General features: G+C 42.1%; 54 protein-coding genes, 4 tRNA genes and 3 pseudogenes (1 of these 61 only partly in view). 49 read left to right on the top strand and 12 right to left on the bottom strand.

Annotation, left to right across the window (positions count from 1 at the left end):
• The first annotated feature begins 37 nt into the window (after nt 1-37).
• The 3 genes from DF216_RS06840 (at nt 38) to DF216_RS06850 (ending at nt 297) form a co-directional block, all read left to right on the top strand.
• Nucleotides 38-123: transfer RNA gene (locus tag DF216_RS06840), tRNA-Leu, on the top strand.
• 11 nt (nt 124-134) lie between these two features.
• Nucleotides 135-208 (top strand) — tRNA-Arg (locus DF216_RS06845).
• Between the two features lie 15 nt (nt 209-223).
• Nucleotides 224-297 (top strand) — tRNA-Pro (locus DF216_RS06850).
• Between the two features lie 146 nt (nt 298-443).
• Here DF216_RS06850 and DF216_RS06855 read toward each other — a convergent pair.
• Nucleotides 444-1,621: pseudogene (locus tag DF216_RS06855) on the bottom strand (ISL3 family transposase); the annotation flags it as partial.
• 568 nt (nt 1,622-2,189) lie between these two features.
• On the opposite strand from DF216_RS06855, the pseudogene DF216_RS06860 reads away from it, so the two are divergent.
• Nucleotides 2,190-3,120: pseudogene (locus tag DF216_RS06860) on the top strand (IS30 family transposase).
• A gap of 66 nt (nt 3,121-3,186) precedes the next feature.
• Here the strand turns inward: DF216_RS06860 and DF216_RS06865 are convergent.
• Both DF216_RS06865 and DF216_RS06870 read right to left on the bottom strand, forming a co-directional pair.
• Complete coding sequence (locus DF216_RS06865; protein WP_129326365.1) at nt 3,187-3,894, bottom strand: CPBP family intramembrane glutamic endopeptidase; 708 nt, start codon at nt 3,892-3,894, stop codon at nt 3,187-3,189.
• 54 nt (nt 3,895-3,948) lie between these two features.
• A complete protein-coding gene (locus DF216_RS06870) occupies nt 3,949-5,367 on the bottom strand; it encodes an NCS2 family permease (RefSeq protein ID WP_129326366.1) in 1,419 nt (472 codons plus the stop codon).
• A gap of 187 nt (nt 5,368-5,554) precedes the next feature.
• On the opposite strand from DF216_RS06870, the gene DF216_RS06875 reads away from it, so the two are divergent.
• The 10 genes from DF216_RS06875 to DF216_RS06920 all read left to right on the top strand — a co-directional run bounded on the left by DF216_RS06875 (nt 5,555) and on the right by DF216_RS06920 (nt 16,108).
• The gene (locus DF216_RS06875) at nt 5,555-6,367 is read left to right on the top strand and encodes a Cof-type HAD-IIB family hydrolase (RefSeq protein WP_129326367.1); all 813 of its coding nucleotides are present in this window, start codon (nt 5,555-5,557) and stop codon (nt 6,365-6,367) included.
• A gap of 337 nt (nt 6,368-6,704) precedes the next feature.
• Nucleotides 6,705-7,724, top strand: a complete 1,020-nt coding sequence (adhP, locus tag DF216_RS06880; protein ID WP_125827923.1) for an alcohol dehydrogenase AdhP — start codon at nt 6,705-6,707, stop codon at nt 7,722-7,724.
• Between the two features lie 298 nt (nt 7,725-8,022).
• A complete protein-coding gene (locus DF216_RS06885; RefSeq protein ID WP_129326368.1) occupies nt 8,023-9,012 on the top strand; it encodes a PTS sugar transporter subunit IIB in 990 nt (329 codons plus the stop codon).
• A 78-nt stretch (nt 9,013-9,090) separates the two neighbouring features.
• A complete protein-coding gene (locus DF216_RS06890; RefSeq protein ID WP_129326369.1) occupies nt 9,091-9,903 on the top strand; it encodes a PTS mannose/fructose/sorbose transporter subunit IIC in 813 nt (270 codons plus the stop codon).
• 14 nt (nt 9,904-9,917) lie between these two features.
• A complete protein-coding gene (locus DF216_RS06895; protein ID WP_129326370.1) occupies nt 9,918-10,829 on the top strand; it encodes a PTS system mannose/fructose/sorbose family transporter subunit IID in 912 nt (303 codons plus the stop codon).
• Between the two features lie 336 nt (nt 10,830-11,165).
• Nucleotides 11,166-12,110, top strand: a complete 945-nt coding sequence (gene folP, locus DF216_RS06900) for a dihydropteroate synthase (RefSeq protein ID WP_084971025.1) — start codon at nt 11,166-11,168, stop codon at nt 12,108-12,110.
• Nucleotide 12,111: 1 nt separating this feature from the next.
• Entirely contained in the window at nt 12,112-13,434 is a 1,323-nt protein-coding gene (locus tag DF216_RS06905; protein WP_129326371.1) for a bifunctional folylpolyglutamate synthase/dihydrofolate synthase, read from the top strand.
• Nucleotides 13,415-13,969 (top strand): GTP cyclohydrolase I FolE, encoded by a 555-nt coding sequence (gene folE / locus DF216_RS06910; protein WP_129326372.1) that lies wholly within the window; start codon nt 13,415-13,417, stop codon nt 13,967-13,969. The genes DF216_RS06905 and folE overlap by 20 nt, the downstream gene beginning before the upstream one ends.
• Before the next feature lie 41 nt (nt 13,970-14,010).
• Complete coding sequence (gene folK / locus DF216_RS06915) at nt 14,011-14,832, top strand: 2-amino-4-hydroxy-6-hydroxymethyldihydropteridine diphosphokinase (RefSeq protein WP_125827918.1); 822 nt, start codon at nt 14,011-14,013, stop codon at nt 14,830-14,832.
• Nucleotides 14,825-16,108 carry a DUF308 domain-containing protein gene (locus DF216_RS06920; RefSeq protein ID WP_129326373.1) on the top strand — a complete coding sequence of 428 codons (1,284 nt, stop codon included), beginning with the start codon at nt 14,825-14,827 and terminating at the stop codon, nt 16,106-16,108. The genes folK and DF216_RS06920 overlap by 8 nt, the downstream gene beginning before the upstream one ends.
• 50 nt (nt 16,109-16,158) lie before the next feature.
• Here DF216_RS06920 and DF216_RS06925 read toward each other — a convergent pair whose 3' ends face one another.
• Nucleotides 16,159-16,476, bottom strand: coding sequence for a DUF960 domain-containing protein (locus DF216_RS06925; RefSeq protein ID WP_000886039.1), 318 nt, complete (start codon nt 16,474-16,476; stop codon nt 16,159-16,161).
• A 203-nt stretch (nt 16,477-16,679) separates the two neighbouring features.
• Between DF216_RS06925 and ccpA the strand changes: the two genes are divergently transcribed.
• Complete coding sequence (gene ccpA / locus DF216_RS06930; RefSeq protein ID WP_125827916.1) at nt 16,680-17,690, top strand: catabolite control protein A; 1,011 nt, start codon at nt 16,680-16,682, stop codon at nt 17,688-17,690.
• A 53-nt stretch (nt 17,691-17,743) separates the two neighbouring features.
• Here ccpA and DF216_RS06935 read toward each other — a convergent pair whose 3' ends face one another.
• Nucleotides 17,744-18,706: an asparaginase gene (locus DF216_RS06935; protein WP_129326374.1), complete on the bottom strand. Its 963-nt coding sequence runs from the start codon at nt 18,704-18,706 to the stop codon at nt 17,744-17,746.
• Nucleotides 18,707-18,771: 65 nt separating this feature from the next.
• Here DF216_RS06935 and DF216_RS06940 point away from each other — a divergent pair, with 65 nt between their 5' ends.
• Nucleotides 18,772-20,157, top strand: a complete 1,386-nt coding sequence (locus DF216_RS06940; RefSeq protein ID WP_129326375.1) for a Cof-type HAD-IIB family hydrolase — start codon at nt 18,772-18,774, stop codon at nt 20,155-20,157.
• 38 nt (nt 20,158-20,195) lie between these two features.
• Here DF216_RS06940 and DF216_RS06945 read toward each other — a convergent pair whose 3' ends face one another.
• Nucleotides 20,196-20,648 carry a universal stress protein gene (locus DF216_RS06945; RefSeq protein WP_061454433.1) on the bottom strand — a complete coding sequence of 151 codons (453 nt, stop codon included), beginning with the start codon at nt 20,646-20,648 and terminating at the stop codon, nt 20,196-20,198.
• 342 nt (nt 20,649-20,990) lie between these two features.
• Between DF216_RS06945 and DF216_RS06950 the strand changes: the two genes are divergently transcribed.
• Together DF216_RS06950 and rpmH are read left to right on the top strand one after the other, a co-directional pair.
• Nucleotides 20,991-22,205: a pyridoxal phosphate-dependent aminotransferase gene (locus DF216_RS06950; protein ID WP_125827913.1), complete on the top strand. Its 1,215-nt coding sequence runs from the start codon at nt 20,991-20,993 to the stop codon at nt 22,203-22,205.
• Between the two features lie 144 nt (nt 22,206-22,349).
• Nucleotides 22,350-22,484: a 50S ribosomal protein L34 gene (gene rpmH / locus DF216_RS06955; RefSeq protein ID WP_000831905.1), complete on the top strand. Its 135-nt coding sequence runs from the start codon at nt 22,350-22,352 to the stop codon at nt 22,482-22,484.
• A 182-nt stretch (nt 22,485-22,666) separates the two neighbouring features.
• Here the strand turns inward: rpmH and DF216_RS06960 are convergent, their stop codons facing one another.
• The gene (locus tag DF216_RS06960; RefSeq protein WP_129326376.1) at nt 22,667-24,511 is read right to left on the bottom strand and encodes an APC family permease; all 1,845 of its coding nucleotides are present in this window, start codon (nt 24,509-24,511) and stop codon (nt 22,667-22,669) included.
• A 151-nt stretch (nt 24,512-24,662) separates the two neighbouring features.
• Between DF216_RS06960 and DF216_RS06965 the strand changes: the two genes are divergently transcribed.
• The 15 genes and pseudogenes from DF216_RS06965 (at nt 24,663) to pflA (ending at nt 38,116) form a co-directional block, all read left to right on the top strand.
• The gene (locus DF216_RS06965; protein ID WP_129326377.1) at nt 24,663-25,439 is read left to right on the top strand and encodes a TatD family hydrolase; all 777 of its coding nucleotides are present in this window, start codon (nt 24,663-24,665) and stop codon (nt 25,437-25,439) included.
• Nucleotides 25,436-25,999: a ribonuclease M5 gene (rnmV, locus tag DF216_RS06970; RefSeq protein WP_084971049.1), complete on the top strand. Its 564-nt coding sequence runs from the start codon at nt 25,436-25,438 to the stop codon at nt 25,997-25,999. The genes DF216_RS06965 and rnmV overlap by 4 nt, the downstream gene beginning before the upstream one ends.
• 11 nt (nt 26,000-26,010) lie before the next feature.
• Nucleotides 26,011-26,865: an SDR family NAD(P)-dependent oxidoreductase gene (locus DF216_RS06975; RefSeq protein WP_084975999.1), complete on the top strand. Its 855-nt coding sequence runs from the start codon at nt 26,011-26,013 to the stop codon at nt 26,863-26,865.
• A gap of 218 nt (nt 26,866-27,083) precedes the next feature.
• A pseudogene (locus tag DF216_RS06980) lies at nt 27,084-28,478 on the top strand (SseB family protein).
• A 7-nt stretch (nt 28,479-28,485) separates the two neighbouring features.
• Nucleotides 28,486-28,821, top strand: coding sequence for a hypothetical protein (locus tag DF216_RS06985; RefSeq protein ID WP_129326378.1), 336 nt, complete (start codon nt 28,486-28,488; stop codon nt 28,819-28,821).
• Nucleotides 28,822-28,964: 143 nt separating this feature from the next.
• On the top strand, nt 28,965-29,699 hold the full coding sequence (locus DF216_RS06990) for a dimethyladenosine transferase (protein WP_129326379.1): 735 nt from the start codon (nt 28,965-28,967) through the stop codon (nt 29,697-29,699).
• Nucleotides 29,700-29,711: 12 nt separating this feature from the next.
• Complete coding sequence (gene rsmA / locus DF216_RS06995; protein ID WP_129326380.1) at nt 29,712-30,584, top strand: 16S rRNA (adenine(1518)-N(6)/adenine(1519)-N(6))-dimethyltransferase RsmA; 873 nt, start codon at nt 29,712-29,714, stop codon at nt 30,582-30,584.
• Between the two features lies 1 nt (nt 30,585).
• Nucleotides 30,586-31,464, top strand: coding sequence for a ribosome small subunit-dependent GTPase A (rsgA, locus tag DF216_RS07000; protein ID WP_129326381.1), 879 nt, complete (start codon nt 30,586-30,588; stop codon nt 31,462-31,464).
• Between the two features lie 10 nt (nt 31,465-31,474).
• Nucleotides 31,475-32,131 carry a ribulose-phosphate 3-epimerase gene (gene rpe, locus DF216_RS07005; protein ID WP_129326382.1) on the top strand — a complete coding sequence of 219 codons (657 nt, stop codon included), beginning with the start codon at nt 31,475-31,477 and terminating at the stop codon, nt 32,129-32,131.
• Nucleotides 32,094-32,756, top strand: a complete 663-nt coding sequence (locus DF216_RS07010; RefSeq protein ID WP_129326383.1) for a thiamine diphosphokinase — start codon at nt 32,094-32,096, stop codon at nt 32,754-32,756. The genes rpe and DF216_RS07010 overlap by 38 nt, the downstream gene beginning before the upstream one ends.
• A gap of 1 nt (nt 32,757) precedes the next feature.
• Nucleotides 32,758-34,014 carry a DNA recombination protein RmuC gene (gene rmuC, locus DF216_RS07015; RefSeq protein WP_164979017.1) on the top strand — a complete coding sequence of 419 codons (1,257 nt, stop codon included), beginning with the start codon at nt 32,758-32,760 and terminating at the stop codon, nt 34,012-34,014.
• On the top strand, nt 34,004-34,945 hold the full coding sequence (locus DF216_RS07020; RefSeq protein WP_129326385.1) for a 3'-5' exoribonuclease YhaM family protein: 942 nt from the start codon (nt 34,004-34,006) through the stop codon (nt 34,943-34,945). Before rmuC ends, DF216_RS07020 begins: the two co-directional genes overlap by 11 nt.
• Nucleotides 34,946-35,049: 104 nt before the next feature.
• Nucleotides 35,050-35,877 (top strand): pur operon repressor, encoded by an 828-nt coding sequence (gene purR / locus DF216_RS07025; RefSeq protein WP_002874197.1) that lies wholly within the window; start codon nt 35,050-35,052, stop codon nt 35,875-35,877.
• 66 nt (nt 35,878-35,943) lie between these two features.
• Nucleotides 35,944-37,200 carry a diaminopimelate decarboxylase gene (locus DF216_RS07030; RefSeq protein ID WP_129326386.1) on the top strand — a complete coding sequence of 419 codons (1,257 nt, stop codon included), beginning with the start codon at nt 35,944-35,946 and terminating at the stop codon, nt 37,198-37,200.
• 121 nt (nt 37,201-37,321) lie between these two features.
• Nucleotides 37,322-38,116 (top strand): pyruvate formate-lyase-activating protein, encoded by a 795-nt coding sequence (pflA, locus tag DF216_RS07035; RefSeq protein ID WP_001288281.1) that lies wholly within the window; start codon nt 37,322-37,324, stop codon nt 38,114-38,116.
• A gap of 71 nt (nt 38,117-38,187) precedes the next feature.
• Here the strand turns inward: pflA and yidC are convergent, their stop codons facing one another.
• Together yidC and DF216_RS07045 are read right to left on the bottom strand one after the other, a co-directional pair.
• Nucleotides 38,188-39,111, bottom strand: a complete 924-nt coding sequence (gene yidC / locus DF216_RS07040; protein ID WP_129326420.1) for a membrane protein insertase YidC — start codon at nt 39,109-39,111, stop codon at nt 38,188-38,190.
• Between the two features lie 77 nt (nt 39,112-39,188).
• Nucleotides 39,189-39,467 (bottom strand): acylphosphatase, encoded by a 279-nt coding sequence (locus DF216_RS07045; protein ID WP_001174610.1) that lies wholly within the window; start codon nt 39,465-39,467, stop codon nt 39,189-39,191.
• A gap of 33 nt (nt 39,468-39,500) precedes the next feature.
• Between DF216_RS07045 and DF216_RS07050 the strand changes: the two genes are divergently transcribed.
• From DF216_RS07050 to DF216_RS07100, 11 genes are all read left to right on the top strand, one after another.
• On the top strand, nt 39,501-40,241 hold the full coding sequence (locus DF216_RS07050) for a TrmH family RNA methyltransferase (protein ID WP_129326387.1): 741 nt from the start codon (nt 39,501-39,503) through the stop codon (nt 40,239-40,241).
• A gap of 54 nt (nt 40,242-40,295) precedes the next feature.
• Nucleotides 40,296-40,979 carry a Bax inhibitor-1/YccA family protein gene (locus DF216_RS07055; protein WP_129326388.1) on the top strand — a complete coding sequence of 228 codons (684 nt, stop codon included), beginning with the start codon at nt 40,296-40,298 and terminating at the stop codon, nt 40,977-40,979.
• 110 nt (nt 40,980-41,089) lie between these two features.
• Entirely contained in the window at nt 41,090-42,082 is a 993-nt protein-coding gene (gene asnA, locus DF216_RS07060; protein ID WP_129326389.1) for an aspartate--ammonia ligase, read from the top strand.
• A 64-nt stretch (nt 42,083-42,146) separates the two neighbouring features.
• Nucleotides 42,147-42,686 (top strand): 16S rRNA (guanine(966)-N(2))-methyltransferase RsmD, encoded by a 540-nt coding sequence (rsmD, locus tag DF216_RS07065; protein ID WP_125827898.1) that lies wholly within the window; start codon nt 42,147-42,149, stop codon nt 42,684-42,686.
• Nucleotides 42,676-43,164, top strand: coding sequence for a pantetheine-phosphate adenylyltransferase (gene coaD / locus DF216_RS07070; RefSeq protein WP_129326390.1), 489 nt, complete (start codon nt 42,676-42,678; stop codon nt 43,162-43,164). The genes rsmD and coaD overlap by 11 nt, the downstream gene beginning before the upstream one ends.
• The gene (locus DF216_RS07075; protein ID WP_129326391.1) at nt 43,148-44,185 is read left to right on the top strand and encodes a SepM family pheromone-processing serine protease; all 1,038 of its coding nucleotides are present in this window, start codon (nt 43,148-43,150) and stop codon (nt 44,183-44,185) included. Before coaD ends, DF216_RS07075 begins: the two co-directional genes overlap by 17 nt.
• A 55-nt stretch (nt 44,186-44,240) precedes the next feature.
• The gene (locus DF216_RS07080; protein WP_125827896.1) at nt 44,241-44,471 is read left to right on the top strand and encodes a DUF1146 family protein; all 231 of its coding nucleotides are present in this window, start codon (nt 44,241-44,243) and stop codon (nt 44,469-44,471) included.
• Nucleotides 44,472-44,494: 23 nt separating this feature from the next.
• A complete protein-coding gene (gene murA / locus DF216_RS07085) occupies nt 44,495-45,775 on the top strand; it encodes a UDP-N-acetylglucosamine 1-carboxyvinyltransferase (protein ID WP_125827895.1) in 1,281 nt (426 codons plus the stop codon).
• Entirely contained in the window at nt 45,762-45,956 is a 195-nt protein-coding gene (locus DF216_RS07090) for a DNA-directed RNA polymerase subunit beta (protein WP_000977280.1), read from the top strand. Before murA ends, DF216_RS07090 begins: the two co-directional genes overlap by 14 nt.
• A 40-nt stretch (nt 45,957-45,996) precedes the next feature.
• Nucleotides 45,997-46,821 carry a DNA/RNA non-specific endonuclease gene (locus DF216_RS07095; RefSeq protein WP_129326392.1) on the top strand — a complete coding sequence of 275 codons (825 nt, stop codon included), beginning with the start codon at nt 45,997-45,999 and terminating at the stop codon, nt 46,819-46,821.
• Nucleotides 46,822-46,962: 141 nt separating this feature from the next.
• Nucleotides 46,963-48,294, top strand: coding sequence for a hemolysin family protein (locus tag DF216_RS07100; protein WP_129326393.1), 1,332 nt, complete (start codon nt 46,963-46,965; stop codon nt 48,292-48,294).
• Nucleotides 48,295-48,373: 79 nt separating this feature from the next.
• Here the strand turns inward: DF216_RS07100 and DF216_RS07105 are convergent.
• Nucleotides 48,374-48,444, bottom strand: a tRNA-Cys gene (locus DF216_RS07105).
• Between the two features lie 308 nt (nt 48,445-48,752).
• Here DF216_RS07105 and DF216_RS07110 point away from each other — a divergent pair.
• The 5 genes from DF216_RS07110 (at nt 48,753) to DF216_RS07130 (ending at nt 55,237) form a co-directional block, all read left to right on the top strand.
• Nucleotides 48,753-50,732 (top strand): peptide ABC transporter substrate-binding protein, encoded by a 1,980-nt coding sequence (locus DF216_RS07110; RefSeq protein ID WP_129326394.1) that lies wholly within the window; start codon nt 48,753-48,755, stop codon nt 50,730-50,732.
• A gap of 66 nt (nt 50,733-50,798) precedes the next feature.
• Nucleotides 50,799-52,295 (top strand): ABC transporter permease, encoded by a 1,497-nt coding sequence (locus DF216_RS07115; RefSeq protein ID WP_129326395.1) that lies wholly within the window; start codon nt 50,799-50,801, stop codon nt 52,293-52,295.
• A complete protein-coding gene (gene oppC, locus DF216_RS07120) occupies nt 52,295-53,221 on the top strand; it encodes an oligopeptide ABC transporter permease OppC (protein WP_129326396.1) in 927 nt (308 codons plus the stop codon). The genes DF216_RS07115 and oppC overlap by 1 nt, the downstream gene beginning before the upstream one ends.
• 8 nt (nt 53,222-53,229) lie before the next feature.
• A complete protein-coding gene (locus DF216_RS07125) occupies nt 53,230-54,297 on the top strand; it encodes an ABC transporter ATP-binding protein (protein WP_129326397.1) in 1,068 nt (355 codons plus the stop codon).
• A gap of 10 nt (nt 54,298-54,307) precedes the next feature.
• A complete protein-coding gene (locus tag DF216_RS07130) occupies nt 54,308-55,237 on the top strand; it encodes an ATP-binding cassette domain-containing protein (protein ID WP_084971095.1) in 930 nt (309 codons plus the stop codon).
• 88 nt (nt 55,238-55,325) lie between these two features.
• On the opposite strand, the gene DF216_RS07135 is transcribed toward DF216_RS07130, so the two are convergent.
• Together DF216_RS07135 and trkA are read right to left on the bottom strand one after the other, a co-directional pair.
• Nucleotides 55,326-56,765, bottom strand: a complete 1,440-nt coding sequence (locus tag DF216_RS07135; RefSeq protein WP_084971097.1) for a TrkH family potassium uptake protein — start codon at nt 56,763-56,765, stop codon at nt 55,326-55,328.
• A gap of 3 nt (nt 56,766-56,768) precedes the next feature.
• A protein-coding gene (gene trkA, locus DF216_RS07140) for a Trk system potassium transporter TrkA (RefSeq protein WP_129326398.1) crosses the window boundary here: on the bottom strand, nt 56,769-57,417 show its end. 701 nt of this gene lie beyond the right edge of the window; the window shows 649 of its 1,350 coding nt (coding positions 702-1,350); its start codon lies beyond the right edge, outside the window; its stop codon occupies nt 56,769-56,771.

Here is a 57,417-nt window from a genome sequence, read left to right on the forward strand (position 1 = left end):
GGGTCGCGGGTTCGAATCCCGTCGTTCGCTTAGAGAGGCCGGGGTGGCGGAACTGGCAGACGCACAGGACTTAAAATCCTGCGATTGGTAACGATCGTACCGGTTCGATTCCGGTCCTCGGCATATAATGATGAGCACCCTTAGCTCAACTGGATAGAGTACCTGACTACGAATCAGGCGGTTAGAGGTTCGACTCCTCTAGGGTGCATTTTTTTATTTAACGCGGGAAGTAGCTCAGCTTGGTAGAGTACTTGGTTTGGGACCAAGGTGTCGCAGGTTCGAATCCTGTCTTCCCGATCATATTCTTCTTCAGAAGATGTGTCATTGTATTTCTATGAGTCTTTAACAACTATTAGTTGTAAATTGAGACTATACTCAGGAGAGAACCTTGTTGGTTCTCTCCTTTTTGGGCTCTTTGTCAACTGTAGTGGGTTACCAAAAAGTCATATTCTGGAGAGGACTAAATCAGTTCTCTCCTTTTTGATATTCAAAGCGATGAGGATTCTAGTTTTAAAATTGTCAAAGTTCCGAAAGCCGAAAGCGTTGCGCTTGATGACTTTGATGAGGTTGTTAGTAGCTTCTAGTTTTGCGTTTGAGTAGTGCAGTTCCAGTGCGTTCATGATCTCGTCCTTAACTTTCAAAAAGGTCTTAAAAACAGTTTGAAAGATAGGCTTCACACACGAAATGGTATCTTCAATGAGTTCAAAGAAATGGTCAGCCTGTTTCTCTTGGAAATGAAAGAGTAAGAGTTGGTAGAGCTCGTAATGTTCTCGTAGTTCTTGAGAGTAAGAGAGAAGTTTTTCTAGAATCTCTTGATTTGTCAAGTGCATACGAAAAGTAGGACGATAAAATCTCTTATCGCCCAGTTTACGGCTATCCTGTTGAATGAGCTTCCAATAACGCTTGATAGCCTTGTATTCATGAGATTTTCGCTCAAACTGATTCATGATTTGGACACGCAAACGACTCATAGCACGACTTAAGTGTTAGAGTAAAACAGTCCAGTGGACTGTTTTAGCCTGAGTTCAGAAATATAATAACGAAGGGTGAAAGCGATCCAGAACGATTTTAGCGTTTGGAAAAAGTTGTCTAGCTAAGTCATAATAAGGACTAAACATATCCATAGTAATGATTTTCACCTGACAACGAATAACTCTATCGTAGCGCAGAAAGTGATTTCGAATGATAGTTTGTGTTCTGCCTTCGAGAACAGTGATGATATTGAGCTTATCAAAATCTTGCGCAATGAAACTCATCTTCATCTCCCGATTGAAACAGTCACTCCCCTGACTGTTTCAACGTCCCAAGACATAATCTTTGGTAGACGAGAAAAATCATGCTCAAAGTGAAAGCCATTGAGCTTGCGAATGACAGTTGAAGTTGAGATGGAAAGTTGATGGGCAATGTCGGTCATAGAAGTCTTCTCAATCAACTTTTGAGCAATCTTTTGATTGATGATACGAGGGATTTGGTGATTCTTCTTGACGAGAGAAGTTTCAGCGACCATCATTTTTGAGCACTGATAGCATTTGAAACGACGCTTTTTCAGGAGAATTTTAGTAGGCATACCAGTCGTTTCAAGGTAAGGAACCTTAGAAGTTTTTTGAAAGTCATATTCTTCATTTGCTTTCGGGTCTGTTTAGAATATCTGTTGAGATCATATTAGTGGTCAATGTAGTCAACAATTTGCATGTTCTAATTGCTTAAATGAATGAAATGTCTTCTCATATCCTCAGACTTAAGAATGCTAAATAAGGATTTCATGATGTTGTTGTCTGGGTTATTTCTTTTGCAAGGCATGGTGGCTTGAATAACCTTACACTCTTAAAAATTGTTGGAGAGTAGTAGCTGTATTTCCTCTTTTTTGTGATTTTTATTCTGTAATGTTCAATCAATCTGATCATGTAGTTTAGTACATAAACATTCACAGAAAATTTCTTTGAATGCTGTGCGAAATTTTGAACTGGTTTTCGGCGTTCATAGATTTTAACGTTATCCGAATAAGTTTCTTGCGTAGTAAAAGACCCCAAAAGTTAGATTTTCTTGTCTAACTTTTGGGGTGCAGTTCACTTTAAGTGCTGACTATTTATAATAGATAAATTGTAAAATATAGTGCAACAAAAAAACTCATAGCGTTTCATTGGTGTAAACTGTAAGTAACCACACAAACAGAATTCCGAGGAAAAACTATGAGCTACTTCCATCTTACCATAAGCGACCGAATAAAGATAGAAACCTACTTGGAATTAGGTTTGAAACCTTGCCAAATTGCAAGTAAACTTGGCGTCCATAAGTCTACCATTTTAAGAGAGTTAAGACGATGCCAAAATGGTTACTCCGCAGCCCTAGCACAGGAAAAGTATGACCACAGGGCTAAGCAAAAAGGTAGGAAGTCTCGTTTGACACCAACGTTGAAAAAGGAAATTGAGGACGGTTTAAAATCCTCCTGGTCGCCTGAACAGATTTGTGACCGCTATCAGCTTGAACAAAAGCCAATGGTAGCTTTTAAAACAATCTATAACTGGCTCTATGCTGGTTTGATTGATCTGGATTTGAGTGTCCTTCGTCGTAAAGGAAAAACTCGACAACCCATAGAAACACGTGGAAGATTTAGGATTGGCAGGTCGATTGCCAAACGTCCTAAAGAGGAATCGTGAAACTTTTGGCCACTGGGAGCTTGATACTGTAGTGTCTTCCAGAGGCAAAAGCAAGGAGTGTTTAGCGACCTTTCTAGAGAGAAAAACTCGTTTTTACTTAGCTTTCAAGATACCAGACAGAACAGCCAAATCCATGTTTTCAGCCATCGAACAACTTTGTAGGCTATTTCCAAAAGAGGCTCTTAAATCCTTCACTTCAGACAGAGGAAAAGAGTTTGCCTGCTATCCTATGGTAGAAAACTTAGGAATTTCCTTTTTCTTTGCGGACGCCTATTCATCCTGGCAGAGAGGAAGCAATGAAAACGCAAATGGCTTGCTAAGAGAATATTTCCCAAAGAAAACAGATTTAGCCACTATCTCTTATGAGGCTTTAAACAAGGCTTTATATGATATCAATCACCGACCACGAAAATGTTTAGCTTACAGAACGGCTTGTGAAGCTCTAGAGGATGAGTTCAAGTAAATGTTGCACTTATTCTTGCAATTTATTAATATAAAAAAATCAACTGGAAATATGGAATTTTCTTGTTTAGAAAGATAGACCTAAATTTCTACTAATCAAAACCAGTAGGGCTAATAAGCTAAAAGCGATACCATTAACGATCATATGAAGTAGGATCGACATCTCTAGACGTTCTGTCTTATAGGCTGTCCAAGTCAGAACCGTAGACATCCCTCCATAAATAATCACAGAGGGTAGATTGGTTGGTGTATGGAGTAAGGCAAAGACAATTGCCCCAACAACAAAGCCAATTTTTTCCTTACCACGGAAGATTTTTTTAGGAATAATCCCCCGACACAAGATTTCCTCACAAATCGGCGCAATCAAGACTAGCAAGAAAAAAGTTGAAATCAAGGAACTGTTTTGAACAAAACCATTAATGGCTGATTGATTGCTGGTTGTCGTCTCATTCATCATGCGAAGCAAAGCTGAACCAAATAGATTGGTTGCAAAAATTACTAGATAACTCAACACCAGGCGAGCCAAGTCTTGAGCCTTAAAAAAGGATAGATTAAAGCTGGCAAGCTTGGTTTTTCGAGCGCCAATGATGAATACAATCAAAACGACAATGGATAGGGCGGCAACGAAGAGTCCTGACTGTAAAAGTGGAAATTCCTTAACTGCAAGCCAAGCAGCTAGTCCTATGGGAACTTGCGATAGAATAAAAGCCACCAAAAGGATGAGCACCCATTTCCCTCTGTTCAAAACCTCTTGCCAAATCGTCTTATCTTTCATGATGTACCTCCTTATAATTAAAAAGGGGAGTCTCCCCTTTTTCTATTATACCATTTATAGCGCCATGCTAATATAGTTCAGGATGAACAAGGCATCCAAAATCCAAATCATCACGTGCACATCCTTGGCTTGACCTTTGACAACTTTTGTCAAGGTATAAGTCAAGAAACCAACAGCAATCCCTTGTGTGATAGAGTAGCTGAATCCCATAAAGATAGATGTGAAGAAGGCAGGAACCGCTTCAGCCATATCATCCCAAGGAATGTTTTTCAAGTTAGAAAGCATCATGATTCCGACGATGATTAAAATTGGCGCTGTTGCAGCTGTCGGAACAATCGCTAGAAGTGGGCTAAAGAAGCTAGAGAGAGCAAAACAGATTGCAACAACTAGGGCCGTCAAACCAGTACGTCCACCAGCACCGATACCCGCCGCAGACTCAACATAAGTCGTAACGTTTGAAGTACCTGCAATGGCACCTACTGAAGTCGCCACCAAGTCAGAGTAAAGAGCCTTGTCCAATTTAACTGACTCATGGTTTTCCCCACTTGTCGCAACGATACCAACTTTTTCACCAGTACCGATAAGCGTACCTATTGTATCAAAAATATCCGTTAGTGAGAAGGCAAGAATAGCCATCAAGGTTTCTGGTAAACGTGAAGTGTTTGATATCAAAGATCCTAAACCTTCTGAACCCAGAGCAGCACCAAACAAAGTTCCTAAATCATTAACCGCTGATGAAAGATTGTTGCTAGCAAAGTCAATCCCTGACAATTTCACAACACCAACAGCGATAGCAAGAACAGTCGTTGTAAGGATAGAAAGAATGATTCCACCTTTGATGCCTTTAACAATAAAGAAGATAGTAATAGCCAGACCTGCAAGAGCCACCAATACTGCTGGAGTATTGAAGTCTACCAAGCCTGGAACGGCTGCTGAGTTTGCAGTAATTGCAGCTTGAGCCTTATCTGCTCCTTCACCTGCTACAGTATAAGTACCTGGATCAATCGAGAATTTCAAGAGACCAGCATTCTTAATCCCTACATAGGCAAGGAAAACACCAATACCAGCTGAAATGGCAGAACGGAGTGTTGTAGGAATGGATTCGATGATCATTTTACGAACATTTGTCAAGGTAATAATCAGTGAAATAATTCCACAAATGAAGACCATACCAAGAGCTTCTTTCCAGGTATAGCCCATCCCAAATACAACTGTAAAGGTAAAGAAGGCGTTCAATCCCATACCTGGTGCTTGTGCATACGGCAAATTAGCATAGAAAGCCATCATCAAGGTACCGACTACAGAACCGATAATCGTTGCCAAGAATACACCTTGGGCAGGCATGTTTGTTTGCGCAAGCATTTGTGGGTTTACAAAGAGAATATAGCTCATTGCAAAGAAAGTTGTTAAACCAGCAAGCACCTCTGTACGGACGTCTGTCCCGTGCTCTTTTAGTTTAAATAGTTTGTCCATTATAAATCTCCTTTTGTTTTTTTACGAACAATATGAGTATTATATCATTTATCATTCACCTTTTCAATATGTTTGTTTGATTTATTTAACAAAATGAAATGTTTATTTTTTGTTTTGAGCCTGTTTTTCTTCTTTCTTTTTGATATAATAGTAGACATCTTATCTGGAATGTACTAGGAAGGTTTATATGACTAAAAAAATTATCGCAGTCGATTTGGACGGAACCCTGCTCAATGGTGAAAGCAAGCTCTCCGATTTTACCAAAAAGACAATCAAAAAAATTACTGAAAAGGGACACCATGTTGTCATCACGACAGGTCGTCCTTATCGTATGGCAAAAGAATTTTATCAGGAACTAGAGTTGCACACACCTATGATCAACTTCAACGGTTCCCTTACTCATCTGCCAGGACAGGCTTGGGCGCATGAGAAGTGCTTGACCTTGGACAAAAAATACCTCTTGGATATGGTCAAACGCAAAGAGGATATCCAAGCAGACTTTATTGCAGGAGAATACCGTAAGAAATTTTATATCACAGCTCCTAATGAAGAAATCGCAGATCCCAAATTATTTGGTGTGGAAAATTTCCAGCCCGAAAATCAATTCAAGCCTGAACTGGTGACCAAGGACCCAAACTGCATCCTTCTACAAACAAGGGCTGAGGACAAATACGCCCTAGCTGACGAGATGAATCGCTTTTACCAGCACCAACTAGCGATCAATACCTGGGGAGGCCCCCTCAATATTCTCGAATGTACACCCAAAGGAGTCAACAAGGCCTTTGCCCTCGAATATTTGCTCAACGTGATGAATCGTGATAAAAAAGACTTAATTGCCTTCGGCGATGAGCAAAATGATAGAGAAATGCTGGCTTTTGCAGGCAAGGGATATGCCATGAAAAATGCCAATTCTGATCTTTTACCCTATGCAGATGAACAAATTTCATTGACAAATGACCAAGATGGAGTTGCAAAAACTCTCCGAGCTTTATTTTTGTAATACATGCTGGGAGTTGAGGAAGATTCAATTTGAAAAGACAATCCAGTAAATTTTTTTAAGACAAAACGCTTAATATCTAGCTCTTTAAATGCTTAACATTAGGCGCTTTTATAATTATGAAGATTTTCTACCAATAGTATTTGTGTTTTTTTCACAGTCTAGTCAACCAGTTAATCGATTGTTTGAGAATTCACATTCAAATGCTTGGAAAAGGCTTTCATTTGTGATATAATACACATAGAATAAACAAGAGAGCTCAGCAATTTGACTCTATTTGACGCAAAAATCAATCCAGTCTATTTATCTCTGTTCTCAGAAAATATCAAGGAGGATAGCTATGAAAGCTGTTGTTGTAAATCCAGAAAGCACTGGTGTTGTCATTGAAGAAAAAGTACTCCGCCCACTTAAAACTGGGGAAGCGCTTGTTGAAGTGGAATATTGTGGGGTTTGTCACACGGATCTTCACGTTGCTCATGGGGACTTCGGTCAAGTGCCTGGTCGTGTTCTAGGACATGAAGGTATTGGTATCGTTAAGGAAGTTGCTCCAGATGTCCAAAGCCTTAAAGTTGGTGACCGTGTCAGCATTGCTTGGTTCTTCGAAGGCTGCGGTACTTGCGAATACTGTACAACTGGTCGCGAAACTCTCTGCCGTACGGTGAAAAATGCTGGATATTCAGTAGACGGTGGTATGGCAGAACAATGTATCGTAACAGCGGATTATGCTGTTAAAGTTCCAGATGGACTTGATCCAGCCCAAGCTTCTTCAATCACATGTGCTGGTGTAACAACCTATAAAGCTATTAAAGAAGCAAAAGTTGAACCAGGACAATGGGTAGTCCTCTATGGTGCTGGTGGCCTTGGTAACTTAGCCGTTCAATACGCCAAGAAAGTATTCAACGCTCATGTTATCGCAGTTGATATCAACAACGACAAACTGGCTCTTGCAAAAGAAGTAGGTGCAGACATCATTATCAATGGACTAGAAGTTGAAGATGTTCCAGGACTTATCAAAGAAAAAACAAATGGAGGAGCTCACTCAGCTGTCGTAACTGCTGTGTCTAAAGTTGCCTTCAACCAAGCCGTTGATTCCGTTCGTGCTGGTGGTCGCGTAGTAGCTGTTGGTCTTCCTTCTGAAATGATGGATCTTAGCATCGTAAAAACTGTTCTAGATGGAATTCAAGTGATTGGTTCTCTTGTTGGAACTCGTAAAGACTTGGAAGAAGCCTTCCAATTCGGGGCAGAAGGTCTGATAGTACCCGTAGTTCAAAAACGTCCAGTAGAAGATGCTGTAGCTATTTTCGATGAAATGGAAAAAGGTCAAATCCAAGGACGTATGGTACTGGATTTTACACACTAAGTTAATGATAAAATTGGGAAACGAAAGATTGCTCACTTGCAGTCTTTCGTTTTGTTTTCAATTCATTTTCAAAAAGACAGCCCGTTTTCATTGTTTTTATATTAAATTTTAGTTCTTTATTTGAATACATCTTTAAAAATTCTTTATATATTAACATTTTGTAAATGGATTTTCATTGAAAATTAACACATATCTATAAGAAATGGTTGCTTTTTGTTTGAAAACGGTTTATACTTAAAGTTAGGCTTAAAGTTTTCTTAAACATACAGTCAAACATTTTAAAGGAGGAATGACAATAATGAGTATCGGAATCATTATTGCAAGCCACGGCGAATTTGCTGCGGGTATTCATCAGTCTGGATCTATGATCTTTGGTGAACAAGAAAAGGTTCAAGTTGTAACCTTTATGCCAAATGAAGGTCCAGATGATCTTTACGCTAAATTCAACAACGCTGTGGCTGCATTTGACGCAGAAGATGAGATTCTAGTATTGGCTGACCTTTGGAGTGGATCTCCATTCAACCAAGCTAGCCGCGTGATGGGAGAAAATCCTGAGCGTAAATTTGCCATCATCACAGGACTGAACTTACCGATGTTGATCCAAGCCTACACAGAGCGCCTGATGGACGCGAATGCAGGTGTGGATAAAGTCGCTGCAAATATCATTAAAGAAGCCAAAGATGGCATCAAAGCTCTTCCAGAAGAGCTTAACCCAGTTGAGGAAGTTGCAAGTGCTGCAGCTGCTCCAGTTGCCCAAGCTGCTATTCCAGAAGGAACTGTTATCGGTGACGGTAAACTAAAAATCAACCTTGCTCGTCTAGACACTCGTCTCCTTCACGGTCAGGTTGCCACTGCTTGGACTCCAGATTCAAAAGCAGATCGTATTATCGTTGCTTCAGATAACGTTGCAAACGACGAATTGCGTAAAGAATTGATCAAGCAAGCAGCTCCTAACGGAGTAAAAGCCAACGTTGTACCAATCAAAAAATTGATTGAGGTTGCAAAAGATCCTCGTTTTGGTAACACACATGCTCTTATCTTGTTTGAAACACCTCAAGATGCCCTTCGTGCCATCGAAGGTGGCGTGCCAATCAAGACCCTTAACGTTGGTTCTATGGCTCACTCAACAGGTAAAACAATGATTAACAACGTTTTGTCTATGGATAAAGATGATGTTGCAACATTTGAAAAAATGCGCGACCTCGGTGTTGAATTTGACGTACGTAAAGTACCAAATGACACGAAAAAAGACTTGTTTGACTTGATTAACAAAGCGAACGTTCAATAATTAGAATCTTCTTCTCTTGAACTCTTGGAAGAAAGATTTTAAACTTTATTATAATTAATATAGAAAAGGAATAAAACCATGTCAGATATTTCAATCATTTCTGCTATTTTGGTTGTAGTTGTTGCCTTCCTTGCAGGTCTTGAAGGTATCCTCGACCAATTCCAATTCCATCAACCAATCGTCGCATGTACCCTTATCGGACTTGCAACTGGTAACCTCGAAGCAGGTGTTATGCTTGGTGGATCTCTTCAAATGATCGCCCTTGGTTGGGCTAACATCGGAGCTGCCGTAGCTCCTGACGCTGCTCTTGCATCTGTTGCTGCAGCGATTATCTTGATCAAAGGTGGTAACTTTACTACTGAAGGTATCGCCGTTGCAACAGCAACAGCTATCCCTCTTGCCGTAGCTGGACTTTTCTTGACTATGATTGTTCGTACAATCTCAGTTGGTTTGGTTCACACTGCAGATGCTGCCGCTAAAGAAGGAAATATTGCAGCTGTTGAACGTGCTCACTTTATCGCACTTCTTCTTCAAGGTCTTCGTATTGCAATCCCTGCAGCCTTCCTTATCGCTATCCCAGCTTCTGCCGTTCAAGATGCTCTTAAATTGATGCCAGAATGGTTGAATGGTGGTATGGCTGTTGGTGGTGCTATGGTCGTTGCCGTTGGTTACGCTATGGTTATCAACATGATGGCAACTCGTGAAGTATGGCCATTTTTCGCTATCGGTTTCGCTCTTGCAGCAATTTCTCAATTGACTTTGATTGCCCTTGGTGTCATCGGTGTTGCCCTTGCCTTCATCTACCTCAACCTTTCAAAACAAGGTGGAAACGGTGGCGGCGGAGCTGCAACTTCTAACGACCCAATCGGTGATATCCTAGAAGACTACTAGAAAGGGGAACAATCATGGCTGAAAAAATTCAATTATCAAAATCAGATCGTCAAAAAGTTTGGTGGCGTTCACAATTCCTTCAAGGTTCTTGGAACTATGAACGTATGCAAAACTTGGGTTGGGCTTACTCTTTGATCCCAGCTATCAAAAAATTGTACACTAAAAAAGAAGACCAAGCGGCTGCTCTTGAGCGTCACCTTGAGTTCTTCAACACTCACCCATACGTCGCTGCTCCAATCATGGGGGTTACTCTTGCACTTGAAGAAGAACGCGCTAACGGTGTTGAAATCGACGACGCGGCTATCCAAGGGGTTAAGATCGGTATGATGGGACCTCTTGCTGGTATCGGTGACCCAGTATTCTGGTTTACAGTTCGTCCTATTCTTGGAGCCCTTGGTGCATCACTTGCTGCATCTGGTAACCTTGTTGGTCCCCTTCTCTTCTTCTTTGGATGGAATGCCATCCGTATGGCCTTCCTATGGTATACACAAGAGTTCGGTTACAAAGCTGGATCTGAAATCACTAAAGACATGTCTGGTGGTATCTTGAAAGACATCACTAAAGGAGCGTCTATCCTTGGTATGTTCATCCTTGCCGTTCTTGTACAACGTTGGGTGTCTATCAACTTTACTGTTAACCTTCCAGGTAAACAATTGGCTGAAGGTGCTTACATCAACTTCCCAGAAGGTGCAGTAACAGGTTCAGAATTGAAAGGTATCCTTGGTCAAGCTCTTAGTGGTTTGAGCTTGGATAGCGTTCAACCACAAACTCTCCAAGGTCAGTTGAACTCATTAATTCCAGGATTGATGGGACTTCTCCTTACTTTCCTCTGCATGTGGTTGCTTAAGAAAAAAGTATCACCAATCACAATCATCCTTGCCCTTTTTGCAGTAGGTATCGCAGCTCGTTACTTCGGTATCATGTAATTTGGATTGATTTTCATTCAAAAGAGGAGTAACTGTTCTGTTTTTGGCGGACTGGCTTCCAGTAGCCAATAATAGAAGTAGAAAATTTCTGCATAGAGAGAACAATTATAGTTCTCTCTTTTTTGATGATAAACTATCAAGACTAGTAGTCCAAAAGCATGTTTAGTTATGGAATGTGGCATGGACCAGCTATTATTTTAGGATTCACTATATAAGTCTGATTTAGGATGATATTTATCCGTTCCTAAAAGAAAGATGAATACTAGCGTATCCATCTTTTTCTTTTTATGGTAAAATAGAGAAATAATGTGGTGAAAAACTTTGAGGAGTGACCCTATGTCTAATAAAGCTAGTCAGGCAAAAACAGCCATTTGCGGAATTATCAATGTAACCCCAGATTCCTTTTCGGATGGTGGTCAGTTTTTTGCTGTTGAGCAGGCGCTCCAGCAAGCCCGTAAATTGATAGCTGAAGGAGCTAGTATGCTAGATATCGGAGGAGAATCGACTCGTCCGGGCAGCAGCTATGTAGAGATAGAAGAGGAAATCCAGCGTGTCCTTCCAGTTATCAAAGCTATTCGCAAGGAAAGTGATGTCCTCATTTCCATCGATACTTGGAAGAGTCAGGTAGCAGAGGCTGCTTTGGCTGCTGGTGCCAATCTGGTAAATGACATCACTGGCCTCATGGGTGATGAAAAAATGGCTCATGTGGTTGCCAAAGCGGGAGCACAAGTGGTCATCATGTTTAATCCAGTTATGGCTCGACCTCAACACCCTAGCTCGCAGATATTTCCTCGTTTTGGATTTGGACAAGCATTTACAGAGAAAGAGTTAGCTGACCTTGAACAACTACCAGTAGAAGATTTGATGACGGCTTTCTTTGAACGAGCTCTAGCGAGAGCGAATCAAGCTGGGATAGCAAGAGATAAGATCATGTTGGATCCGGGAATTGGATTTGGTCTGACCAAGAAGGAAAATCTGGTCCTTTTACGTGACCTGGATAAACTACACCAGCAAGGCTATCCAATCTTTCTTGGAGTTTCGCGCAAGCGATTTGTTATCAATATCCTTGAGGAGAATGGCTTCGAAGTCAATCCTGAGACAGAAGTCGGTTTCCGCAATCGGGACACGGCTTCGGCTCATGTAACGAGTATCGCTGCGAGACAGGGTGTAGAAGTGGTGCGCGTGCACGATGTAGCTAGTCACAAGATGGCAATTGAAATTGCCTCCGCCATTCGTTTGGCTGATGAAGCGGAAAATCTAGATTTAAAACAATACAAGTAAGATGAACGAAATTCAAAACAATCAGTGGATTGCCCACTATCGGACAGACCAACCGCATTTTGGTTTGGAGAGAATGGTGGAACTCTTGACGCTAAGAGGCAATCCCCATCTCAAACTCAAGGTCATCCATATTGGAGGGACCAATGGCAAGGGCTCTACCATTACTTTTCTAAAAAACATGCTGGAAAAGATGGGGTTGAAAGTTGGAGTCTTTAGCTCGCCTTATCTCATTCATTACACAGACCAGATTAGCATCAATGGGAAATCCATCCCCGAGGCGAGGCTAGAAGCCATGATGGCAGATTATGAGTCGTTACTTGAGGGGGAGAAGGGCCTTGCTTTACAAGGAACGACCGAGTTTGAGATTATCACAGCCCTAGCCTATGATTATTTTGCCGCTGAAAAAGTTGATGTGGCCATCATGGAAGTCGGCATGGGTGGACTTCTGGATAGTACCAATGTCTGTCAGCCGATTCTGACAGGAATTACGACTATTGGATTGGACCATGTAGCCCTACTTGGTGATACTTTGGAAGCCATAGCAGAGCAGAAGGCTGGTATTATCAAACAAGGTATTCCCTTGGTGACAGGTCACATTGTTCCAGAAGCCTTGGCTGTTATTGACCGCATTGCGGAAGGGAAAGATGCGCCGAGAATTGTGTATGGGACAGATTATCAGGTTCGTTATCAAGAAAGTGTGGTAACGGGTGAGGCCTTTGACTATACAAGTGCTGTCAGACAAGCTTGCTTCCAGACAGGTTTGCTTGGTTTGCACCAAATAGAGAATGCTGGGATGGCCATAGCTTTACTTGATACTTTTTGTCAAGAAGATGGTCGAGCCTTACCAGCTAATACCTTGGTTGCTCAAGCTTTGGAAGAAACAAGATGGCCAGGGCGTTTGGAGGTCTTGTCTAGTGACCCCTTGCTGATTTTGGATGGGGCCCACAATCCCCATGCTATCAAGGCTTTATTGGCCACCCTGCAAGAACGCTTTGCGAATTATCACAAGGAAATCCTCTTTACTTGTATCAAAACCAAGGCCTTGGAGGATATGCTGGACTTGCTAGTGACAATGCCAGATACCGAGCTTACTCTGACACATTTTGATGATAGTCGGGCGACTGATGAGAGCGTATTGAAAGAGACAGCAAAGTCTAGAAATCTCAGCCTCCAAAGTTGGCAGGATTTTCTAGAGCAGAAATTGACAGATAAAAAAGAAGGGAAAAAAACAGTTAGGATTGTCACGGGTTCCTTGTATTTCTTGAGCCAAGTGAGAGCCTATCTGATGGAGAGGAAGAACGAGAATGGATACACAAAAGATTGAAACGGCTGTAAAAATGATTATCGAGGCCGTTGGTGAGGATGCTAACCGCGAGGGATTACAGGAAACACCTGCTCGTGTAGCTCGTATGTACCAAGAGATTTTTTCAGGTCTTGGCCAAACTGCTGAGGAACATTTGTCAAAATCCTTTGAGATTATTGACGACAATATGGTAGTGGAGAAGGATATCTTTTTCCACACCATGTGTGAACACCACTTCTTGCCCTTCTATGGGAGAGCGCACATTGCCTACATTCCAAATGGTCGTGTGGCAGGCTTGTCCAAGCTAGCGCGTACAGTTGAAGTCTATTCTAAAAAACCACAGATTCAAGAACGTTTGAATATTGAAGTGGCTGATGCCTTGATGGAGTATCTAGGGGCTAAGGGAGCCTTTGTTGTCATTGAAGCAGAGCATATGTGCATGAGCATGCGTGGTGTTCGAAAACCAGGCACTGCAACTTTGACGACAGTAGCTCGTGGCCTATTTGAGACGGATAAGGATCTCCGAGACCAGGCTTATCGTCTAATGGGACTATAAAAGAATCCGCTTTATGCGGATTTTTCTAGAAAGGACTAGTTATGGATCAACTGCAGATTAAAGATTTGGAAATATTTGCATACCACGGCCTCTTTCCAAGTGAGAAAGAATTGGGGCAGAAGTTTGTTATTTCCGCAAACTTATCCTATGATATGACAAAGGCAGCGACTGAGTTAGATTTGGCTTCTTCTGTCCATTATGGAGAACTTTGCCAACAGTGGACGACTTGGTTTCAGGAAAGCACTGAGGATTTGATTGAAACAGTAGCCTACAAACTAGTTGAACGCACCTTTGAGGTCTATCCTCTTGTCCAAGAAATTGAGTTGGAACTCAAAAAACCTTGGGCTCCAGTGCATTTGCCGTTGGATACCTGCTCAGTGACCATTCATCGCTGTAAGCAACGTGCCTTTATCGCTCTAGGAAGCAATATGGGCGATAAGCAGGTGAACTTGGAACAAGCTATCGATAAACTGCGAGCTCGCGGCATCCATATTCTCAAAGAGTCCAGTGTCTTGACGACGGAGCCTTGGGGTGGTGTGGAGCAGGATAGTTTTGCTAATCAGGTGATTGAAGTGGAAACATGGCTACCAGCACCAGTCTTGTTAGAGACCTTGTTAAGTATTGAGTCAGAAATGGGACGGGTTCGAGAGGTGCATTGGGGGCCTCGTTTGATTGATTTGGACTTGCTCTTTGTGGAGGACCAGGTCATTTATACAGACGACCTCATCTTGCCTCATCCTTATATAGCAGAACGCCTCTTTGTCCTTGAACCATTAGTGGAAATAGCTCCCCATTTTATCCATCCGATCTTAAAGCAACCAATTCGTTACTTGCTTAATCAGTTGGAGCAAGGCGATGCCTAAACTTTCTGAGACCTATAGCAAGTGGAAGAGCATCGGGGAGGGACTGCTTGCTATTATTTTAGGGATTCTTTTGATTCGTTTTGGACAAGTTGTTCCACGGATGGGGTACCAGTTGCTGATGGGCTACTTTTCCTTGTCAGCGGTTTGGCACTTGTTGACTCGCTGGTTTCAGGATAAAAAACGTAGGGAAAACATCCTTGTAATCTTGGCTAAGCTGATGGTTGCGGCTCTCGTATTTGACTCTATCATTTTGCAAGACCTTGCCCTCTATCTCCTGGTCTTTATCATTGCGAGTTACCAGCTGTTTACGGGCGCCATTAGTCTTGTGACCTGGTCCCTCTATCGAAAAAATGCCATTCATCCTCGGCTTCATCATCTCTTTGATGCTGTATGGATGATAGGATTTGGTCTTTATAGCATCTCTCCTTTTCACGATGCGGCGAATTTTGAATTGCTCTTGCTTGGATTTTACTTGCTCATGCTAGGAGCCAGCAGTCTTCGGGACGGTTTCTTTTTTGAGAGGATAGAAAGCAATCCTAAGCTGAAACGGCGAATGCGAATGACCTTACCGATCTTTATGACGGCTCTGATCCCTATCAGTACCTTACGCAAATTGAATGAGTGGCTGTCAAATCATGAAAGCCAAGAAGGAGAAGTTCATTCAGAAAGAAAAAACGACCAGACGGTTGATCTGGAAGTTTTTGTCCATACTTCAGAAACCTCTTTTTTCCTTGCCATGGGACATGTGGATATTTGTTATCAGGAGAGGGTTATTTCCTATGGTTCGTATGATCCCCACTCAGAGCGTTTATTCGGCATGGTTGGAGACGGTGTTTTGTTTAAAGCCGATCGGGAAAAATACATTGAACTTTGTAAGAGGGAAAGTCAGAAGACCTTGTTTGCTTATGGTCTGAGTTTGACAGACCGACAGAAAGCTGCTATCCAAGCTCGTTTGGCAGAGATAGAAGATTTGTTAATTCCTTGGGAGCCAAGCTCGCAGTTGATGAAAAGAAGAGAGGGCGAGGTCAAGCATACCTACTCCTACCAACTGCAACAGGAAGCAGATGCGACCCTCTATAAATTTAGCTCATCTGAGTTTAAGACCTACTTTGTTCTCAGTACCAATTGTGTCTTGCTGGCAGACTCAATCGTGGGAAAAGCTGGGACTGATATATTGAGTCCCCAAGGTTTCATCGTACCAGGTACTTACCAGGATTACCTTGACTTAGAGTATACAAAACCCAATGGTCTGGTTGTTAGTCGCTCCATTTATTAGAAAAATAAAACTCTAGTTCCTCAGTAGTTTGCGCCGAGAAGCTAGAGTTTTTAAAAAAGGTCATTTTCTTCAGGAAGGAGGATGGTTTCTTTCCCGTCCATGTCTAAAACAAGAACCCGAGGAGGGTAAAGAGGGTCGAAGGGGTGATTAAAATCAAAGTCGATACTAGTCGGCAGATGCTGACTAGAGAAATGGAAGGTGATGGTTCCCTCATTATTGAGCAGTTGAAATTCGAGTTCTTCTTCTAATTCAAAGACGTTTTTCAAAAAATGATCGATAATAAACCATAAAGAGTCAATGACATCATCAGGCAAGCTGGTCACAACGCCAAAACTGGCCGAACGTCTCTGGGTATTTGTAAAAGCCATAGCCTCTCCCTCCTTTTTTTTCTTATCATACAGCAAACTGATTTAAAAATCAAGAAAAGTTTCTTCCTTTTTTTAAAATGTGAGTATCAAATGAAATTTTTTCAAAGTTTCTCTAAAAAATACTTGAAAGTGTTTACAATAAGTGATAAAATGGAGTAAACAGGTGCGTGAAAGCGAAATTTTCAATACAGAAAGGAAACGGAATGAACACAGACGATACAGTAACGATTTATGACGTTGCTCGTGAAGCGGGTGTTTCCATGGCAACTGTTAGCCGTGTAGTGAACGGAAATAAGAATGTCAAAGAGAATACTCGTAAAAAAGTTCTAGAGGTGATTGATCGTCTTGACTACCGTCCAAATGCGGTAGCGCGTGGATTGGCCAGCAAGAAAACCACTACAGTTGGTGTTGTGATTCCAAATATCACCAATGGCTATTTTTCAACCCTAGCCAAGGGGATTGATGATATTGCAGAGATGTATAAGTACAATATCGTCCTTGCCAACAGTGATGAAGACGATGAAAAAGAAGTTTCAGTAGTTAATACTCTCTTTTCAAAACAGGTTGACGGAATTATTTTTATGGGCTATCACTTGACTGAAAAGATTCGTTCAGAATTTTCCCGTTCTCGGACACCAGTTGTCCTTGCAGGGACGGTGGATATCGAACACCAGTTGCCAAGCGTTAATATTGACTACAAACAAGCGACGATTGACGCAGTGAGCTACCTTCTCAAAGAAAATGAGAAAATTGCTTTTGTGAGTGGACCACTTGTTGATGATATCAATGGCAAGGTTCGTTTGATTGGTTATAAGGAAGCGTTGAAGAAAGCAGGAATCTCTTATAGCGAGGGCTTGGTATTTGAGTCTAAATATAGCTATAATGATGGTTACACCTTGGCAGAACGCTTGATTTCATCACAAGCCACAGCTGCAGTTGTGACTGGTGATGAATTGGCAGCGGGTGTGTTGAATGGTTTGGCTGACCATGGTGTATCTGTGCCAGAAGAGTTTGAAATCATTACGACGGATGACTCTCAAATTGCACGATACACTCGTCCAAACTTGACAACTATTGCCCAACCTCTTTATGACCTAGGCGCTATCAGCATGCGTATGTTGACTAAGATTATGCATAAGGAAGAGTTGGAAGAACGTGAAGTTCTCTTGCCTCATGGTTTGACAGAACGTCGCTCTACACGAAAACGTAAATAGAAAAAATCAGGAAATCTTCACGATTTCCTGATTTTGTGTTCTAGAGAAGAGTATTAGCCTTCCATATAGTCTTTTAAGGCCTGTCCTTTTAGTCCAGCATTAAGGGCGATTAATAATTTGAGTCGAGCTTTTTGAGCATTGAGTTCTTTGACAAAGAGAACGCCAGACTCTTGCAATTGAACCCCTCCCCCTTGGTAAGCGTAGACGGGCTCGGCAATACCATTAAAGCATCGTGAAACCAGGGCGACGGGGATCCCTTTTTGGAGGAGATTTTCCAACTTTTGAGCTGTTTCTTTGGGAACATTACCTGCTCCAAAAGCCTGAATGACCAAGCCATCCAGTTGTTCCATGTCTAACATATCGATCAGCTCGTCTGTCATACCTGCATAGGCTGAGATGATGGGAACCAGACCTTGTATGCAATCAAGATCAAAGCGGACTCGTGGTTCGGCTGTTTTGAAGTAGAGGATTTCTTGCTTCATGATGAGACCAAGTGGTCCGTGTGTTGGGGTTTGAAAGGTGCTGACGTTGGTTGTATGAGTTTTGGTAACATACTTGGCTGCATGGATCTCATCATTCATGACGACCAAAACGCCCTTGTCGGCTGCTTTATCATCGCTGGCAACCCGTAAAGCACTCAGATAGTTATATACACCGTCACTACCAAGTTCGTTAGAACTACGCATAGCTCCTGTTAGAATGATAGGCATGTGCGGGATTTCCATAGTATCAAGGAAGTAGGCAGTTTCCTCTAGCGTATCTGTCCCATGTGTGATGACAACCCCATCGTAGTTGTCTGCTTCCTCTTTAATCTTATGGTAGAGGGCTAGCATGTGTTTGGGTTTGATATGGGGGCTCGGAAGGTTTAAAAAATCGAGCGCATGGACTTCTATCCCTTTAAGAGGATTGGTGACGTGGTTCATGGGATTGTCCTGGCTGGTCACAACAGCGCCTGAAGCGTCTGCCTGCATAGAAATAGTCCCACCTGTATGTAAAACAAGGATTTTCTTAGTCATGATTTACTCACTCTTTCTGAAATATGGTATAATCATTGTAACACAAAAGGGGGGAATGGGATAGGATGGAAGTCAAAGCTGTTTTTTTTGATATCGATGGAACGCTAGTCAACGATCGTAAGAGTGTTTTGAAATCCACTAAGGACGCGATTAAGATTGTGAAAGAACAAGGGGTGCTTGTTGGAGTGGCGACAGGACGGGGGCCTTTCTTTGTCAAGGAATTGATGGAGGATTTAGATCTGGATTTTGCAATAACTTATAACGGACAATATATTTTTAATAAAGAAAAAGTCTTATTTGCTAGCCCGATTGCTAAGTCAAGTCTACGTCAACTGATTGCTTATGCTAAAAAGGAGCGTAAAGAAATTGCTTTTGGAACCGAGCATGCAGTTGTTGGCTCCAAAATTATGTCCTTTGGTCTCGGATCCTTTTCACAGCTGGTTAGCCGTTTTATCCCGACTGTCTTAACAAGAACCGTTAGCCGTTCCTTTAATCGAATGGTTAGCAAGGCAGTCCCTCAAAAGGAAGATGACCTGCTTCGTTTGATTAATGAGCCAATCTATCAAGTGTTAATGCTGATGACTCCTGAAGAATCTGAGAAAGTTGCAAGTGATTTTGAAGATTTGAAATTGACTCGAAGCAATCCCTTCGCTGCAGATATCATCAACCAAGGGAATTCGAAATTAGAAGGTATTCGTCTAGTTGGGAAAGAGTATGGTTTTGACCTCAACCAAGTCATGGCTTTCGGAGATTCAGACAATGACTTGGAAATGTTGGCAGGTGTCGGCATGTCTGTGGCTATGGGAAATGGCAGTAGCAGCGTCAAAGAAGTTGCTAAGCACATTACTGCAAGTAACCAACAAGATGGTATCCACAAGGCGCTCGAGCATTTTGGTGTTTTAGCAGCAGAAAAGGTATTTGTCAGTCGGGACTACCACTTCAATAAGGTCAAAACCTTCCACCACACGATGGATGAACGAACCCAAGAAGAGCCTAAGGCCTGGGATGTTGAAGGGGCAACCCACCGTGCAGACTTTAAAATTGAAGAATTAGTGGAGTTTGTTCGCGCAGCAAGTTATTCAGAGGAAGAATTCCAGCAGTCGCTTGCAAGTATGCATGAGGCGATTGATAAGGCTGCAGAGAAAGTGGTGAAAAAGATACCGGCCCAAAAAGATTTGATTGGACAAGTCGATGCCTTGATTGATATACTTTACTTTACCTATGGTAGTTTTGTCTTGATGGGAGTGGATCCGGAACGTATCTTTGATATTGTTCATGAAGCGAATATGGGGAAAATCTTCCCTGATGGAAAAGCACATTTTGATCCAGTTACGCATAAAATCTTAAAACCAGATGACTGGGAGGAGAAGTATGCTCCAGAAGCTGCTATTAGAAAAGAAATTCAACGACAAGTCAAGGCTTATGAGCGCCACAAAGAAAAACAGAAATAAGTCATAAAAAAAGGAGCACGGAGCTCCTTTTTTTATAATTACAACGTTTTTTCTCTTTCTCTCACGACCAGCAAGTCGACTTTCGCATGGCGGAGAATGTATTCAGATGAAGAGCCAACCAAGAGGCGTTCAAAGGCATTGAGTCCTGTTGCGCCAACGAGAATCAGGTCAACCCCTTCAGCGTCGGGAATAGTGCGGGCAAGGAGGGTTTTTGGATTTCCCATTTCGATGACGATGTGAATATCAGTCACACCAGCATCTCTTGCGCGCTTTTCGTATTCCTTCATCAGACTTTCAGCGTCGACTTGGAGTTCTTCGTAAACTTCAGCATCAAAGGTAGACACGCTTTGAAGAGCGCGTGTGTCAATAACATGAGCAATGGTGAGCTTGGATTCGTTGCGTAGAGCAGTATAAACACCCTTGACGAAAGCCAAGTCCGCTTCTTTAGAACCATCAATTGCGACCATAACATTTTGGTAACGTTGTGCCATAATGAAACCTCCTGAAATTTTCTTACTGTTATTGTAACCCTTTTCACTAAAAAAGTAAAGTAAAAAAATATAAACGCATTAAAAGGTTCGACTTTACTAAACTTGGATATTTATGGAGTAATTTTATGGAAATAGAGTCTATGAAATGTAAAAAATGTATTTACATCTATCCCAGGATAATCTCTTTTAGGACAAATGAGACTTTGTTAAATCTTGTTGTATTTCATTGGTATGATTTTTAGTAAGGTTTTACTATTTTCTGCACCCCTCTCTTTCAGGAAACTTGTCGCAATCCCTTTCTAGTGGTATAATGTTACTATCTCTATGAATTGAGGAAACAAGATGAAAGAATATAACAAGTCTAGTAAGTTAGAGCATGTTGCATATGATATCCGTGGCCCTGTTTTGGAAGAAGCTATGCGGATGCGAGCAAACGGAGAAAAGATTTTACGTCTGAATACAGGAAATCCAGCAGAATTTGGCTTTACAGCGCCAGACGAGGTCATTCATGACTTGATTATGAATGCGCGTGATAGTGAGGGATATTCTGATTCCAAAGGGATTTTTTCAGCCCGTAAGGCCATCATGCAGTATTGCCAACTGAAGAAATTCCCTAATGTGGACATTGATGATATCTACCTTGGAAATGGTGTCAGTGAGCTGATTGTTATGTCCATGCAAGGGCTTTTGGATAATGGCGATGAGGTCTTGGTGCCTATGCCAGACTATCCTCTCTGGACAGCCGCGGTCAGCCTAGCTGGGGGAAATGCCGTTCACTATATCTGTGATGAAGCTGCAGAATGGTACCCAGATATTGACGATATTAAGTCAAAAATTACTTCCAATACCAAGGCAATCGTTCTTATCAATCCGAACAACCCAACTGGAGCCCTTTATCCTAAGGAACTCTTGTTGGAGATTATTGAGATTGCTCGTCAAAACGATTTGATCATCTTTGCGGATGAAATTTATGATCGCATGGTGATGGATGGGCATGTGCATACGCCTGTGGCGAGCTTGGCACCTGATGTTTTCTGTGTCAGCATGAATGGTTTGTCAAAATCTCACCGTATCGCTGGTTTCCGTGTAGGATGGATGGTCTTGTCTGGTCCTAAGCACCATGTCAAGGGCTATATCGAAGGGCTCAATATGCTATCCAATATGCGTCTTTGTTCTAACGTTTTGGCCCAGCAAGTCGTACAAACTTCACTAGGTGGGCACCAGTCAGTGGATGAATTGCTCCTTCCTGGTGGACGGATCTACGAGCAAAGAAACTTCATTTACAACGCTATCCAAGATATCCCAGGTTTGTCTGCGGTCAAGCCGAAGGCGGGTCTTTATATCTTCCCTAAAATTGACCGTAATATGTACCGCATCGATGATGATGAGCAGTTTGTCCTCAATTTCTTGAAACAAGAAAAGGTTCTCTTGGTTCATGGTCGCGGTTTTAACTGGAAGGAACCAGACCATTTCCGTATCGTTTACCTTCCTCGTGTGGACGAATTGGCGCAAATCCAAGAAAAGATGACACGTTTCTTGAGTCAGTATCGTAGATAGGGCTTTCATAGGAAAAGCTAGAAAACATTTGCTTGGAGCTATTGACAAAAGTGGCAGAATCAGATAGAATAGTAAAGTATGTTTAGTAACTGATCACTTTATAGCCGGCTAAACGAATACAAAATCTATGAGGAGGTATTCATCGTGAAACGTACTTATCAACCAAGTAAACTTCGTCGTGCGCGCAAACACGGATTCCGTAACCGTATGTCAACTAAAAACGGTCGTCGCGTATTGGCAGCTCGTCGTCGTAAAGGACGCAAAGTTTTGGCTGCATAATCCAAACGAATTCAACAAAGAAGTCAGTAGGAACTCGAGTCTACTGACTTTTCTTTTTATCTTACATAGTGAATTGTCCATGAAATCGTCCATTTCAACTGAAATTCATAGAGGGCTTATTTAAAAGATCACATATAGAAAAACTCAAAACCAGATATAAGTTATTGATTTTGAGTTTTTGTTTATTCTTTTAAGTGATAAGAGTAGCTAGCGACAACGACATCTTCGTGCCATCTGAGAGCGTATTTCAGTTTGAGGCTCATTTGATTGTGCAGGATATTTTGCCAAGGCTTGTTTGGGATAAACTGTGGGACGAGGACTGTAACGGTATAGTTTTTTTGCTTGGCTTCTTGGGCGACTCGTTTGACATACTTGACGCTAGGGGTGATGATGTTTCGGTAGCTGGTGGTGATATTTTTCAGAGTGATATTTGGGAAGTAATCGGCAAATTCCTGAAGAATTTCTTGGTCTTTTTCAGCCGTTTCTTTAGTAGAAATGTGCATGGCCAACACTTCGTCACCGATACTTTGAGCGTAGTTAATGGCTCCTACGCTTACCCGAGTGACATTCCCTACTAGGACAAGGACAAGGTTGCCGTCATAAGTGCGTTTTTGGATTCCTTCGTAGAGTCGTAGTTGTTTTGCCACTTTTTGATAATGACTGTGGATGGACAAAAATAGGAAGGTCAAAACTAGGATAATTGGGAAGAATGGCCAGATATCACCTAGTCTGAAGAGGAGTAAAATGAGGACAATGGCATAACAAATGATGGCCCCAAGAATATTAGCAAAGGCAGGTTTTAAGAAGTTTGCTCCTTTTTCCTTTTTCCAATGACGAATCATTCCAGTCTGAGATAGGGCAAAGGGAACGAAGACCCCGATAGTATAAAGAGGGATCAAGCGTTCAGTATTCCCATTAAAAATGAGAAGAAGGATCATAGCTCCAAAAGCCAGAGTTAAGATACCGTTGGAGTAGCCAAGGCGATCCCCTTTTTCCATAAAGAGATGAGGCATGTACTTATTTTTTGCCATATTGTAGGCCAGCATAGGGAAGGCTGAAAAGCCAGTATTTGCAGCTACGGCTAGAATCAAGGCTGTCGAGAACTGGAAGAGATAGTAGCTAGCATGACCAAAGAATGAATCACCAAGAATGCCCTTGGCCATTTGCGAGAGGATGGTTTCTCCGTGTTGAGGCGTGATACCCATCCAGTAGTTTAGGAAGGTAATGCCTGCAAAAAGAAATCCTAAAATCAGCGACATGATGGTCAAAGTCTGAGCAGCATTCTTTTCTTTCGGAGTTTTAAAAAATGGTACCGCATTTGAAATAGCTTCAACCCCTGTCAGAGAGGCAGAGCCACTGGTAAAGGCTCTTAGTAGGAGAACGATGGAAAGGCTCGGAACAGTTTGTCCAATGGTTGAAGTCGCCTGATAGTTTAGGGAACCTGTAAATAGTTGAAAGAACCCATAAAGCAAGAGAAAGACGGTACTGAAGATAAAGAGGTAGACGGGAATCATCAGAGAGCTGGCAGATTCTTTCAATCCTCTTAAATTCAAGAGCATGAGCAGGCAGACTAGGAAAATAGAGATATGAAGATTATAAGGATGGAGGGCAGGGATGGCTGCAGTAATCGCATCAGCTCCAGACGCAACGGATACGGCTACTGTCAGCATATAGTCAACAAGGAGGCTGCCTCCTGCAATCAAGCCTAGTTCGGGGGAGAGATTTTCCCGAGTGACCATATAAGCTCCTCCGCCTTGAGGATAGGCGTGTATGATTTGGCGATAGGAAATGGTCAAACTAGCGAGGAGTAAAAGGACAAAAATACCGATAGGGAGGCTCCACCAAATAGCGAGAGGAGAGAGGCTAACTAAAACGAGAATGACTTGTTCAGGTCCATAGGCAATAGAAGACAGGGCATCACTGGATAACATTGCAAGTGCCTGCATTTTCCCTAATAATCCCCCTTCGCCGTCTGTGAGAGACTTGAGTGGCCGACCGATAAAGGTATATTTTAATTTTCTAAACATTTTCTTTTCCTTTGCTGAAAATTTCAATAAGTGTTATTATACTGCTTTGAAAAAAGGCAGTCAAGGGAGAACGATTGGTAGTAGAATATTTTTACAAGCCGAGGGATGCTATTTTTGGTATAATAGATGGAAGAAAATGAGGTTAGAAGAGATGATTTTTGATACACACACACATTTAAATGTAGAGGAATTTGCAGGACGTGAGGCAGAAGAAATCTCCTTGGCTGCTGAGATGGGTGTGACGCAGATGAATATTGTTGGTTTTGATAAACCGACAATTGAGCGGGCCCTAGAGTTGGCAGATGAGTATGAGCAACTCTACGCAACGATTGGCTGGCATCCGACTGAAGCAGGAACTTACAGTGACGAGGTCGAAGCTTACTTGCTTGAAAAGTTAAAACATCCCAAAGTTGTTGCTCTGGGTGAGATTGGTCTGGACTACCATTGGATGACAGCACCTAAGGAAGTGCAGGAGCAGGTTTTTCGTCGTCAGCTTCAGCTGTCTAAGGACTTGGATTTGCCCTTTGTCGTCCACACGCGAGACGCTTTAGAAGATACCTATGAGATTATCAAGAGTGAGGGTGTTGGTCCTCGTGGTGGGATTATGCATTCATTTTCAGGCTCTCTCGAGTGGGCTGAGAAGTTTGTTGAGCTTGGCATGACCATTTCTTTCTCAGGAGTGGTGACCTTTAAGAAAGCGACGGATATTCAAGAAGTTGCTAGAGAACTTCCTTTGGATAAAATACTCGTTGAGACAGATGCCCCTTACTTGGCACCTGTTCCCAAGCGTGGTCGTGAAAACAAGACAGCCTACACCCGCTATGTGGTGGACTTTATCGCCGACTTGCGTGGGATGACGACAGAAGAATTAGCTGCTGTGACAAGTGCTAATGCAGAGCGTATTTTTGGATTGGAAAAGCGATCATGAAAGAAAAAATTTCCCAAGTCATCGTAGTCGAAGGACGGGATGATACGGCCAATCTCAAACATTACTTTGACGTAGAGACCTATGAGACACGAGGATCGGCTATCAATGACCAGGATATAGAGCGCATTCGTCGCCTGCATGACTTGCATGGAGTCATTGTCTTTACAGATCCTGACTTTAACGGTGAGCGGATTCGTCGCATGATTATGACAGCCATTCCGACAGTGCAACATGCCTTTCTCAAACGGTATGAAGCGGCTCCCAAGTCCAAGACCAAGGGGCGTTCTCTGGGGATCGAACACGCCAGCTATGAGGACCTGAAAACAGCGCTGGCTCAGGTGACAGAGCAATTTGAAAACGAGAATGAGTTTGACATTAATCGTAGTGACTTGATTCGACTTGGTTTCCTAGCGGGAGCAGACAGTCGTAAGCGCCGAGAATATCTGGGCGAACAGCTCCGCATCGGCTATTCCAATGGCAAGCAACTCCTCAAGCGTTTAGAGTTGTTTGGTGTGACCTTGGCAGAAGTGGAAGAAGTGATGGCTAAGTATTCAGTCTAAGGGAGTCAGAAATGAAAAGAGTGATTATTACGGGTGGCAATAGTGGTATTGGCTACCAGGCTGCAAAACAATTAGCTGAAAAGGGATGGTCGGTGACTCTCTTTTGTAGACGGGAAGAAGCTGCCGAGCAAGCTTGTGAGGAAATTCGTCAACAGACAGGAAATCGACATGTAGATTATATCTTGGTTGATCTATCTGATATGAAGAGTGTCAGGAAAGCAGTGGAACAGTATATTCAAAAAGAAGACGTTCTAGACGTTCTAATTAACAATGCAGCTGACTTTGATTTGTCAGTCAAAAAGCCCATCCTGACTAAGGATGGTTTGGAAAAGCAATTTGCGACCAATGTTGCCGCCCCTTTCTTGCTGTCTATCTTGTTGAAAGGTTTGTTGGAAAGATCTGAGAGTGGTCGGATTATTAATATTTCTTCCCAAGGGCTGATGCTTTATCCTTTCATGAAGCTTGATTTTGAAAATTTAGCTGGTCAAAAACATTATAGTTCTGCCAAGACCTATTATCAGAATAAACTGGCCTTGTTGATACTGTCACTTTATATGCGAGAACATTGGAAAGGCATCAAGATTCAGGCAATTCGTGTGACCAATGTCAAAGTAGATATGAGCCGTTACAATCACCTCAGCGCTTTTATGAAAAATCTGTATAAAATTAAGTCAAGATTTTCGATTAGTCCTGAAGAAATGGCGAAAGTCTATACAGCCTTATCTACAGAAGAACTCTATGAAGGATTTTTGTATGACGAGAAATGCAAGGAAGTAAAAGCAAATGTATCTGCTTACGAAGAAGAGGAGCAAGAAAAACTCTATTCTTTGCTTGAGCACCTGACTTTTTCAAGAGACAATCCATAAAGGATGAGAAAAATAAATTTCATGGACTGCTTCAATAGTGGAAGGAAATTCAGATATCTAAATCTGTTTGGAGAGTCCTGAAAAGTGATAACAATAACCAGATAACCCGAAAATATAAGGGGAATGTGTTACAATAGAGGTAGTAGCATACGCTTCAACTATACTCAATGACATGCCTGATAAAATCAGCACTTGGGTAAAATTAATGAGGAAAAGTAATGGGAATCTTTGATTTTTTTAAAAAGACAGAAGTACAGAAGGCAACAGAAGAAACCAAAGGAGATGCTTGTCTAGGTGTTTTAGGCTTCTTCCCGATGAAAGAAAAGAGGGAATTACTGATTGCTGCGACCTTGGAAGGAAGTTTGACAGTTGGTGATCGTCTTCAGTTTTGCAATCCTGATCAAGGTATGGATGTTCTTGAAACTGTAGTTGTAAAAAAACTTACTTGCCAAAACAAGGATGTGGAGTCCCTGAGCGATGAGGAGTTCGTTTATCTAGAGATCGATATGCTTCCCTCTTTAGCTAAGTTAAAAAAGGGAAGTGTGCTCTATAGTCATGGTGTAGATGAAGAGAAGCGTTTATCTAGCTATTCTTACGCTCTCTATCGAGCTTTTGTGACGATCCAAGAAGGTAAAGTAAGCGATGAGGACTATCAGGATCTTAGTCTTGATGATAGTATCGAAATTTTACAGGCCTTTTTATAGGATTGCCGTCAAAAACCAAAAAGTGAAGAGAGCAATCAAGAAAATACTCGTAAGTCAGAGCGTCTAGCAGAAATTGTCAAGGACAAGTTGCTAGAAGCAGATTCGATTTATGCAGTTTATTCAGAAAATACTGGGGAATCTTATCTTTTCTCAACTACATATGATAGAGGTGACGAAGGCTATCTATGCACTAACCCAATGATTATGGTATTTACACCTCGTTGGTATCATCAGTATAAAGAAGTAATAGAAAAACAATTAAACTCAGATATAAAACTGATTGAAAATACGGAAGATAAAAAAGGAATTGAGAATTTTCTTGGGACAGCTTTTTACTTGAATGGTGCTTTAGGAGCATTCTTTAATACCAAAGAAGTTAGTATAAGTTCTTCTATTTTAGTTCAAAAACCAGATTTTTCAGACTTGCCAGAGATACAAGTTCCTGTTATGAATCCTGATATCATGAGATGGATGCTTTTGATGGGACAGATGGATAGACCGACTACAGAAGAGGAAGAATTAATTTATAAACTCTATTATAAGTTCTTTTCAATGGCACTGCCAAAAGCTAAATTCCTACTTCCTATAAATGCAACATCAGGATTTCCTGAGACTAGTAAGGAAAGTGATTCTCATATTTTAGAAGAATCTGCTAAATTTAATATTCCGACTAGAGAAGGGAAAAATGGGCGGAATTCAGTTTCAGTGTTCACTGATTGGAAACGTTTTCGAATGGTTTTTGATGAAAATTGGAACGCTATGATTGAAAACGCTGGAGGTATGGTCGAAGTCTTTGATTATGCCATTAACCAGACTGAGTATTATAAAGCGGGTGTTTACGTCAGTGATAAAGCGTTTAAAGAAATGCAACAGTTCAGTGAGGAACTAGAAGGAAGAGCTAAAGGTTAAACAAAGGATGAAAATAATCGTTGATAGAGATTCTGTCTGTATGGGGGATGATGTTTTGCCTCATAGGGTAGAACTTGAAGTTCCTGAGGATATGACGGTGAAAGATTTTTTTGATTTTCTAGAAATGGAACGTTACCTACCTTCTGTCCAAGGGAATAATGTTGCCTGGGAACTTCGTAATAGAAACGGGGAACATGGAGTTTATTTCACCAAAACACGAGAAATCATTCATCCCAATGCACTCCTAAAAGAGATGGTAGAAGGATTTGATGGGACCCCCTTATTTGTTTTGCTCTATCATTGTACTCCAGAAGCTTACTATATTAGAAAAGAGAATAGATAAGAAGTGCGGATTATAGCGTGACTAAGGCCAAGCTATATATGCATTGACTTTTTGGTCACAAGTGGCGATCTAAACAGTTGGTCCTGTTTGGAGTGACTTTGACGTAAGGTAAAACCTTCATAAAAATGGTGAAAGGAAACGATATGGCAAATAGAAGCTATATTTATTTAAAAAACGGGAAAGATGTACGTATTTTAACGGAGGGAGTTTACACTATTCCTTATTTTTGGCAATTATTCTGGGATGAAAAAGATGTGCGAATGCCTAATATTCTATGGAAGAAATTTAATATCTTACTTCCTATTGAAAAATTCCAGAAAAAGGCCATCAAAAATCGTTCCTTTTTAGAACAGAACGCTCCTCAGACCTTGCAATTATATGATGATTTTGTTCGCTATGTTCTTGCAAATGTCAAAGCAGGTGACATGCTAGGGTTTGATATTTTAGAAGTTGCTGATATGGATGGATTGACTATAGCTTCGCGTAAGCTTATAAAAAATATCCGAGCCATTCAGGAAAATCAACCCCAAGAATTGGATTTTTCTTTAACCGAAAAGAACGTAATTTGGTCTGCTATGGGATTTCCTGATTATTATGCCTCAAAATTGTTGCCAAAAGATAATATTCTAGACTCGGTTGCCTACCAAGATGAATTGAAGAAAATACAAGGGCAAAAAGAGAAGCAAGAACAAGACCCAGAAGATACACAAGCGCAAGCCCCAGAAAATAAGCAAGAACCACGCAAAGAAGATGAGAAAGTGCTTGATGAGACTGGTGCCGAATCTAAAGAGGACGAATACCATATTCCTTTTAGATTTTGGATACTCTTGGCGCTAGTAATTATTTGGATTTACAGATTGTTTTTAGCTAACAAATAGAAAAGAGAATAAATGAGAATTGCAGATTATAGCGTGACCAAGGCAGTGCTGGAGCGTCACGGTTTTACTTTTAAAAAGTCCTTCGGGCAGAATTTCCTGACGGATACCAATATCCTTCAAAAAATTGTCGATACAGCTGAAATTGATGACCGGGTCAATGTTATCGAAATCGGGCCAGGTATTGGTGCCTTGACCGAGTTTTTGGCTGAGCGTGCAGCTCAAGTTATGGCCTTTGAGATTGACCACCGTTTGGTACCGATTTTGGCAGATACCTTGCGTGATTTTGACAATGTAACAGTGGTCAACGAGGACATTCTCAAGGTCGATTTGGCGCAGCATATCCAGAATTTCAAAAATCCTGAATTGCCGATTAAGGTAGTTGCCAACTTGCCCTACTATATCACAACGCCTATTCTCATGCACTTGATCGAGAGTGGGATTCCTTTTAGTGAGTTTGTCGTCATGATGCAAAAAGAAGTGGCGGATCGCATCTCAGCACAGCCCAATACCAAAGCTTACGGTAGTTTGTCGATTGCTGTTCAATATTACATGACAGCCAAGGTTGCCTTCATCGTGCCTCGTACGGTCTTTGTGCCAGCCCCAAATGTGGACTCAGCCATTTTAAAAATGGTGCGCCGTCCAGAGCCTGCTGTAGCAGTAAAAGATGAGAATTTTTTCTTTAAGGTTTCCAAGGCTAGTTTCACCCATCGTCGTAAGACCTTGTGGAACAACTTAACAGGCTACTTTGGCAAGACTGAGGAAGTTAAGGATAAATTGACCAAGGCTTTGGACCAGGCAGGCTTATCTCCATCTGTGCGTGGGGAAGCTCTCAGCTTAGAAGAGTTTGCCAGCCTAGCAGATGCGCTTAAAGGACAGGGACTCTAAGATGCAGGGACAAATCATTAAAGCCTTAGCAGGATTCTACTATGTAGAGAGTGATGGCCAAGTCTATCAGACACGTGCGCGTGGGAATTTCCGTAAAAAAGGTCACACACCCTACGTCGGAGACTGGGTAGATTTTTCTGCCGAGGAAAATTCAGAAGGTTATATCCTCAAGATTCACGAACGGAAAAATAGTCTGGTCCGTCCGCCTATTGTTAATATTGACCAAGCGGTGGTTATCATGTCGGTCAAGGAGCCGGATTTTAATAGCAATTTGTTGGATCGCTTCTTGGTTCTTTTGGAGCACAAGGGTATCCATCCCATCGTCTATATTTCTAAAATGGATTTGTTAGAAGATAGGGAAGAATTAAGTTTTTACCAACAAACCTATGGTGCTATTGGTTACGACTTTGTGACTAGTAAGGAAGAGCTCTTGCCTCTGTTGACAGACAAGGTTACGGTCTTTATGGGGCAGACTGGTGTCGGAAAGTCAACCCTTCTCAATAAAATCGTACCAGATCTCAATCTTGAAACAGGAGAAATCTCAGACAGTCTAGGTCGTGGTCGCCATACCACTCGGGCTGTTAGCTTTTACAATCTCAATGGTGGGAAAATCGCAGATACACCAGGATTTTCATCGCTGGATTATGAAGTGTCAACGGCTGAAGACCTCAATCAAGCCTTTCCAGAGATTGCCAGTGTCAGTCGAGACTGTAAATTCCGCACTTGTACCCATACCCATGAGCCGTCTTGTGCCGTCAAGCCAGCAGTCGAAGAGGGAGCCGTTGTGGCCTTCCGTTTTGACAACTACCTGCAATTTCTCAGTGAGATTGAAAATCGCAGAGAAACCTATAAAAAAGTCAGTAAAAAAATTCCAAAATAAGGAGAAACCTATGTCTCAATACAAGATTGCTCCGTCAATTCTGGCAGCAGATTATGCCAACTTTGAACGTGAAATTAAACGCCTAGAAGCAACTGGGGCAGAGTATGCCCATATCGATATCATGGATGGGCACTTTGTACCACAAATCAGTTTTGGTGCAGGTGTGGTCGAAGCTCTTCGTCCCCATAGCAAGATGGTCTTTGACTGCCACTTGATGGTCTCTAATCCTGAACACCACTTAGAAGATTTTGCGCGTGCAGGAGCGGATATCATCAGTATCCATGTAGAAGCAACACCCCATATCCATGGAGCCCTCCAAAAAATTCGTTCGCTTGGTGTCAAACCTTCGGTTGTCATCAATCCTGGTACGCCTGTTGAAGCCATTAAGCACGTCCTTCACCTAGTTGACCAAGTCTTGGTCATGACAGTTAATCCTGGCTTTGGTGGTCAAGCTTTTCTGCCTGAAACCATGGACAAGGTTCGTGAGTTGGTTGCCCTTCGTCAGGAAAAAGGTTTGAATTTTGAAATTGAAGTCGATGGCGGTATTGATGACCAGACCATTGCTCAAGCCAAAGAAGCTGGAGCGACCGTTTTTGTAGCAGGATCCTATGTTTTTAAGGGAGATGTCAATGAGCGAGTGCAAACTCTCAGAAAACAACTGGACTAGGGTTGCCGTTTTTGCAGGCGGAGATCGCGGCCACTACCGGACCGATTTTGACTGCTTTGTCGGTGTAGATCGAGGCTCGCTCTGGATCTTGGAAGAAAACCTGCCTCTGGCTCTAGCAGTTGGGGATTTTGACTCTGTGACCGCGGAAGAGCGACAGGTGATTCAAAAACGTGCCCAACATTTTGTCCAAGCCCAGCCAGAAAAGGATGATACGGATCTGGAACTAGCTCTCTTGACCATTTTTGAACAAAATCCTCAGGCTCAGGTGACTATTTTTGGTGCTCTTGGTGGTCGCATCGACCACATGCTGGCCAATGTCTTTTTACCTAGCAATCCCAAGTTGGCGCCCTATATGCGCCAAATAGAAATTGAAGATGGACAAAACTTGCTTGCCTATTGTCCAGAAGGGACCAGCCAGCTTCAACCACGTTCGGACTACGACTATCTAGCCTTTATGCCGGTTCGGGATAGCCAGTTGACCATTCTCGGTGCCAAGTATGAGTTGACAGAGGAAAATTTTTTCTTTAAAAAAGTGTACGCTTCTAACGAATATATAGATAGGGAAGTTTCGGTAACTTGCCCAGATGGCTATGTGGTCATACTCCATAGCAAGGACAGGAGGTAGGATGGAGACTGTATTACTACTATTATTAATTGCCAACCTAGCTGGACTCTTTCTGATTTGGCAAAGGCAGGATAAGCAAGACAAGTACCTAGCCAAGAGCTTGGAGGATCAGGCAGACAATCTTTCAGATCAACTGGATTATCGCTTTGAACAAGCCAGACAAGCCAGTCAGCTGGATCAAAAAGACTTGGAAGTGTCTGTTAGTGACCGTTTGCAAGAAGTGCGAATGGAGTTGCACCAAGGCCTGACGCAAGTCCGTCAAGAAATGACAGATAATCTTTTACAAACTAGGGATAAGACCGACCAACGCCTTCAAGCCCTGCAGGAATCAAATGAGCAACGTTTGGAACAAATGCGCCAGACGGTCGAGGAAAAGTTAGAAAAGACCTTGCAGACACGCTTGCAGGCTTCCTTCGAGACAGTTTCTAAGCAACTGGAGTCGGTCAACCGAGGTTTGGGAGAAATGCAGACAGTTGCCCGTGATGTCGGAGCCCTCAACAAGGCTCTCTCAGGAACCAAGACGCGAGGAATTCTGGGTGAATTGCAACTGGGGCAAATCATCGAGGACATCATGACGCCTGCCCAGTACGAACGAGAATACGCAACGGTTGAAAACTCCAGTGAACGAGTGGAGTATGCCATCAAGTTACCTGGGCAAGGCGATCAGGAAACTGTCTATCTGCCGATTGACTCTAAGTTTCCACTGGCAGATTATTACCGCTTAGAAGAAGCCTATGAAGCAGGTGATAAGGATGAAATCGAACGTTGCCGTAAGTCACTCCTAGCAAGTGTCAAGCGTTTCGCCAAGGATATCAAGAGCAAGTATCTGGCGCCACCTCGGACAACTAATTTTGGAGTCTTGTTTGTTCCGACAGAAGGTCTTTATTCAGAGATTGTCCGCAACCCTATCTTCTTTGATGATTTGAGACGGGAGGAGCAGATTATTGTCGCAGGTCCAAGTACCCTATCAGCCTTGCTTAATTCCTTATCAGTTGGCTTCAAAACCCTCAATATCCAAAAGAGTGCCGACCATATCAGTAAGACCCTTGCTAGCGTCAAGACCGAGTTTGGCAAGTTTGGTGGTATTCTGGTTAAGGCACAAAAACATCTTCAACATGCCTCTGGCAATATTGATGAATTATTAAACCGTCGTACCACAGCTATTGAGCGGACGCTCCGTCACATTGAGTTATCAGAAGGTGAGCCTGCGCTTGATTTACTCCATTTCCAAGAAGATGAGGAAGAATATGAAGATTAGTCACATGAAAAAAGATGAGCTGTTTGAAGGTTTTTACCTGATCAAATCAGCTGACCTAAGACAGACAAGAGCTGGGAAAAACTACCTAGCCTTTACCTTCCAAGATGATAGTGGCGAGATTGAAGGAAAACTCTGGGATGCCCAACCTCATAACGTTGAGGCCTTTACCGCAGGGAAAGTAGTCCACATGCAGGGGCGCAGAGAAGTTTACAATAACACTCCACAGGTAAATCAAATCACCCTTCGTTTGCCTCAGCCTGGGGAACCCAATGATCCAGCTGATTTCAAGGTCAAGTCGCCAGTTGATGTTAAGGAAATCCGTGACTACATGTCGCAAATGATTTTCAAAATTGAAAATCCTGTCTGGCAACGTATCGTTCGCAGTCTCTACTCCAAATATGATAAGGAATTCTACTCCTATCCAGCTGCAAAGACCAACCACCATGCCTTTGAAACGGGTTTGGCCTATCATACAGCGACCATGGTGCGCTTGGCAGATGCCATTAGCGAAATCTATCCTCAGCTCAATAAGAGCCTACTCTATGCGGGGATTATGTTGCATGACTTGGCTAAGGTCATCGAGTTGACGGGACCAGACCAGACCGAGTACACAGTGCGAGGTAATCTTCTTGGACATATCGCTCTAATTGATAGTGAAATTACTAAGACAGTGATGGAGCTTGGTATTGATGATACTAGAGAGGAAGTGGTGCTACTACGCCATGTGATTCTCAGTCACCATGGCTTGCTTGAGTATGGAAGTCCAGTCCGTCCACGCATTATGGAGGCAGAGATTATCCACATGATTGACAATCTAGATGCCAGCATGATGATGATGTCAACAGCTCTGGCTTTGGTGGACAAAGGAGAGATGACCAATAAAATTTTCGCTATGGACAATCGTTCCTTCTATAAACCAGATTTAGATTAATAATTTAAGAAAAACGAGCATTTTTTACGTAATAATGTTCGTTTTTTTATGTGAATGTGGTATAATGGATAAAATATCAAAATTAAATGGAATGGTAAATAGAAATGAAATTAAGAAGAAGTGATCGGATGGTTGTCATTTCCAACTATTTGATTAATAATCCATACAAACTAACCAGTCTCAATACCTTTGCGGAAAAGTACGAATCTGCTAAATCATCCATCTCAGAAGACATCGTGATTATCAAGCGTGCCTTTGAGGAAATTGAAATCGGTCATATCCAGACAGTGACTGGAGCAGGTGGTGGCGTTATCTTTACACCATCCATCTCTAGCCATGAAGCTAAAGAAATGATCGCAGACTTGCGTGATAAGCTTTCAGAAAGTGATCGTATCTTGCCGGGTGGCTACATCTACCTGTCTGATTTGCTCAGTACACCCGCCATTTTGAAAAATATTGGGCGCATCATTGCCAAGAGCTTTATGGACCAAAAAATCGATGCCGTTATGACAGTAGCAACAAAGGGTGTTCCGCTTGCAAATGCAGTTGCCAATGTCCTCAACGTTCCTTTTGTTATCGTGCGTCGTGATTTGAAAATTACTGAAGGATCAACTGTCAGCGTCAACTATGTATCAGGTTCCAGTGGTGATCGCATTGAGAAAATGTTCCTTTCAAAACGCAGCCTCAAGGCAGGCAGTCGTGTCTTGATTGTGGATGACTTCTTGAAAGGTGGAGGAACTGTCAACGGGATGATTAGTCTCTTGCGTGAGTTTGATTCAGAGTTGGCTGGTGTTGCAGTCTTTGCGGATAATGCTCAAGAAGAACGTGAAAAGCAGTTCGATTACAAGTCACTCTTGAAAGTAACCAATATTGATGTCAAGAACCAATCCATCGATGTCGAGATTGGAAATATCTTTGACGAAGACAAATAAGAGATAGAACTAAAGGTTGGAACGATTGTCCCAGCCTTTCTTTGCAGACAGAATAGAAGGATGCCTATGAAAACACCATTTATCAACCGTGAAGATTTGGAAACGATTGTTGCAGAGTTCCCAACTCCCTTTCACTTATATGATGAGAAGGGAATTCGCGAAAAAGCGCGAGCAGTCAACAAGGCCTTTTCTTGGAACAAGGGCTTTAAGGAATATTTTGCAGTCAAGGCTACTCCAACCCCAGCCATCTTGAAAATCCTCAAAGAGGAAAGTTGTGGTGTGGACTGCTCCAGTTATGTGGAGCTCCTGATGAGCCATAAACTTGGATTTGCAGGTCCTGAGATCATGTTCTCATCAAACAACACGCCAGACCAAGAGTACACTTATGCCCATGAATTAGGTGCGACCATAAACTTGGATGCCTTTGAAGACATTGAACATCTGGAGCGGGCTGCAGGTATCCCAGAAACCATTTCCTGTCGTTACAATCCAGGCGGAGTCTTTGAGTTAGGAACAGATATCATGGACAATCCTGGAGAAGCCAAGTTTGGTATGACCAAGGAACAACTCTTTGAAGCCTTTGCTGTTTTGAAGGAAAAAGGAGCCAAGACTTTTGGGATTCACTCTTTCCTAGCATCCAATACCGTGACCCATCTCTACTACCCAGAGTTAGCCCGCCAGCTCTTTGAATTAGCTGTGGAAATCAAAGAAAAATTGGGGATTTCACTGGACTTTATTAACCTTTCTGGCGGAATCGGTGTCAACTATCGCCCAGAACAGGAGCCAAATGATATTGCGATGATTGGTGAGGGTGTGCGTAAGGTTTATGAAGAAGTCCTTACGCCAGCAGGTCTTGGTCAGGTCAAGATTTTCACGGAATTGGGGCGCTTTATGTTGGCACCTCACGGAGTTCTGGTCACAAGAGTCACTCATAAGAAAAAAACTTACCGTACCTATCTGGGTGTGGATGCCTCAGCAGTCAATCTCATGCGCCCAGCCATGTACGGTGCCTACCACCATATTACCAATCTCACCCATCCAGACGGTCCCGTCGAGGTTGTAGATGTGGTCGGGTCGCTCTGTGAAAACAATGATAAATTTGCTGTTAACCGCAAACTACCTCATACAGAAATCGGTGATTTGCTGGTGATTCATGATACAGGTGCACATGGATTCTCTATGGGTTATCAGTATAATGCCAAACTACGCTCGGCAGAAATCCTCTATACCGAAGAAGGAAAAGCCCGCCAAATCCGCCGTGCAGAGCGCCCTGAGGACTATTTTGCAACCTTGTATGGTTTTGATTTTGAATCGGATCATTAAAAGAAATTGAAAATGAAAGTGAAAAACAGATTACTTTCTAAAAAATAGACAAAAAAACCTTGTTTTTCACCTTACTCGTGATATAATAAAACTATAAAACGGTTTCAAGGAAGGTGACGGTATGTCTGAAGAAACAATTGACTATGGACAAGTGACAGGAATGGTGCATTCGACAGAGAGTTTTGGGGCGGTAGATGGCCCTGGGATTCGTTTTATTGTCTTTTTGCAGGGTTGTCACATGCGTTGCCAGTACTGCCATAACCCAGACACATGGGCTATGGAGACCAATAAATCACGCGAACGGACAGTAGATGATGTCTTGACAGAAGCTCTTCGCTACCGTGGATTCTGGGGAGACAAGGGAGGAATCACTGTCAGTGGTGGAGAGGCCCTCTTGCAGATTGATTTCTTGATTGCCCTCTTTACCAAGGCCAAGGAAAAAGGAATCCACTGTACCTTGGACACCTGTGCCCTTCCATTCCGTAACAAGCCACGTTATCTCGAAAAGTTTAATAAACTCATGGCTGTGACAGACTTGGTTCTCTTAGATATCAAGGAAATCAACGAAGAACAGCACAAGATTGTAACCAGCCAAACCAATAAGAACATTTTGGCCTGTGCCCAGTACCTATCAGATATTGGGAAGCCTGTTTGGATTCGCCACGTGCTGGTTCCAGGTTTGACAGACAGAGATGAGGACTTGATCGAACTCGGTAAGTTTGTCAAGACCCTCAAAAATGTTGACAAGTTTGAAATCCTACCTTATCACACTATGGGAGAATTCAAGTGGCGTGAACTTGGTATTCCTTATTCGCTCGAAGGGGTCAAACCTCCAACAGCAGACCGTGTCAAGAATGCCAAGGAATTGATGGATACAGAAAGTTACCAAGACTACATGAAACGTGTTCATGGATAAAAAAGAAGCCTGATGGGAACATCGGGCTTTTGTGATGCAAAAGGACTTAGCCTTTCAGCTAAGCCTTTTTCTTATTTTCTAGAATGTTGTTTTCCAGCATTGCGTTTTTTATGCTTCTTATTGGTTGTGATAGCCTGAGGCTGCTTAGGAGTTACATCTTTTCTTGTACCTGCAGAAGGGCTGACTTTCGGAGGGTTCTTTTCGTATTCTTCACGTACTTTTTGACGAAGTTTTGGGCGAACGACATAGTTGACGATAAACTGTTGAAGAATCATCATGAAACCACCGACAACCCAGTAAAGTGTCACACTGGCTGGTGCGAAGAGGGAGAAGACGACAATCATGAGTGGGCTCATGTAAATCATTTTCTTGAGTTGATCTCTTTGCATCTCGTCTTCTACTCCGTGAAGTGAAAGGAGTGATTGGAGATAGTAGAGGATACCAGCGAAGGCGACAAGGAGCAGACTTGGTGAACCAAGATTGATACCCAAGAAGGTAGAACTAGCTACCCCATCAGTATACTGGGCTGCAAAGTAGATAGCAGAGAAGAAAGGCATTTGAATGAGGATAGGGAAACAACCTACACCACCGAACATGCTGATGCCGTGTTCTTTCTGAGCAGCAAAGAGAGCCTGTTGTGCTTCTAGTTTTTCTTCCTGAGTTGTTGCCTCTTTAAGGCGTGTTTGATGTGGTTCGAGCACATGTTTGAGAGCATTCATCTTTTCAGAGTGAAGCGTTGCCTTCCATGATTGGTAGATACCAAGTGGCAAGATAATCAAACGCACAATAATGGTTACGATGATAATAGCGACACCAAAACCAAGACCCTGGTCGTTGGCAAAGTACTTGATAGCCTCAGCCATAGGTGCTCCGATGGTATTCCAAATCAATCCTGTGGGTTGTCCTGTTGCTTTGTCTACTTGGACACAGCCTGTCAAGACGAGTAGCATAGCCACTCCCATAGCAGAGAGGGCAAAACGTTTAATAGATTTCAATGTTTTCATTCCTTCTTTAAAAATTATACCTTTCTATTCTACTGTTTTTTTGTAAAATATACAATAGTTCTGGAGACCTAATTTGCGACTTTGAAGTCTGAATAGGATGAAAAGTTGCTCATTTGCACATCTAGATAGGTAACTTTTGAAAAAGGCGTTGGTCCTTTACGGATTTCTTGGATAAATTTTGCCATAGTGGCGGAGGACTCTGCCTGAGCGAGAATTTCTACTGTACCATCGTCGTTATTCCAGACACGACCAGTGATGCCACCGATTTCAAGCGCTAGAGTAACAACACCCCAACGGAAACCAACACCCTGCACCCTGCCTTGGGCAATCATTCGAACCTTTTGCATACTAAACCCCTTTGATTGTGTTATAATGTTTCTATGACTATTATAACCTCAAAAGCCAATTCAGTGGTAAAAAATGCCAAGAAATTGCATCAAAAAAAATATCGAAAGTCTGCCTATTTGATTGAAGGTTGGCACTTATTCGAAGAAGCTGTTCAAGCTGGAGTGACGATTGAAAAGATCTTTGCCCTAGAAAGTTACCGAGATCAGCTAGCTGCCTTTCCTCAAACTATCTGGGTTTCAGAGGAGATTTTGCTGGATTTAGCAGATACGCAAACCCCTCAAGGCATTGTCGCAGTTATTCAAAAAGAAGAAGTGGGGCTGCCTGATTTTAGTCAGGGTAAGTTTCTATTTTTAGAAGATGTCCAAGATCCTGGTAATGTGGGTACCATGATTCGGACTGCGGATGCTGCAGGTTTTACAGGGGTCATTGTTTCAGACAAGTCAGCAGATATCTACAGTCTTAAGACCCTGCGTTCCATGCAAGGAAGTCATTTTCACTTGCCCATCTATCGTATGTCTCTTGCTTCCTTTATAGAAGAGACTAAGAAGACTGCTATGCCCATTCTGGCAACGACCTTATCGAGAGATTCCAAGGATTATCGTGAGCTTTCTCCCCTAGAAGACTTTGCTTTAGTCATGGGGAATGAAGGACAGGGGATTAGTCCTATCATGGCTGAAAGTGCCAATCAGCTGGTCCATATTGGTATGAAAGGTCGAGCAGAGAGTCTCAATGTGGCAGTTGCCGCAGGCATTTTGATGTTTTATTTCAGCTAATTTAAAAAAACTTTGTTATAATCAAGATATAGTTATAGAAAAAGGAGAATCAGAATGAATCAAACAATTATTCAAGAACGTTCAGGTCTCAATCAATTTTACGCTAAGGTTTATGCCTTTGTAGGGATTGGAATTGGACTATCAGCTCTGGTGTCAGCTTTGATGTTGACAGTCTTTCAGACTCAATTGACTTACTTTTTAATGCATGGCCGTCTCTGGTTGATGATTGCAACTTTTGCAGAACTTGCTCTGGTATTTGTTGCAAGTAGCATGGCTGCAAAAAATAGCCCAGCAGCTCTGCCAGTATTTCTAGTATACTCCCTACTGAATGGCTTCACCCTTAGCTTTGTCGTAGCCTTCTATACACCGGGAACAGTTTTGTCAGCCTTTGTATCCAGCGCTCTTCTCTTCTTTGTCATGGCGGCAATCGGGATTTTCACCAAGAAGGATTTGAGTGGAATGGGACGAGCTTTGATGGCGGCGCTTGTTGGTCTCATCATTGCCATGGTTGTGAATCTATTTTTAGCCAATAGCTTCTTTGACTACATGATTAGTATTGCCATGGTCTTGGTTTTCTCTGGTTTGATTGCTTGGGATAATCAAAAGATTCGCTATGTTTATGAGCAGTCACGAGGACAAGTAGCGACAGGTTGGATCATCTCAATGGCACTCAGCATTTACCTAGACTTTATCAACCTCTTCCTTAGCATTTTACGAATCTTTGGTCGGAACGATTAAAAATCTATAGAGTCAGTGTTCGAAAGAGCACTGACTTTTTCTTATTTATTCTTTTCTTTTCTTGGAAATAGGTGTATAATGCTTTTAATTAATTTTTTGAGGAGTAGCTTATGAAGAAAAGTTTTATCCAGCAACAAGAAGAAATTTCCTTTGTCAAAAACACTTTTACCCAGTATTTGAAAGATAAGTTAGAAGTTGTCGAAGTTCAAGGTCCTATCTTGAGTAGGGTCGGCGATGGGATGCAGGATAACCTTTCAGGTGTTGAAAATGCAGTAACTGTGAAGGTCTTGCAAATTCCAGATGAAACCTACGAGGTCGTTCATTCACTTGCTAAATGGAAACGCCATACCTTGGCTCGTTTTAGTTTCGGTGAGGGTGAGGGTCTATTTGTTCACATGAAGGCCCTTCGTCCAGACGAAGATTCACTTGATGCGACCCACTCTGTTTATGTAGACCAGTGGGACTGGGAAAAAGTGATTCCAAACGGACAACGCAATATCGCTTATCTTAAAGAAACGGTTGAAAAGATTTACAAGGCTATTCGTCTGACAGAGCTAGCAGTAGAAGCTCGCTATGATATCGAATCGATCTTGCCAAAACAAATCACCTTTATCCATACAGAAGAGTTGGTAGAACGTTACCCAGACTTGACACCAAAAGAGCGTGAAAATGAAATCTGTAAAGAGTTTGGTGCAGTCTTCTTGATTGGTATCGGTGGCGAGTTGCCTGATGGCAAACCTCATGATGGCCGTGCGCCTGACTACGATGACTGGACAACAGAGTCTGAAAATGGTTACAAGGGGTTGAATGGCGATATTCTCGTTTGGAACGAATCTCTTGGGTGTGCTTTTGAACTTTCATCAATGGGGATTCGGGTAGATGAGGATACCCTCCGTCGCCAAGTGGCTCTTACAGGAGACGAAGATCGTCTGGAGTTGGAATGGCATAAAGCTCTGCTTAACGGCCTTTTCCCACTGACAATCGGTGGGGGTATCGGACAGTCTCGTATGGCCATGTTCCTTCTTCGTAAGAAACACATCGGAGAGGTTCAGACCAGTGTCTGGCCTCAAGAAGTTCGCGATACGTACGAAAATATTTTGTAGAGAATCGAACCGTAAGGTTCGGTTTTCTTTCTCTTTTTGTCTATAATTTGGTATAATAAACGATATGAAAATCGTATCAGGAATCTATGGGGGGCGTCCTCTCAAGACGCTAGAAGGAAAGACGACGAGGCCGACATCTGATAAGGTGAGAGGAGCTGTCTTTAACATGATTGGTCCTTATTTTGAGGGTGGTCGTGTCTTGGATCTCTATGCTGGCAGCGGCGGTCTGTCTATTGAAGCTGTGTCAAGAGGGATGTCCAGTGCTGTCTTAGTGGAACGGGATCGAAAGGCCCAAGCAGTTATCGCTGAAAATATCAATATGACTAAGGAAATTTCCAAATTTCAGCTCTTAAAGATGGAAGCTGACCGTGCTCTAGAACAAGTCGGAGGGACATTTGATCTGGTCTTTTTAGACCCTCCCTATGCAAAAGAACAAATCGTTGCAGATATCGAAAAAATGGCAGAAAGAAATCTCTTCTCCCAAGAGATCATGGTTGTCTGCGAAACCGATAAGTCTGTAGAACTTCCAGAAGAAATTGCCTGCTTAGGCATCTGGAAGGAAAAAATATATGGGATTAGTAAGGTGACAGTCTATGTCAGATAAAATTGGATTATTTACAGGTTCATTTGATCCGATGACAAATGGACATCTGGATATCATTGAACGTGCCAGTAAACTCTTTGATAAGCTCTATGTTGGGGTTTTCTACAATCCCCACAAACAAGGTTTTCTCCCTGTTGAAAATCGCAAACGAGCAGTTGAAAAAGCCGTAGCGCATTTAGAAAATGTAGAGGTCCTAGCTTCTCACGACCAATTAGTTGTTGATGTTGCAAGAAAACTGGGAGCTAAAACTCTTGTCCGTGGCTTGCGGAATGCAACCGACTTACAATACGAGTCTAGTTTTGATTACTACAATCATCAACTGGCTCCAGAAATCGAAACCATTTACCTATATAGTCGCCCAGAGCATCTTTATATTAGCTCTTCAGCTATGAGAGAACTTCTGAAGTTTGGTCAGGAGATTCAGCAATATGTCCCAAACAGTGTTGTGGAGGAATTAGAACATGAAGAAAAAAACTAGATGGCCCTTATATGTCATCCTAGCACTAGTATTGACTTTTTTAGCCTTTGTAGTACCTTTACCTTACTACATAGAAGTTCCAGGTGGAGCGGAAGATATTCGCCAAGTTTTAAAAGTCAATGAAACAGAAGATACAGAAGCAGGAGCTTACCAGTTTGTAACAGTCGGTATTCGACATGCGACCCTGTCGCATCTTGTCTATGCTTGGTTAACACCATTTACGGATATTAGAAGTGCCAAGGAGACAACGGGTGGTTCTACGGATGCAGAGTTTATGCGGATCAATCAGTTCTATATGCAAACATCCCAAAACATGGCTAAGTATCAAGGTTTGAAGACGGCTGGTAAGGATATCGAACTCAAGTACCTGGGAGTTTATGTCTTAACCGTGACGGACAATTCAACTTTTAAGGGTATTCTGAACATTGCGGATACCGTGACGGCTGTTAATGATAAGACCTTTGATAGTTCCAAAGACTTAGTTGATTATGTCAACTCTCAAAAATTAGGAGATCCAGTCAAGGTAACCTACGAAGAAGACGGAAAAGTTAAGACTGCTGAAGGTAAAATTATCACTCTCGAAAACGGGAAAAACGGGATTGGGATTGGCTTGATTGACCGTACGGAAGTGACAAGTGATGTTCCAATTCGTTTCTCCACAGCTGGTATTGGCGGGCCGAGTGCAGGTCTCATGTTTAGTCTAGCTATCTACACCCAGATAGCAGATCCAGGCCTTCGTAATGGTCGTATCGTTGCGGGAACGGGAACTATTGATCGGGACGGAAATGTTGGCGACATTGGTGGAATTGACAAAAAAGTAGTTGCAGCCTCTCGTCAGGAAGCGAACGTCTTTTTTGCTCCTGACAATCCAGTCACCGAGGAAGCGAAAAAAGCAGATCCCAATGCGAAAAGCAACTATGAAACAGCCCTAGAAGCTGCTAAAACAATCAAGACAGAGATGAAAATCGTTCCTGTTAAAACCTTGCAGGATGCGATTGATTACCTTAAAAACAATCCCTAATCCGTAGAAAAATCGAAAACTAGCGCGCAAGCGGATAAGATGGTATAATAGTCAAATGGTTCAATTATTATTCACCCTAAGTAGTCATATACTCTTTATTTATTTGAGTTTTTACCTTTTGAAGGATCTTGTGAGATGGGAAAAGGTGTTAAAAGTAACTGCTGCTAACGCAAAAAAAGTTCGTTTGTTGGTAGGTTTCTTTAGTATTGTAATGGGCTACATCTTAAGTTCATTCTTTATCAGTTTGTACCAACTGTGGCAAGAAGCGCTTAGAGGACTATTATAAAATCAAAAGTAAAGGAAACAACTATGGAAAAAATTGTGGTTCAAGGCGGGGATAATCGTCTGGTCGGGAGTGTGACGATCGAGGGAGCAAAGAATGCAGTCTTGCCCTTGTTGGCAGCGACTATTCTAGCAAGCAAGGGTAAGACAGTCTTGCAGAATGTCCCGATCTTGTCAGATGTTTTCACCATGAATCAAGTGGTTCGTGGTCTGAATGCCAAGGTTGATTTTGATGAGGAAGCCCATATCATCGAGGTCGATGCGACTGGTGACATCACGGAGGAGGCTCCTTACAAATATGTCAGCAAGATGCGGGCATCAATCGTTGTTTTGGGACCAATCCTTGCTCGTGTAGGTCATGCTAAGGTATCCATGCCAGGTGGTTGCACCATTGGGAGTCGTCCAATCGATCTCCACCTCAAGGGCTTGGAAGCTATGGGAGCTAAGATTAGCCAGACAGCTGGTTACATCGAAGCCAAGGCAGAACGCTTGCATGGCGCTCATATCTACATGGACTTCCCTAGTGTCGGTGCAACACAAAACCTTATGATGGCAGCAACTCTAGCTGACGGTATGACTGTCATTGAAAATGCTGCGCGTGAGCCAGAAATCGTTGACTTAGCTATTCTCCTCAATGAAATGGGAGCCAAGGTCAAGGGAGCTGGTACTGAAACAATCACAGTAACTGGTGTCGAGGAACTCCATGGTACGACTCACAGTGTCGTACAGGACCGTATCGAAGCTGGAACCTTTATGGTGGCTGCAGCTATGACAGGTGGAGATGTCCTCATTCGAGATGCAGTCTGGGAGCATAATCGTCCCTTGATTGCTAAACTCCTTGAAATGGGAGTTGAAGTGACAGAGGAGTCAGAAGGCATCCGTGTCCGTTCTCAACTTGAAACTCTCAAGGCTGTTCATGTAAAAACTTTACCACACCCAGGATTCCCGACAGATATGCAGGCTCAATTTACAGCTCTGATGACAGTCGCAAAAGGGGAATCCACCATGGTGGAAACTGTGTTTGAGAATCGCTTCCAACACTTGGAGGAAATGCGCCGTATGGGCTTGCACTCAGAGATTATCCGTGACACAGCTCGTATTGTTGGGGGACAGGCTTTACAGGGGGCAGAAGTTCTCTCAACGGACCTTCGTGCCAGTGCGGCCTTAATTCTGACAGGTTTGGTAGCGCAAGGTGAGACAGTTGTTGGTAAATTAGTCCACCTTGACAGAGGTTACTACCGTTTCCATGAAAAGTTAGCTCAGCTAGGAGCGAAGATTCAGCGAATCGAGGTAAATGATGAAGAATAAAAACTTACGCTATGTACTCCGTCGCTTACTGTTGATTTTTATCGTACTATTGCTAGGCTTTCTTGCTTTAGGAATCGGCTTGATGGTTGGCTATGGCATCCTTGGAAAGGGACAGGATCCATGGGCTATCTTGTCTCCAGCAAAGTGGCAGGAATTGATTAGCAAATTTACAGGAAATTAGACTGGGAGACCAGTCTTTTTCTAGAGATATAAGGAGAGATATGAACAAAAAAACAAGACAGGCTCTAATAGGATTACTTATATTCTTACTCTTGGCTGCTGGAAGCTACTATATCAAGCAGATGCAGCTGGCACCAAATACCCCCAAAACCAAAGTTAGTCAGAAAAAACAAGCTTCAGAGGCTCCTAGTCAGGAGTTGGCTGAAAGTGTCTTAACTGAGTCAATCAAAAACCAAATTAAGGGTGGTCTTGAGTGGAATGGGGCAGGTGCCTTTGTCGTCAACGGCAATAAAACCAATCTAGATGCCAAAGTTTCTAGCAAACCTTACGCGGATAATAAAACAAAACCAGTCGGGAAAGAGACCGTCCCAACGGTTGCCAATGCTCTCTTATCCAAAGCGACTCGTCAGTACAAAAATCGTGAAGAAACAGGCAATGGCTCAACCTCTTGGACTCCGCCGGGATGGCATCAGGTTAAAAATCTAAAGGGAACCTATACGCACGCAGTAGATAGGGGGCACTTGTTGGGTTATGCCTTGATAGGTGGATTAGATGGCTTTGATGCTTCTACTAGCAATCCCAAGAACATTGCAGTTCAGACGGCTTGGGCTAATCAAGCTCAGGCTGAAGATTCGACAGGGCAGAACTACTATGAGAGTTTGGTTAGGAAAGCCTTAGACCAGAATAAGAGAGTCCGTTATCGGGTAACTCTCCACTATGCTACAAATGAGGATTTGGTTCCATCTGCTTCACAAATTGAAGCCAAGTCTTCGGATGGCGAATTGGAGTTCAACGTCCTGATTCCAAATGTTCAAAAGGGCATCCAGCTTGATTATCGAACAGGTCAGGTCACGGTGACAAACTAGAACCAATCTATTTAAAGGAATAAAAATTGCTCCCTTGTCCGTTAGTGATAAGGGAGCGATTGTATAAATTAGAAAATAATGTGATTCCTAGGCCGATTTATGATATAATGGAACACAAGATACTATTTTAGGAGAAAGACCATGGAAGACCCGAGCAGTCAGGATTTGTTACTGCAATTTGTACTTTTAGTTGTATTGACCTTTTTAAATGCCTTTTTCTCAGCTACAGAAATGGCTATGGTGTCATTAAACCGTTCCCGAGTAGAGCAAAAGGCAGAAGAGGGAGACAAACGTTACGTCCGTTTGTTAAAAGTACTTGAAAATCCTAACCACTTTTTATCAACCATTCAAGTCGGTATCACGTTAATTACCATCTTGTCAGGGGCAAAACTGGCAGATACACTTGGACAAGTAATTGCCTCTTGGATGGGGAACGGAGAAACAGCTTATGCCATTGCAAGTTTCCTCTCTTTGGCATTCTTGACCTACATCTCTATTGTTTTTGGTGAGCTCTATCCTAAACGGATTGCCCTCAATCTAAAAGATGCCTTAGCTATTCGCTCTGTTCCGATTATTATTGGTCTTGGGAAGATTGTCAGTCCCTTTGTCTGGTTGTTATCTGCTTCAACCAATTTGTTGAGTCGTTTAACACCAATGACCTTTGATGATGCGGATGAAAAAATGACTCGAGATGAAATTGAGTATATGTTGACCAAGAGTGAGGAGACCTTGGATGCAGATGAAATCGAGATGTTACAAGGGATTTTCTCTCTAGATGAACTGATGGCGAGAGAAGTCATGGTTCCTCGGACAGATGCCTTTATGGTGGATATTCAGGATGATAGTCAAACCATTATCCAAAGTATTTTAAAACAAAATTTTTCCCGTATCCCAGTTTATGATGGGGATAAGGACAATGTGATTGGGATTATTCACACCAAGAGTCTTCTTAAGGCAGCCTTTGTGGACGGTTTTGATAATATTGCCTGGAAGAGAATCTTACAAGATCCACTCTTTGTCCCTGAAACCATTTTTGTGGATGACCTCCTTAAAGAGCTTCGAAATACCCAAAGACAAATGGCCATTTTGCTCGATGAATATGGTGGTATGGCTGGTCTGGTCACACTGGAAGACCTGCTGGAGGAGATTGTCGGAGAAATTGACGACGAGACAGACCGAGCAGAAATCGAAGTCCATCAAATCGGTGAGGATACCTATATTGCGCAGGGAACCATGAATCTTAACGACTTCAATAACTACTTTGGTGTCGAACTAGAAAGCGATGATGTGGATACCATCGCCGGTTATTATTTGACGGGTGTTGGAACGATTCCAACAACTGAGAAAATCAGTTACCAACTGGTTAGCCAAAACAAGCAGATTGTCCTGACCAATGATAAGGTGAAAAATGGGCGTGTTACTAAGGTAAAAGTTCAAATCACTGAAATAGAAAATGAAGAAGAAACAGAATAAAGGAGCTTAAGACACCATCAGGTGCCCAAGCTCCCATTTATAAAAAAAAGACTCACGGGGAGTCTTTTGGTTTACTATAAGGCGGTAGACGGATTTGAACCGACGATCAAGCTTTTGCAGAGCCGTGCCTTACCACTTGGCTATACCGCCTCAACGTTTATTATTATACCTTGAAAATGATTCTACGTCAATAGTTTCTTAAACGAAAATCCAATTTAGGAAACTTTCCCTTTTTATGACAGACTTTAAAACCGAGAGAGAAAGTCTGAAAATCAGTCTTTACGGGCCGTAAATTTGCCATTCTAATCACCCAGATAGCAAACAAAGAGTGTAGAAATTTGACAGATGAAAGTTTTTTGAGAGTATACGCCTAAATATTCTGAAAATTCGTTTACTTTTTAGATAATATATGATATAATTGATGACAAACCTAAATTTTTTTAAGAGGAGTTAACAATATGAAAAAAAGTAGAGTATTTGTTGCAGCAGGAATTGCCCTATTGGCAACTGGCGTTTTAGCTGCTTGCGGTTCTTCAAAATCATCTGATTCAACAGCGCCAAAAAATTATGGTTATGTTTATTCAGCTGACCCAGAAACATTGGATTACTTGATTTCAGGAAAACAAAGTACTAAAGTTGCCACTTCAAATGGTATTGATGGTCTTTTTACAAATGATAAATATGGGAATTTGACTCCTGCAGTTGCAGAAGACTGGTCAGTTTCAAAAGACGGTTTGACTTATACCTACAAAATTCGTAAAGGTGTCAAATGGTTTACATCAGATGGCGAAGAGTATGCTGAAGTAAAAGCGAAAGACTTTGTAAATGGTTTGAAACACGCAGCTGATAACAAGTCAGAAGCGCTTTACCTAGCAGAAAATTCTGTTAAAGGTTTGTCTGATTATTTGGCAGGTAATACAAAAGACTTTTCTTCAGTAGGTGTGAAAGCAGTTGATGATTATACTCTTGAGTATACCTTGAATCAACCAGAGCCATACTGGAACTCTAAGATGGCTTATTCAATCTTCTGGCCATTGAACGAAGAATTTGAAAAATCAAAAGGATCTGACTTTGCTAAAGCAACTGACCCTACATCATTGCTTTACAATGGACCATTCTTGCTGAAAGGGTTGACTGCTAAGTCTTCTATCGAGTTTGCTAAGAATGAACAATATTGGGATAAAGACAATGTTCATATTGATAAAGTAACCCTTGCTTTCTATGATGGGTCAGATCAAGAATCAATAGAACGTAACTTTACAAGTGGAGCTTATAGCTATGCTCGTCTTTACCCAACAAGTTCAAACTACTCTAAAGTAGAAGAAACATACAAGGACAATATCTACTACACACCAGCTGGCCCTGGTATTGGTGGTTTGGGTGTGAATATTGACCGTCAAGGCTACAAATACACTTCGAAGACAACTGATGAAGAGAAGACTTCTACCAAGAAAGCTCTTCTTAACAAGGACTTCCGTCAAGCCTTGAACTTTGCCTTTGACCGTACTTCTTATTCAGCACAAATAAATGGTAAAGAAGGAGCTCCCCTTGCTGTTCGTAACCTCTTTGTGAAACCAGGGTTTGTCTCTGCAGGTGAAAAAACTTTCGGTGACTTGGTAACTGAAAAGATGGCTGCTTATGGTGATGAATGGAAGAACGTAAACTTTGCTGATGGTCAAGATGGTCTCTTCAATGCCGATAAAGCCAAAGCTGAATTTGCCAAAGCTAAAACTGCTTTAGAAGCAGAAGGTGTGAAATTCCCTATCCACTTGGATATTCCAGTAGATCAAACAGCTAAGAACTACATTGCACGTATCCAATCTTTCAAACAATCAGTTGAAACAGTACTTGGTGAAGACAATGTAGTCATCGATATCCAACAAGTTTCTAAAGATGAGTTTAATAATATCTCTTACTATGCTGCAAATGCTGCGGCAGAAGATTGGGATCTCTCAGGGGCAGTTGGATGGAACCCAGACTACGAGGATCCATCAACTTACCTTGGTATCTTGAAAACAACTAATGCTAAACAAACAAAAACATACATGGGTTACGAAGGCGCAGATAATGCTGCAGCTGCCCAAGTAGGTTTGAAAGAATATGATAAATTAGTTGATGAAGCAGGGAAAGAAACTAGCGACTTGAATGTTCGTTATGAAAAATATGCAGCTGCCCAAGCTTGGTTGACAGACAGCTCACTCTTCTTGCCAGCTATGGCATCAAGTGGTGCTGCACCTATCATTTCTCGTGTTGTACCATTCTCAGCTTCATTCACTCAATCTGGAGATAAAGGCTCAGATGTATACTTCAAGTATATTCAGTTACAAGACAAGGTTGTAACTAAAGCTGACTATGAACAAGCTCGTGAAAAATGGCTCAAAGAGAAAAAAGAATCAAACGAAAAAGTTCAAAAAGAATTGGCTAATCACGTTAAATAAATAACTCTCAAGAGAACTTTCTCTCCATGAGGAGAAGGTTCTTTTGGGATTTTAAAAGGAAACGATATGAAGAAATATATTTTTATGCGTGTATTGCGTTCATTGTTGTCTATTTTCTTGGTGACAACCTTGACCTACACAATTATCTATACGATGGTTCCTCGGAACTTGATTTTCAAGCAGGATACCAACTATAACAAGATTGCAACGACGCCAGATAAACGGGACAATTATGAAAATACCGTTTATGAGCGGATGGGCTATATCGAGTACTACGATACCAAGGAGTTGCAAGAAAGAGCTAGCACAATGGACTCATCTGTAACCGTTGATGCCAATGAGACTAATAAGGCAATCTACGAAAAATACATCAACCAACTAGGAAATGGTTGGACACTAGGTGTATTCTCAGAAAGTGGTCAATTCTACGCTACGCGTGAAATTCCGATTTTTGAACGTGTTTTCAAATTCTATGCGAACTTGATTGATGTCGATCATCCAAACAAGATTCAGGACCCTGAAAATCCAAACTTGCAACGCTATCTTCGTTTTGAAAATGACCCTGCTATCGGTTGGTCATTAGTTGGTTCAGGTACAAAACATAAATACCTTTTGTATTTCAATAACCAATTCCCATTTGTCCACCAAAATTTTGTGAACATTAACTTGGGTGATTCTTACCCAACCTATGCGAACACGCCAGTGCTTCAAGTTATCACACAAGGTCAGGGACAAACTAAGACAGAAGAAGTTCAATTCCCAACGGGTAAAAAGACTTCATCTGTAGATATCTACTCTCGTACCTACAAATCACCAAGTCAAGCAGACGCACGTGAGGTGGCAAACTATGGTAAGGACGATCCATACACGGCTACAGAAAGCAATTACCAATATCCATCTATGATTGCAAGTTCAGCTGTTGCTGGTTTGATTGGTTTGATTATTTCGTATGCTATCGCTATTCCACTTGGATCTGCTATGGCTCGCCACAAGAATACTTGGATTGACAGCTTCTCGACAGGTGCTCTGACCTTCTTGCTTGCTCTTCCAACAATTGCCTTGGTTTACATCGTGCGTTTGATTGGATCATCCATTGGTCTTCCAGACTCATTCCCTATCTTGGGAGCTGGGGATTGGCGTTCCTATGTCTTGCCGGCAGTCATTCTAGGTTTGTTGGGAGCGCCAAGTACGGCTATCTGGATTCGTCGTTACATGATCGACTTGCAATCTCAGGACTTTGTACGTTTTGCTCGTGCCAAAGGTTTGTCTGAGAAAGAAATTTCAAATAAACACATCTTTAAAAATGCCATGGTTCCTTTGGTTTCAGGTATTCCTGGTGCCGTAATCGGAGTTATTGGTGGTGCAACATTGACAGAAACAGTCTTCGCCTTCCCAGGTATGGGTAAAATGTTGATCGACTCTGTTAAGGCATCAAACAACTCCATGGTAGTTGGTCTCGTCTTCATCTTTACATGTATCTCTATCTTCTCACTCTTTGTAGGAGATATCTGGATGACCATGCTTGACCCACGTATTAAATTGACAGAGAAAGGAGGCAAATAATGTCAACAATTGATAAAGAAAAATTTCAGTTCGTAAAACGTGACGATTTTGCCTCTGAAACAATTGATGCCCCTGCCTATTCATACTGGGGGTCTGTATTTAGACAATTTCTAAAGAAAAAATCAACAGTCCTTATGTTGGGGATTTTGGTAGCCATTATCTTGATGAGCTTTATTTATCCAATGTTCTCAGATTTTGACTTCAACGATGTAAGTAAGGTGAATGACTTTAGCGCTCGTTTTATCAAGCCCAATGCCGAACATTGGTTTGGTACAGATAGTAATGGTAAATCCTTGTTTGATGGGGTTTGGTTTGGTGCGCGTAACTCTATCCTCATCTCTGTAATTGCCACTTTTATCAACCTTGTAATTGGGGTTATTGTTGGTGGAATTTGGGGAATTTCAAAATCTGTTGACCGTGTCATGATGGAAGTTTATAACATTATTTCAAACATTCCATCTCTCTTGATTGTCATCGTATTGACTTACTCAATTGGTGCTGGTTTCTGGAATCTGATTTTTGCCATGAGTGTGACAACTTGGATTGGGATTGCTTATATGATTCGTATCCAAATCATGCGTTACCGTGACTTGGAATACAACCTTGCTTCTCAAACACTTGGGACACCAACCTTTAAAATCATCGTTAAAAATATCATGCCACAATTGGTATCCGTTATTGTTTCTACAATGACCTTGATGTTGCCAAGCTTCATCTCTTATGAGGCCTTCCTTTCCTTCTTTGGACTTGGCTTGCCTATTACAGTACCAAGTTTGGGACGTTTGATTTCAGATTACTCACAAAACGTTACGACCAACGCCTATTTGTTCTGGATTCCATTGACAACCTTGATCTTGGTCTCTCTTTCTCTCTTCGTTGTTGGTCAAAACCTAGCGGATGCTAGTGATCCACGTACACATAGATAGGAGTAGACATGACAAAAGAAAATAATGTAATTTTGACTGCTCGTGATATTGTCGTGGAATTTGACGTTCGTGACAAAGTTCTGACGGCTATCCGAGGAGTTTCTCTGGACCTGATTGAAGGGGAAGTTCTTGCCTTGGTAGGTGAGTCAGGTTCTGGTAAATCTGTTTTAACAAAAACCTTTACAGGGATGTTAGAAGATAATGGCCGTATTGCCCAAGGAAGTATCGACTATCGTGGACAAGACTTGACAGCCTTGACTTCTAACAAGGAATGGGAGAAGATTCGTGGTGCTAAAATTGCGACCATCTTCCAAGACCCTATGACAAGTTTGGACCCAATCAATACAATCGGTAGCCAAATTACTGAAGTTATCGTTAAACACCAAGGAAAAACAGCCAAGGAAGCCAAAGAGATGGCAATCGACTATATGAACAAGGTCGGAATTCCAGACGCTGAAAAACGTTTTGATGAGTATCCTTTCCAATATTCTGGTGGAATGCGTCAACGTATCGTTATCGCGATTGCCCTTGCATGCCGTCCAGATATCTTGATCTGTGACGAGCCGACAACGGCCCTTGACGTAACTATTCAAGCGCAAATCATTGATTTGCTTAAAACTTTGCAAAATGAGTACCACTTTACCATTATCTTTATCACCCATGACCTTGGTGTGGTAGCAAGTATTGCGGATAAAGTAGCGGTTATGTATGCTGGGGAAATTGTAGAATACGGAACCGTTGAGGAAGTATTCTACGACCCACGTCATCCATATACTTGGAGTCTCTTGTCTAGTTTGCCTCAGCTTGCTGATGATAAAGGGGAATTGTACTCTATCCCAGGAACACCACCGTCTCTTTATACTGAGTTGAAAGGTGATGCCTTTGCCCTTCGTTCAGATTATGCTATGCAAATTGATTTTGAAGAGAAGGCACCTAAGTTTTCAGTCACTGATACCCACTGGGCTAAGACTTGGTTGCTTCATGAGAATGCTCCTAAAGTTGAAAAACCTCAGGTCATTGCAGATTTGCATGGCAAGATTCGTGATAAAATGGGCTTTGCTCATCTAGAAGACTAGGAGGAAGGAAATGTCTGAAAAATTAGTAGAAATTAAAGATTTAGAAATTTCCTTCGGTGAAGGAAGCAAGAAGTTTGTTGCGGTTAAAAACGCCAACTTCTTTATCAACAAGGGAGAAACTTTCTCTCTTGTAGGAGAGTCTGGTAGTGGGAAAACAACGATTGGTCGTGCCATCATTGGTTTAAATAATACCAGTAAAGGTGAGATTATCTTTGACGGGCAGAAAATTAATGGGAAAAAATCTCACAAGGAATCATCAGACTTGATTCGTCGTATCCAGATGATTTTCCAGGACCCTGCAGCTAGCTTGAATGAGCGTGCGACAGTTGACTATATCATCTCTGAAGGTCTTTACAACTATCACTTGTTCAAAGACGAAGAAGATCGAAAAGAAAAAGTTCAAAAGATGATTCATGAAGTTGGGCTTTTGAAAGAACACTTGACCCGTTACCCACACGAGTTTTCTGGTGGTCAACGTCAGCGTATCGGGATTGCCCGTGCCCTTGTGATGGAGCCTGATTTCGTTATTGCGGATGAGCCAATCTCTGCCTTGGACGTATCTGTTCGTGCACAGGTCTTAAACTTGCTCAAAAAATTCCAAAAAGAGTTGGGCTTGACCTATCTCTTTATCGCGCATGACTTGTCAGTTGTTCGCTTTATCTCAGACCGTATCGCGGTTATCTATAAGGGAGTTATCGTCGAAGTGGCGGAGACAGAGGAGTTGTTTAACAATCCTGTCCACCCTTATACTCAAGCGCTTCTATCTGCTGTGCCGATTCCAGATCCAATCTTGGAACGCAAGAAGGTCTTGAAAGTTTACGATCCTGATCAACATGATTATGAGACAGACAAGCCGTCTATGGTGGAGATTCGTCCAGGTCACTATGTTTGGGCCAATCAAGCAGAACTTTCTCGTTACAAGGAAGCTCTTAAAAAATAAACAGATTAGGAGAGGACCGAAAGGTCTTCTCATTTTTAATAGAAAAAATCCCCTTTTACTAGCTTGTAAAAGGGGGATTGTATTGTAATTAACGTTTAGACCAGGTACGTTTCATAAAGAGTAGCAAAATTGGGTAAATCTCTAAGCGGCCTGCAATCATTGCAAATGAGAGGAGGATTTTAGAGATGGGACTAAAGATGGCAAAACTAGAGGTTGTACCTAGAATCGGTCCGATATTGTTAAAACAGCTGAAGACCGCACTGGTCACGACTAGAAAATCATTGCTATCAAGACTGACTATAAAGATGAGAGAGAGAATAATCATCATATAGATGGCAAAATACTTGAGAATCTTGTGTTGGGTATCCTTATCAATTACAGTTTTATTAACATGGAGAGTCAAGACACGGTGAGGAGATAAGATGGACAGAATCTGATTTTTTGCGATTTTAGAGAGGATGAGTCCTCTGATCACCTTAAGACCACCTGCAGTTGAGCCAGCTGAACCACCGATTGCCATGAGGAAGAGGAGGATAAACTGGGAGAAGAGAGGCCAGTTGGTGATATCTCCGTAACCAAAACCTGTTGTCGTGATGATGTTGGAAACCTGAAAGAAGGCCATTTCAACACTTTTAGAGACACCTTGGTAGAGGTGGAGCGTATTAAGAGTAATCAAGCCGGTAGAAACTAGGACAATGATTACATATGCTCGTAGTTCTTCATCTCCAAAGAAGGCCTTGACCCGACGGAGCATGAGGAAGTAATACAGGTTAAAATTGACACCGAAAACCAGAACGCCAAAACTGACAAGATAGGTAATCAGGGAACTGCCGTAATGGGCAATTCCATCGTTGTAGACGGTGAATCCCCCGGTTCCCGCTGTTCCCATAGCGATGACAAAGCTATCAAACAAGGGCATACCTGCTAAATAGTAGATGACGACAAAGAGGGAGAAGAGCCCGAGGTAAAGGAGATAGAGGATCTGGGCAGTGTTTTTCAGTTTGGATACAACCTTACCAAAGACAGGACCAGGGACCTCTGCCTTCATCACCTCTAAGTGACTATTCTTAGCATTGTCCATAATGGCAAGCGCAAAGACAAGCACCCCCATCCCTCCAATCAAGTGGGTGAAACTTCGCCAGAAGAGGAGAGAACGACTGAGAACCGAGACATCTGTTAGAATGGTCGCTCCTGTAGTTGTAAAACCAGAACTAATTTCAAAGAAGGCATCAATGACACTTGGGATTTGTCCTGAAAAGACAAAGGGAAGCGCTCCAAAGAAAGACCAGAGAATCCAACAGAGGGCAACGATTAAGACACCCTCCTTGGCATAAATCCGCTGATTTTTCGGTTTTCGTAAAACGCCTAGACCACCGAGAAGGACTAAAATTCCAATCGTAGTAAAAAGAGCTGTAAACACTTGGCTGGATTCTTGATAATAGGTCGCTACACTCACAGGCACTAGGAGTAGAATAGCCTCAATCAAGAGAAGTTTTGAGAGGAGGTAACGAATCATACTTTTATTCATTTTTTACCTCTCAATCAAATCATAAATTTTGGTGATGTTTGGTAGCAGGGTAGTTACCAGTAACTGGTCTCCGACCTCCAGTGTATCCTCTCCAGTAGGGAAGATTGTTTTTCCTTTTCGGATAATAGCTGCGATGAGAACCCCTTTTTTCAATTTTAACTGTGAAAGAGGTTTGGCAGTCATTTTATTAGCTTCCTTGATTTGGAATTGGAGAGTTTCAATTTGTCCGTTTGCTAGATGGTGCATGGCTTGAAGATCTGAGTATTGGGCGTTTACTCGACCACGGATAAAGTGCATAATGGCATCTACCGCGATGCTTTTTGGTGTAATGATACTTGAAAAATCAGGCGCATGGATGATTTCTAGGAGGCTAGTTCGGTTGACCTTGGTGATATTCTTATGGACGCCAACACGGTCAAGGAACATAGAGGTGATGATATTTTCCTCATCAACTCCAGTCAAGGTTGCGACTGCGTCGTAGTGAGGAGCACTTTCTTCTAGTAAGATATCTTTGGCAGTCCCATCTCCCTGAACGATATAGAGATTTGGGAATTTTTCACTAAAGAAACGGGCTCTTTCAGGGTTAATCTCGATGACCTTGGTATCGATACGGCTGTCTTTCAAAATGCCAAGTAGATAATAAGCGATTTTT

Source organism: Streptococcus oralis, from assembly GCF_004127215.1.
Taxonomy (GTDB): Bacteria; Bacillota; Bacilli; order Lactobacillales; family Streptococcaceae; genus Streptococcus; species Streptococcus oralis_BD.

What these genes read in the sequence shown, in the direction of transcription:
- DF216_RS07020 (WP_129326385.1), top strand. Translation starts at nt 34,004, where the DNA reads ATGAAGATTAGTCACATGAAAAAAGATGAGCTGTTTGAAGGTTTTTAC.
- DF216_RS07100 (WP_129326393.1), top strand. Translation starts at nt 46,963, where the DNA reads ATGGAAGACCCGAGCAGTCAGGATTTGTTACTGCAATTTGTACTTTTA.
- DF216_RS06875 (WP_129326367.1), top strand. Translation starts at nt 5,555, where the DNA reads ATGACTAAAAAAATTATCGCAGTCGATTTGGACGGAACCCTGCTCAAT.
- DF216_RS07080 (WP_125827896.1), top strand. Translation starts at nt 44,241, where the DNA reads ATGGTTCAATTATTATTCACCCTAAGTAGTCATATACTCTTTATTTAT.
- DF216_RS06965 (WP_129326377.1), top strand. Translation starts at nt 24,663, where the DNA reads ATGATTTTTGATACACACACACATTTAAATGTAGAGGAATTTGCAGGA.
- DF216_RS06940 (WP_129326375.1), top strand. Translation starts at nt 18,772, where the DNA reads ATGGAAGTCAAAGCTGTTTTTTTTGATATCGATGGAACGCTAGTCAAC.
- DF216_RS07050 (WP_129326387.1), top strand. Translation starts at nt 39,501, where the DNA reads ATGACTATTATAACCTCAAAAGCCAATTCAGTGGTAAAAAATGCCAAG.
- oppC (WP_129326396.1), top strand. Translation starts at nt 52,295, where the DNA reads ATGTCAACAATTGATAAAGAAAAATTTCAGTTCGTAAAACGTGACGAT.
- adhP (WP_125827923.1), top strand. Translation starts at nt 6,705, where the DNA reads ATGAAAGCTGTTGTTGTAAATCCAGAAAGCACTGGTGTTGTCATTGAA.
- rsgA (WP_129326381.1), top strand. Translation starts at nt 30,586, where the DNA reads ATGCAGGGACAAATCATTAAAGCCTTAGCAGGATTCTACTATGTAGAG.
- DF216_RS06920 (WP_129326373.1), top strand. Translation starts at nt 14,825, where the DNA reads ATGCCTAAACTTTCTGAGACCTATAGCAAGTGGAAGAGCATCGGGGAG.
- DF216_RS06870 (WP_129326366.1), bottom strand. Translation starts at nt 5,367, where the DNA reads ATGGACAAACTATTTAAACTAAAAGAGCACGGGACAGACGTCCGTACA.
- folK (WP_125827918.1), top strand. Translation starts at nt 14,011, where the DNA reads ATGGATCAACTGCAGATTAAAGATTTGGAAATATTTGCATACCACGGC.
- DF216_RS06905 (WP_129326371.1), top strand. Translation starts at nt 12,112, where the DNA reads ATGAACGAAATTCAAAACAATCAGTGGATTGCCCACTATCGGACAGAC.
- asnA (WP_129326389.1), top strand. Translation starts at nt 41,090, where the DNA reads ATGAAGAAAAGTTTTATCCAGCAACAAGAAGAAATTTCCTTTGTCAAA.
- DF216_RS07075 (WP_129326391.1), top strand. Translation starts at nt 43,148, where the DNA reads ATGAAGAAAAAAACTAGATGGCCCTTATATGTCATCCTAGCACTAGTA.
- folP (WP_084971025.1), top strand. Translation starts at nt 11,166, where the DNA reads ATGTCTAATAAAGCTAGTCAGGCAAAAACAGCCATTTGCGGAATTATC.
- DF216_RS07130 (WP_084971095.1), top strand. Translation starts at nt 54,308, where the DNA reads ATGTCTGAAAAATTAGTAGAAATTAAAGATTTAGAAATTTCCTTCGGT.
- folE (WP_129326372.1), top strand. Translation starts at nt 13,415, where the DNA reads ATGGATACACAAAAGATTGAAACGGCTGTAAAAATGATTATCGAGGCC.
- murA (WP_125827895.1), top strand. Translation starts at nt 44,495, where the DNA reads ATGGAAAAAATTGTGGTTCAAGGCGGGGATAATCGTCTGGTCGGGAGT.
- rsmA (WP_129326380.1), top strand. Translation starts at nt 29,712, where the DNA reads ATGAGAATTGCAGATTATAGCGTGACCAAGGCAGTGCTGGAGCGTCAC.
- DF216_RS06895 (WP_129326370.1), top strand. Translation starts at nt 9,918, where the DNA reads ATGGCTGAAAAAATTCAATTATCAAAATCAGATCGTCAAAAAGTTTGG.
- DF216_RS06865 (WP_129326365.1), bottom strand. Translation starts at nt 3,894, where the DNA reads ATGAAAGATAAGACGATTTGGCAAGAGGTTTTGAACAGAGGGAAATGG.
- DF216_RS06885 (WP_129326368.1), top strand. Translation starts at nt 8,023, where the DNA reads ATGAGTATCGGAATCATTATTGCAAGCCACGGCGAATTTGCTGCGGGT.
- ccpA (WP_125827916.1), top strand. Translation starts at nt 16,680, where the DNA reads ATGAACACAGACGATACAGTAACGATTTATGACGTTGCTCGTGAAGCG.
- coaD (WP_129326390.1), top strand. Translation starts at nt 42,676, where the DNA reads ATGTCAGATAAAATTGGATTATTTACAGGTTCATTTGATCCGATGACA.
- DF216_RS07110 (WP_129326394.1), top strand. Translation starts at nt 48,753, where the DNA reads ATGAAAAAAAGTAGAGTATTTGTTGCAGCAGGAATTGCCCTATTGGCA.
- DF216_RS07010 (WP_129326383.1), top strand. Translation starts at nt 32,094, where the DNA reads ATGAGCGAGTGCAAACTCTCAGAAAACAACTGGACTAGGGTTGCCGTT.
- DF216_RS06975 (WP_084975999.1), top strand. Translation starts at nt 26,011, where the DNA reads ATGAAAAGAGTGATTATTACGGGTGGCAATAGTGGTATTGGCTACCAG.
- DF216_RS07115 (WP_129326395.1), top strand. Translation starts at nt 50,799, where the DNA reads ATGAAGAAATATATTTTTATGCGTGTATTGCGTTCATTGTTGTCTATT.
- rsmD (WP_125827898.1), top strand. Translation starts at nt 42,147, where the DNA reads ATGAAAATCGTATCAGGAATCTATGGGGGGCGTCCTCTCAAGACGCTA.
- pflA (WP_001288281.1), top strand. Translation starts at nt 37,322, where the DNA reads ATGTCTGAAGAAACAATTGACTATGGACAAGTGACAGGAATGGTGCAT.
- DF216_RS07125 (WP_129326397.1), top strand. Translation starts at nt 53,230, where the DNA reads ATGACAAAAGAAAATAATGTAATTTTGACTGCTCGTGATATTGTCGTG.
- DF216_RS06990 (WP_129326379.1), top strand. Translation starts at nt 28,965, where the DNA reads ATGGCAAATAGAAGCTATATTTATTTAAAAAACGGGAAAGATGTACGT.
- DF216_RS07030 (WP_129326386.1), top strand. Translation starts at nt 35,944, where the DNA reads ATGAAAACACCATTTATCAACCGTGAAGATTTGGAAACGATTGTTGCA.
- DF216_RS06935 (WP_129326374.1), bottom strand. Translation starts at nt 18,706, where the DNA reads ATGACTAAGAAAATCCTTGTTTTACATACAGGTGGGACTATTTCTATG.
- DF216_RS06925 (WP_000886039.1), bottom strand. Translation starts at nt 16,476, where the DNA reads ATGGCTTTTACAAATACCCAGAGACGTTCGGCCAGTTTTGGCGTTGTG.
- DF216_RS06960 (WP_129326376.1), bottom strand. Translation starts at nt 24,511, where the DNA reads ATGTTTAGAAAATTAAAATATACCTTTATCGGTCGGCCACTCAAGTCT.
- DF216_RS07090 (WP_000977280.1), top strand. Translation starts at nt 45,762, where the DNA reads ATGATGAAGAATAAAAACTTACGCTATGTACTCCGTCGCTTACTGTTG.
- DF216_RS07095 (WP_129326392.1), top strand. Translation starts at nt 45,997, where the DNA reads ATGAACAAAAAAACAAGACAGGCTCTAATAGGATTACTTATATTCTTA.
- purR (WP_002874197.1), top strand. Translation starts at nt 35,050, where the DNA reads ATGAAATTAAGAAGAAGTGATCGGATGGTTGTCATTTCCAACTATTTG.
- DF216_RS06950 (WP_125827913.1), top strand. Translation starts at nt 20,991, where the DNA reads ATGAAAGAATATAACAAGTCTAGTAAGTTAGAGCATGTTGCATATGAT.
- rnmV (WP_084971049.1), top strand. Translation starts at nt 25,436, where the DNA reads ATGAAAGAAAAAATTTCCCAAGTCATCGTAGTCGAAGGACGGGATGAT.
- DF216_RS07135 (WP_084971097.1), bottom strand. Translation starts at nt 56,765, where the DNA reads ATGAATAAAAGTATGATTCGTTACCTCCTCTCAAAACTTCTCTTGATT.
- rmuC (WP_164979017.1), top strand. Translation starts at nt 32,758, where the DNA reads ATGGAGACTGTATTACTACTATTATTAATTGCCAACCTAGCTGGACTC.
- DF216_RS07055 (WP_129326388.1), top strand. Translation starts at nt 40,296, where the DNA reads ATGAATCAAACAATTATTCAAGAACGTTCAGGTCTCAATCAATTTTAC.
- rpe (WP_129326382.1), top strand. Translation starts at nt 31,475, where the DNA reads ATGTCTCAATACAAGATTGCTCCGTCAATTCTGGCAGCAGATTATGCC.
- DF216_RS06890 (WP_129326369.1), top strand. Translation starts at nt 9,091, where the DNA reads ATGTCAGATATTTCAATCATTTCTGCTATTTTGGTTGTAGTTGTTGCC.
- DF216_RS07045 (WP_001174610.1), bottom strand. Translation starts at nt 39,467, where the DNA reads ATGCAAAAGGTTCGAATGATTGCCCAAGGCAGGGTGCAGGGTGTTGGT.
- DF216_RS06985 (WP_129326378.1), top strand. Translation starts at nt 28,486, where the DNA reads ATGAAAATAATCGTTGATAGAGATTCTGTCTGTATGGGGGATGATGTT.
- DF216_RS06945 (WP_061454433.1), bottom strand. Translation starts at nt 20,648, where the DNA reads ATGGCACAACGTTACCAAAATGTTATGGTCGCAATTGATGGTTCTAAA.